General features: G+C 45.4%; 43 protein-coding genes, 2 tRNA genes, 1 pseudogene and 2 riboswitches. Of the genes and pseudogenes, 24 read left to right on the forward strand and 22 right to left on the reverse strand.

Going from position 1 to position 45,024, the window contains the following annotated elements:
• From H569_RS0113800 to H569_RS0113810, 3 genes are all read right to left on the reverse strand, one after another.
• Positions 1 to 469: hypothetical protein (locus H569_RS0113800; protein WP_051273663.1), on the reverse strand; the 469-nt coding region annotated here is incomplete at its 3' end.
• Between the two features lie 4 nt (positions 470 to 473).
• Complete coding sequence (locus H569_RS0113805; protein WP_027365478.1) at positions 474 to 1,415, reverse strand: sulfite exporter TauE/SafE family protein; 942 nt, start codon at positions 1,413 to 1,415, stop codon at positions 474 to 476.
• 257 nt (positions 1,416 to 1,672) lie between these two features.
• Positions 1,673 to 3,499 carry an NADH-dependent [FeFe] hydrogenase, group A6 gene (locus tag H569_RS0113810; RefSeq protein WP_238492564.1) on the reverse strand — a complete coding sequence of 609 codons (1,827 nt, stop codon included), beginning with the start codon at positions 3,497 to 3,499 and terminating at the stop codon, positions 1,673 to 1,675.
• A gap of 199 nt (positions 3,500 to 3,698) precedes the next feature.
• On the opposite strand from H569_RS0113810, the gene H569_RS20435 reads away from it, so the two are divergent.
• From H569_RS20435 to cobT, 4 genes are all read left to right on the forward strand, one after another.
• Entirely contained in the window at positions 3,699 to 4,823 is a 1,125-nt protein-coding gene (locus H569_RS20435; RefSeq protein ID WP_051273664.1) for a methyl-accepting chemotaxis protein, read from the forward strand.
• Between the two features lie 75 nt (positions 4,824 to 4,898).
• Positions 4,899 to 5,426, forward strand: a complete 528-nt coding sequence (locus H569_RS0113820) for a ferredoxin domain-containing protein (protein ID WP_027365480.1) — start codon at positions 4,899 to 4,901, stop codon at positions 5,424 to 5,426.
• A gap of 36 nt (positions 5,427 to 5,462) precedes the next feature.
• Positions 5,463 to 6,500 carry a type 2 isopentenyl-diphosphate Delta-isomerase gene (fni, locus tag H569_RS0113825; protein WP_257720115.1) on the forward strand — a complete coding sequence of 346 codons (1,038 nt, stop codon included), beginning with the start codon at positions 5,463 to 5,465 and terminating at the stop codon, positions 6,498 to 6,500.
• A 54-nt stretch (positions 6,501 to 6,554) separates the two neighbouring features.
• A riboswitch (cobalamin riboswitch) is annotated at positions 6,555 to 6,732 on the forward strand.
• A 133-nt stretch (positions 6,733 to 6,865) separates the two neighbouring features.
• Positions 6,866 to 7,939 (forward strand): nicotinate-nucleotide--dimethylbenzimidazole phosphoribosyltransferase, encoded by a 1,074-nt coding sequence (gene cobT / locus H569_RS0113835; RefSeq protein ID WP_034630760.1) that lies wholly within the window; start codon positions 6,866 to 6,868, stop codon positions 7,937 to 7,939.
• 66 nt (positions 7,940 to 8,005) lie between these two features.
• Here the strand turns inward: cobT and fbp are convergent, their stop codons facing one another.
• The 6 genes from fbp to H569_RS0113870 all read right to left on the reverse strand — a co-directional run bounded on the left by fbp (position 8,006) and on the right by H569_RS0113870 (position 12,378).
• Complete coding sequence (gene fbp / locus H569_RS0113840; RefSeq protein WP_027365483.1) at positions 8,006 to 9,103, reverse strand: fructose-1,6-bisphosphate aldolase/phosphatase; 1,098 nt, start codon at positions 9,101 to 9,103, stop codon at positions 8,006 to 8,008.
• A gap of 108 nt (positions 9,104 to 9,211) precedes the next feature.
• Positions 9,212 to 9,757 (reverse strand): pyruvate kinase alpha/beta domain-containing protein, encoded by a 546-nt coding sequence (locus tag H569_RS0113845; protein WP_027365484.1) that lies wholly within the window; start codon positions 9,755 to 9,757, stop codon positions 9,212 to 9,214.
• 123 nt (positions 9,758 to 9,880) lie between these two features.
• Positions 9,881 to 9,955, reverse strand: a tRNA-Ala gene (locus H569_RS0113850).
• A 52-nt stretch (positions 9,956 to 10,007) separates the two neighbouring features.
• On the reverse strand, positions 10,008 to 10,874 hold the full coding sequence (locus tag H569_RS20440) for a serine hydrolase (protein ID WP_051273665.1): 867 nt from the start codon (positions 10,872 to 10,874) through the stop codon (positions 10,008 to 10,010).
• A gap of 425 nt (positions 10,875 to 11,299) precedes the next feature.
• Positions 11,300 to 12,109, reverse strand: coding sequence for a glutamate racemase (murI, locus tag H569_RS0113865; RefSeq protein ID WP_309294791.1), 810 nt, complete (start codon positions 12,107 to 12,109; stop codon positions 11,300 to 11,302).
• A gap of 86 nt (positions 12,110 to 12,195) precedes the next feature.
• Positions 12,196 to 12,378, reverse strand: coding sequence for a hypothetical protein (locus tag H569_RS0113870; RefSeq protein ID WP_027365486.1), 183 nt, complete (start codon positions 12,376 to 12,378; stop codon positions 12,196 to 12,198).
• A 198-nt stretch (positions 12,379 to 12,576) separates the two neighbouring features.
• On the opposite strand from H569_RS0113870, the gene H569_RS0113875 reads away from it, so the two are divergent.
• Positions 12,577 to 12,665 (forward strand) — tRNA-Leu (locus H569_RS0113875).
• Between the two features lie 115 nt (positions 12,666 to 12,780).
• Here H569_RS0113875 and H569_RS0113880 read toward each other — a convergent pair.
• Together H569_RS0113880 and glgP are read right to left on the reverse strand one after the other, a co-directional pair.
• Positions 12,781 to 13,221, reverse strand: a complete 441-nt coding sequence (locus tag H569_RS0113880; RefSeq protein ID WP_034630752.1) for a MaoC family dehydratase — start codon at positions 13,219 to 13,221, stop codon at positions 12,781 to 12,783.
• Between the two features lie 131 nt (positions 13,222 to 13,352).
• A complete protein-coding gene (glgP, locus tag H569_RS0113885) occupies positions 13,353 to 15,902 on the reverse strand; it encodes an alpha-glucan family phosphorylase (RefSeq protein ID WP_027365488.1) in 2,550 nt (849 codons plus the stop codon).
• Between the two features lie 233 nt (positions 15,903 to 16,135).
• On the opposite strand from glgP, the gene H569_RS0113890 reads away from it, so the two are divergent.
• The 3 genes from H569_RS0113890 (at position 16,136) to H569_RS20450 (ending at position 21,305) form a co-directional block, all read left to right on the forward strand.
• Positions 16,136 to 16,621: a DUF4912 domain-containing protein gene (locus H569_RS0113890; RefSeq protein ID WP_169726473.1), complete on the forward strand. Its 486-nt coding sequence runs from the start codon at positions 16,136 to 16,138 to the stop codon at positions 16,619 to 16,621.
• Positions 16,622 to 16,649: 28 nt separating this feature from the next.
• Positions 16,650 to 19,436, forward strand: a complete 2,787-nt coding sequence (locus H569_RS20445) for a 1,4-alpha-glucan branching protein domain-containing protein (protein WP_051273666.1) — start codon at positions 16,650 to 16,652, stop codon at positions 19,434 to 19,436.
• Positions 19,437 to 19,610: 174 nt separating this feature from the next.
• Positions 19,611 to 21,305 (forward strand): FAD-dependent oxidoreductase, encoded by a 1,695-nt coding sequence (locus tag H569_RS20450; RefSeq protein WP_034630753.1) that lies wholly within the window; start codon positions 19,611 to 19,613, stop codon positions 21,303 to 21,305.
• Between the two features lie 60 nt (positions 21,306 to 21,365).
• Here H569_RS20450 and H569_RS0113905 read toward each other — a convergent pair whose 3' ends face one another.
• From H569_RS0113905 to gnd, 3 genes are read right to left on the reverse strand one after another with little or no spacing between them, the layout of a single operon-like run.
• Positions 21,366 to 21,986, reverse strand: a complete 621-nt coding sequence (locus H569_RS0113905) for a cyclase family protein (protein WP_027365490.1) — start codon at positions 21,984 to 21,986, stop codon at positions 21,366 to 21,368.
• On the reverse strand, positions 21,983 to 23,542 hold the full coding sequence (gene zwf, locus H569_RS0113910) for a glucose-6-phosphate dehydrogenase (protein ID WP_238492566.1): 1,560 nt from the start codon (positions 23,540 to 23,542) through the stop codon (positions 21,983 to 21,985). The genes H569_RS0113905 and zwf overlap by 4 nt, the downstream gene beginning before the upstream one ends.
• Positions 23,529 to 24,425, reverse strand: a complete 897-nt coding sequence (gnd, locus tag H569_RS0113915; protein WP_027365492.1) for a phosphogluconate dehydrogenase (NAD(+)-dependent, decarboxylating) — start codon at positions 24,423 to 24,425, stop codon at positions 23,529 to 23,531. Before gnd ends, zwf begins: the two co-directional genes overlap by 14 nt.
• 357 nt (positions 24,426 to 24,782) lie before the next feature.
• Between gnd and H569_RS0113920 the strand changes: the two genes are divergently transcribed.
• Together H569_RS0113920 and H569_RS0113925 are read left to right on the forward strand one after the other, a co-directional pair.
• Positions 24,783 to 26,021, forward strand: a complete 1,239-nt coding sequence (locus H569_RS0113920) for a competence/damage-inducible protein A (protein WP_027365493.1) — start codon at positions 24,783 to 24,785, stop codon at positions 26,019 to 26,021.
• 73 nt (positions 26,022 to 26,094) lie between these two features.
• Positions 26,095 to 27,999: an ATP-dependent nuclease gene (locus H569_RS0113925; RefSeq protein WP_027365494.1), complete on the forward strand. Its 1,905-nt coding sequence runs from the start codon at positions 26,095 to 26,097 to the stop codon at positions 27,997 to 27,999.
• Between the two features lie 145 nt (positions 28,000 to 28,144).
• Here the strand turns inward: H569_RS0113925 and H569_RS0113930 are convergent, their stop codons facing one another.
• Positions 28,145 to 28,351 (reverse strand): hypothetical protein, encoded by a 207-nt coding sequence (locus tag H569_RS0113930; RefSeq protein ID WP_027365495.1) that lies wholly within the window; start codon positions 28,349 to 28,351, stop codon positions 28,145 to 28,147.
• A 166-nt stretch (positions 28,352 to 28,517) separates the two neighbouring features.
• Between H569_RS0113930 and spoVT the strand changes: the two genes are divergently transcribed.
• The 8 genes from spoVT (at position 28,518) to H569_RS0113970 (ending at position 35,075) form a co-directional block, all read left to right on the forward strand.
• A complete protein-coding gene (gene spoVT, locus H569_RS0113935; RefSeq protein ID WP_027365496.1) occupies positions 28,518 to 29,057 on the forward strand; it encodes a stage V sporulation protein T in 540 nt (179 codons plus the stop codon).
• 154 nt (positions 29,058 to 29,211) lie between these two features.
• The gene (locus H569_RS20455) at positions 29,212 to 29,850 is read left to right on the forward strand and encodes a DVU0298 family protein (RefSeq protein ID WP_034630756.1); all 639 of its coding nucleotides are present in this window, start codon (positions 29,212 to 29,214) and stop codon (positions 29,848 to 29,850) included.
• Between the two features lie 85 nt (positions 29,851 to 29,935).
• Positions 29,936 to 30,205 (forward strand): alpha/beta-type small acid-soluble spore protein, encoded by a 270-nt coding sequence (locus H569_RS0113945; RefSeq protein ID WP_081411026.1) that lies wholly within the window; start codon positions 29,936 to 29,938, stop codon positions 30,203 to 30,205.
• A 164-nt stretch (positions 30,206 to 30,369) separates the two neighbouring features.
• Entirely contained in the window at positions 30,370 to 30,735 is a 366-nt protein-coding gene (locus H569_RS0113950; protein ID WP_027365498.1) for an ArsR/SmtB family transcription factor, read from the forward strand.
• A gap of 32 nt (positions 30,736 to 30,767) precedes the next feature.
• Positions 30,768 to 33,209 (forward strand): heavy metal translocating P-type ATPase, encoded by a 2,442-nt coding sequence (locus H569_RS0113955; RefSeq protein ID WP_238492567.1) that lies wholly within the window; start codon positions 30,768 to 30,770, stop codon positions 33,207 to 33,209.
• Between the two features lie 121 nt (positions 33,210 to 33,330).
• A riboswitch (cyclic di-AMP (ydaO/yuaA leader) is annotated at positions 33,331 to 33,464 on the forward strand.
• The gene (locus tag H569_RS0113960; RefSeq protein ID WP_027365500.1) at positions 33,464 to 34,090 is read left to right on the forward strand and encodes a C40 family peptidase; all 627 of its coding nucleotides are present in this window, start codon (positions 33,464 to 33,466) and stop codon (positions 34,088 to 34,090) included. It overlaps the preceding riboswitch by 1 nt.
• A 128-nt stretch (positions 34,091 to 34,218) precedes the next feature.
• Positions 34,219 to 34,377, forward strand: a complete 159-nt coding sequence (locus H569_RS21905) for a DUF1540 domain-containing protein (protein WP_081411027.1) — start codon at positions 34,219 to 34,221, stop codon at positions 34,375 to 34,377.
• A gap of 122 nt (positions 34,378 to 34,499) precedes the next feature.
• The gene (locus H569_RS0113970; RefSeq protein WP_027365501.1) at positions 34,500 to 35,075 is read left to right on the forward strand and encodes a flavin reductase family protein; all 576 of its coding nucleotides are present in this window, start codon (positions 34,500 to 34,502) and stop codon (positions 35,073 to 35,075) included.
• An 87-nt stretch (positions 35,076 to 35,162) separates the two neighbouring features.
• Here the strand turns inward: H569_RS0113970 and H569_RS23190 are convergent, their stop codons facing one another.
• Entirely contained in the window at positions 35,163 to 35,615 is a 453-nt protein-coding gene (locus tag H569_RS23190) for a nickel-dependent hydrogenase large subunit (protein ID WP_027365502.1), read from the reverse strand.
• A gap of 301 nt (positions 35,616 to 35,916) precedes the next feature.
• On the opposite strand from H569_RS23190, the gene H569_RS23670 reads away from it, so the two are divergent.
• On the forward strand, positions 35,917 to 36,123 hold the full coding sequence (locus tag H569_RS23670; protein WP_407638091.1) for a hydrogenase maturation protease: 207 nt from the start codon (positions 35,917 to 35,919) through the stop codon (positions 36,121 to 36,123).
• Here H569_RS23670 and H569_RS23675 read toward each other — a convergent pair.
• From H569_RS23675 to H569_RS0114015, 5 genes and pseudogenes are all read right to left on the reverse strand, one after another.
• Positions 36,095 to 36,328, reverse strand: a pseudogene (locus H569_RS23675) (hemerythrin domain-containing protein); the annotation flags it as partial. The gene H569_RS23670 and the pseudogene H569_RS23675 sit on opposite strands and share 29 nt — an antisense overlap.
• Positions 36,329 to 36,344: 16 nt before the next feature.
• The gene (locus H569_RS21435; protein ID WP_157833543.1) at positions 36,345 to 36,596 is read right to left on the reverse strand and encodes a DUF438 domain-containing protein; all 252 of its coding nucleotides are present in this window, start codon (positions 36,594 to 36,596) and stop codon (positions 36,345 to 36,347) included.
• A gap of 4 nt (positions 36,597 to 36,600) precedes the next feature.
• The gene (hcp, locus tag H569_RS0114000) at positions 36,601 to 38,238 is read right to left on the reverse strand and encodes a hydroxylamine reductase (RefSeq protein WP_027365504.1); all 1,638 of its coding nucleotides are present in this window, start codon (positions 38,236 to 38,238) and stop codon (positions 36,601 to 36,603) included.
• 468 nt (positions 38,239 to 38,706) lie between these two features.
• Positions 38,707 to 40,041, reverse strand: coding sequence for a sensor histidine kinase (locus H569_RS0114010; protein ID WP_027365505.1), 1,335 nt, complete (start codon positions 40,039 to 40,041; stop codon positions 38,707 to 38,709).
• Positions 40,038 to 40,706, reverse strand: coding sequence for a response regulator transcription factor (locus tag H569_RS0114015; RefSeq protein ID WP_027365506.1), 669 nt, complete (start codon positions 40,704 to 40,706; stop codon positions 40,038 to 40,040). Before H569_RS0114015 ends, H569_RS0114010 begins: the two co-directional genes overlap by 4 nt.
• A 134-nt stretch (positions 40,707 to 40,840) precedes the next feature.
• Between H569_RS0114015 and H569_RS22800 the strand changes: the two genes are divergently transcribed.
• From H569_RS22800 to H569_RS0114030, 3 genes are all read left to right on the forward strand, one after another.
• On the forward strand, positions 40,841 to 41,116 hold the full coding sequence (locus tag H569_RS22800; protein ID WP_027365507.1) for a hypothetical protein: 276 nt from the start codon (positions 40,841 to 40,843) through the stop codon (positions 41,114 to 41,116).
• Entirely contained in the window at positions 41,085 to 41,384 is a 300-nt protein-coding gene (locus tag H569_RS0114025) for a hypothetical protein (RefSeq protein WP_027365508.1), read from the forward strand. The genes H569_RS22800 and H569_RS0114025 overlap by 32 nt, the downstream gene beginning before the upstream one ends.
• A 93-nt stretch (positions 41,385 to 41,477) precedes the next feature.
• Positions 41,478 to 43,310, forward strand: a complete 1,833-nt coding sequence (locus tag H569_RS0114030) for a UbiD family decarboxylase (RefSeq protein WP_027365509.1) — start codon at positions 41,478 to 41,480, stop codon at positions 43,308 to 43,310.
• 21 nt (positions 43,311 to 43,331) lie between these two features.
• On the opposite strand, the gene H569_RS0114035 is transcribed toward H569_RS0114030, so the two are convergent.
• Positions 43,332 to 43,907: a class I SAM-dependent methyltransferase gene (locus tag H569_RS0114035; protein WP_027365510.1), complete on the reverse strand. Its 576-nt coding sequence runs from the start codon at positions 43,905 to 43,907 to the stop codon at positions 43,332 to 43,334.
• A 305-nt stretch (positions 43,908 to 44,212) separates the two neighbouring features.
• On the opposite strand from H569_RS0114035, the gene H569_RS21920 reads away from it, so the two are divergent.
• Both H569_RS21920 and H569_RS0114040 read left to right on the forward strand, forming a co-directional pair.
• Complete coding sequence (locus H569_RS21920; RefSeq protein WP_257720117.1) at positions 44,213 to 44,365, forward strand: S26 family signal peptidase; 153 nt, start codon at positions 44,213 to 44,215, stop codon at positions 44,363 to 44,365.
• A gap of 431 nt (positions 44,366 to 44,796) precedes the next feature.
• On the forward strand, positions 44,797 to 45,024 hold a 228-nt coding region (locus H569_RS0114040; protein WP_027365511.1), incomplete at its 3' end, for a transposase.

Below are 45,024 nucleotides of genomic sequence, written 5' to 3' on the forward strand. Positions count from 1 at the left end.
TGCCCGAGGCAGCCAGTGTCAATACCAGTATTTCAGCAGCAGCAATGGCCGCGTAAGGAATGTCTTTTTTCTTCACATAGGCCGGCAGTAGGAGCGCCAGGTAGCCAACAATGGTAAGCGCGGCCAGTAAAGCGATGCCTATCAGGCACATAAAGTCGCCGTGGTTGATCAGCGCCAGCCAGCCCCAGCCCGAAGGCGCCCCGGTGGCCACCAGCAGTTCGTGTGCACTCATGCCCCAGTATTGCGGCATCTGGGAGGGAGGAATAAATGATCCCACTATACCGCTGAGGTAAAGGGCAAATGTCACCGCCAGAATGGCTATTCCCCCCCAGGAGCAGTAGAGCAACATATTGGCATATCGGACCTGCTCCGGCGCTACCTCGATTTTAACCGCCGCTTTTTTCTGTTTTGACGGTGCTGTCTGTTGTTGTATGACAGCTGTTTGTTTTTCAACGCTCACTTGACTCATGTTTCTACCCCCATCCCAGTCCTTTAATCAAGGACCTGATTCCGGAAAAGAGCAACATTAATATAACCATGTTGCGCACGACTTTAGGTTTGGCACCTGCCAAAAGCTTTACGCCCACCAATGATCCCAGCATGACTCCAAGCACTGACGGCACTGCAATAATCGGCAGTACCGCGCCCTGGTTCAGGTAAACCCAGGCAGCCGAGGTATCGGTTATGGATAAAAGAAATTTGCTCGATCCCACGGCAATCTTTAGCGGCGCACCCATGAGCAGGTTCAGAACCGGTACGTTGGCCCAGCCTGCGCCCAGGCCGAACATGCCGGCCACGATACCGATAAATATGAACAATAGAAAGCCTTGCGGTGTGCGCCATACTGTCCAGTCCACCGGGCGACCGGCGGTGGGCTCATAATATGTGCCGTTGATGTTCAGCGCCCGGCTGACTCCGTCCGGCTGGCCGACTTTGGGAAACTCGCTGTTTTTTGAAAAAACGAATAATACCGCGATTAAGGTGATGGTGATACCAAGGCAGATTTGCACTATGTTGTCCGGCAGTGCCAACCCTAAAAATGCACCTATGATACTAAATATTGAGGCTATTAGTGCTACCGGCAGCGCCAGCCGCAGGTTGGCCAGGTTGGCTTTTAACAGACCGGGACCGGCTGCCAGCGCACCCGACAGTGCCACGATCAGGCCCGCGCCACGTACAAAGTCCAGGCTGAACGGGAAAAAACTGCCCACGATCGGGGTGAACAGCACTCCGCCGCCCACTCCCGCCATTACGGCCACTATGCCCATTGCAAAGGTGGTGACAAAAAGCAACAGCGGCCACGCCCACCAGGGCATCCCCGGCGTTCCAGACGCCTGCGTTACTGCGTGGGCCACCTGGGAGTTGTTGGCCATTTCTAACAACATGCTCGCTTTGGCCATTATTCCTTCCATCATTTTTATTCCCTCCCCCCAAAAAAATATTTACTAAAGTTACAAAGCATTTTCCGTGCCAGCTCGCCCAAGCTTGTTTTGTACTTTAAGTAACAATTATAAAGAAGTAAAAAACTTTTGATTGTTCATTAACGAACAATCAAAAGTTTTGGTTTGAAAATATCCTCTGGATGATTGATTTGAGGCTTTAATGAAATAGTCTGATAACAGACAGTAGATTGTATATTTTTGCACAATTATATGGGGTGGTGCTTAAATCATTAGTGCAAGAATTTATTTTTATTTATTTCTTTATTTTTATAATTAATGTGTAATATTTCTTTGGCCTTTTTACTAAGGGGGTGGCCCAAAAACTGTTTATATAATTCTTTTACTGCTGGGTTTTCGTGGGCTAGCCTGTTTTTTTTATTTATATCAATACTGTATAACGCTTTTGCCCTATGCCGGCGCAGTTCTTCGGATTTTTTTCGGGACCTCTGCTCTATAGAGATAGGTTGGCCGCCGCCCCCGACGCATCCCCCAGGACACCCCATTATTTCGATAAAATGAAATTTTTCCCCCGCCTTTACTCGTTCCATCAAGCGTCTGGCGTTTCTGGTACCGTGGGCTACAGCAATTCTCAAGGTTTCATCTCCGATTTTTACAGTTGCTTCTTTCATACCCCTCATACCACGTAAATCCTTAAAATTTATTCGTCTCGGCATTTTCGTTCCTTCGAAAAGGGCAAAGGCGGTGCGTATTGCTGCCTCCATTACACCACCGGTTGTGCCGAAAAGTGTACCGGCGCCCGTTGAAATGCCCAGGGATTCGTCGAAATCTTCGTCGGGTAAATCATCAAATCTGATCCCTGCTTCACGAATCATTCGGCCCAGTTCCCTGACCGTCAGCACAAAGTCAACGTCCCGGGTGCCCCTGGTAACCATCTCCGGCCTTGCCGCTTCAAATTTTTTAGCCGTGCAGGGCATAACCGCAACCACTACCAGCTGGTTCGGGTCGAAATTATTTTTTTCGGCGAAATATGTTTTTACCAGTGCGCCAAGCATTTCCTGGGGGGACTTGCAAGTTGACAGGTTATCAACATATTCGGGGAAAAATTTTTCACAATACCTAACCCAACCTGGGCTGCAGGAAGAGATCAATGGAAGTTTACCATTGCCTTTGAGCCTTTCCAGCAACTCGCTGGCTTCTTCTATAACAGTGAGATCTGCAGCGAAAACGGTGGAAAAAACATAATCAAAACCTATTCTGCGCAGCGCGGAGACCATCTTGCCGGTCACGATTGTTCCCGGTGGCATTCCGAACATTTCCCCTAAGGACACCTGAGCGGCAGGAGCAGTTTGGGCGACCACAATTTTTTGAGGATCTTCTATGGCGTCCCAGACATCCTGAATATATTCCTTTTCAGCCAGAGCGGCGGTAGGGCAATACTGGAGGCATTGACCGCAGGCAATGCAGTCCGATTCAGTCAAATCGCGCATAAAGGCAGGCGCAATAACTGTATTAAAACCTCTCTTTTGTGCTGAATATACATTTACATCTTGCACTTTTTTACATATTGCTTCACAGCGGCGGCATTTTATACACTTGTTATAATCACGCACGATAAAAGCGTTTTTATTCTGAATGGGAAGATTTAACCTTTCGCCGGTAAGGCGTATTTCTCGAACACCCAAATCACCGGCAAGTTTTTGCAGCTCGCAGTTACGGTTTTTAATGCAATTAACACAATCCAGATCGTGTTCCGACAACAATAATTCGAGCATGCGCTTTCTGGCGCGGCGAACACGGGGAGTGTTGGTAAAAACCTTTAACCCTTCTTGGACCGGGTAAACACATGATGCTTGAAGGCTTCTTCTTCCGCCGCTTTCCACTTCCACCAGGCAAATGCGGCAGGATCCTGCGGCATTAATGTCCTGGAGGTAGCAAAGGCTTGGGATCTCGGTGCCGGTTGCGCGCGCCGCTTCAAGCAGGTTGGGAGTGCCGGCGGGTACCGTAACCTCTTTGTTATTTATCCATAAACTAACTTTGGGTTGATCTACTTGTATAGGCCGTTCCATAGTGTTAAAGTCATGAATGTTTTGCGGCATCAGCTTTCCCTCCGAACAACGATGATTATTATATTCTTTGGAACAAAAAATTTTTCATGCAGCAAAATAAGTAAAAAATGTTTATACGAAAAAGGTATCAGAAAAAACAAAAACTTCATCAGGAAGAGCAGGAAAAAGTAAACAATTGGTGAATAAATGGTGAATAAGTATTCATTCATTTTTTGAAAGGTTGGGGTTTATGGACATTAAAAAAATCACTATGTTCAAGTACCTGGCCAGAACCACAATATTTGCGGTTCCCGGCGGAGCTCTTATCGGTTATTTCACCGTCACTCACACACAGAACTTACTTAGCGCGGTTATATTCTCCGGTTTTATGTCGGGGTTATTGGGAATTGCCATTAGCACGAAGAATTTTAGACAGCTAATTGCGCCAATGAAAACGATAATGGAAGATCTTGATGCTCTGATAATTAAAAGCAGCATTAAACTGACCAGTGGCATCCACACAATAACCGATGTAAAAAAGGCTCTTATGTTGATTCTTCAGGATCTTACCGGAAACCTCAAAAAAATGGCAGTTGAAATAAACCAAAATTCTAATCGTCTGGTTGAGTTTTCCAATCAGACCGTTTCCGGCGCAATGACGACAGCTTCTGCAATAAGCGAGGTTGCGGCGTCTGTGCAGCAGGTTTCAGCAAATTCACAGCAAATTGCGGAAAATTCCGAGACAACCGCAGGTTTTGCCAGGGAGGGAAGCGAAGGCATCGGGCGAATAGCGGCCCAGATGGAGATAATTCAAAAAACTGCATCTCAAAGTGGAGAAGTTATACTGGGGTTAAATGATTCGGCTCAAAAAATATCGCAGATTATAGATATAATTACCCAAATTGCAGAACAAACCAATTTATTGGCGCTAAACGCCGCCATTGAAGCTGCCAGGGCAGGCGATTACGGCAGGGGCTTTGCCGTAGTGGCTGATGAGGTGCGTAGTCTTGCAGAACAGTCTGCCGGGGCTGCTAAAAAAATTTACGATTTAATAAAACAAACGCAGCATGAAACTGAGCAAGCGGTTCTTAGCACCAAGGAGAGCATTGGCCAGGTGGAAAATGGTTTGCGGGTGGTTGGGGAGGTTGCCGCCACTTTCGAAAAAATAATTGATTTCGTACAAAACCTGGCCGAAGACATTCAACCGGTTACGGCGGCTACAGAAGAAATATCCTCGGCTATATTAAATGTATCAGACATAGCGGATAAACAGTCGTCACTGATGGAGCAGGTGGCGGATACCGCCCGGGGCTTAAATGATTTGGCCCAAAAATTAAATGAATTGTATATCAGATTTGACATCAGCCAATCGTAGTCTAGTTTGACTACCCTCCGGTGGAAATGATACTATAATTTGAAAATATTGCTATTTGTCAATGGAGGTGTGAATATGGACAATGCTCTTGCTCTGGTTGCAGAGTTAATGGCTGTGGCCGCAAAAACCGCCCCCAAATGTCTGGGGCAGGATTATTTAGACATTAAAATTGTGTCAGGAAATCAATTAAATTTGCTGGCTGATGAAATGGAAAAGTACGGAAAAGAAAATGGCAAAGTGAACTTTGAAAGGGATGCCGCAAATGTTCGCAATTCTGTTGCCGTGGTTTTCGTAGCGTTAAAGGAAAACCAGCCCCTCGGGCTAAATTGCGGTGCCTGTGGGGCCAGTAAATGCGCTGAACTAAAGTCCGGAGAAGGGCCGGAGTTTGTGGGCCCGCTTTGCGCCTGGCGGGTTATGGATGTCGGAATTGCCATAGGTTCCGCCGCCAAAACAGCCGGTCTGTTAAATGTGGATAACCGCGTTATGTACAGGCCGGCGGTGGTTGCAAGAAAAATTGGGTTAGTTCAAGGTGATTTTGTTTGCGCTATCCCAATATCGGCAACAAGTAAAAACATTTATTTTGACAGACCTGATAAGAACTAGCGGGAGGCGCTTAAAATTCTTAGGAAAACGCGGAAACTGGAACACATTAAATATGCCGTTGAGTTGGATTCCGAAGACGACGCGTCTGCCGGATTCGAGGATATCAGTTTTGTTCACAATGCTTTGCCGGAATTGAGATACGATGAAGTTGATTGCTCCTGTATTTTTATGGGTAAAAAATTGCATGCGCCCTTGATGATTAATGCTATTACAGGTGGACATGCCGGTGTTGCCGAAATTAACCGCGGGCTGGCCAGGGTGGCTGCAGAAACCGGCATTGCTATGGCTGTGGGTTCGCAGCGTGCTGCCCTTGACGACCCGGACGTAAGGTCAACTTTTGCCGTTGCCAGGGAAGAAAACCCTAAAGGGTTGCTGCTGGCCAACTTAAATGCGCTATGTACGCCGGAGGAAGCGAATCAGGCCATTGAAATGATTGGTGCTGACGGTATACAGTTGCACTTGAATGCCGGACAGGAGCTGGTGATGCGTGAAGGAGAGACTAACTTTAAAGGTATTGGAAAAAACATTGAACATTTAATCAAAAATTTACCTGTTCCCGTCCTGGTCAAGGAAGTGGGCTTTGGTATGTCCAGGGAAGTTGTAACAGCGTTGTTTGAGGCTGGAGTAAGATATATTGATGTGAGCGGCCGGGGCGGAACCAATTTTGCAGCTATTGAAGGCAGACGTGGCGGTGTGGCCGGCATGCATCTGAAAAAATGGGGCATCCCTACAGCTATTAGTTTACTGGAGGCCACCAGTGCTGGTTTGCCTATAAACATAGTAGCCTCGGGTGGCCTGCGTTCTTCTCTGGATATGGCGTTGGCGCTGGCTGCAGGAGCTTCATTAACGGCAATAGCCGGGCCATTTTTAAAAGTGCTTGTTGAGAAGGGTGAAGACAGATTAATAAGCTTGGTTGGAGAATTAATTGCGGGATTAAAGCAGTTAATGCTGCTTACCGGTGCTGCCAATGTGCAGGCATTAATGGGAAAACCAATTATTATTACTGGCTATACTGCCGAGTGGCTGCAACGGCGCGGCATTGATGTTAATCTTTATGCCTGTAGACAAATATAAATAAAATTGTTTTAAAAAGAAGGAAAAAAGTAATTTAACAAGTAATAAATATGTTAGTTAAATAACTCGTCAGGTGCCCCTGCGGGGAGAATAGGGAACCGGGTGCAATTCCCGGGCGGTCCCGCCACTGTAACCGGGTAGCCCTGCGCCATGGAGCCACTGTTTATGCGGGAAGGCGGCGTTGGGGTAATGATCCGGGAGCCAGGAGACCTGCCTGACGTTTGGTAGCTCTTCGCGGAAGAGAGTCACCCGGTGAATGATGGCAAAGTTCACGGTCTGTTTTGACTGTGAACTTTTTAGTTTTGCCGGGCAGGCATCCATGCCGCTGGAGCGGGAACAGATAAAAATAGGAGGTTTAAAGATTGATGCTTTACAATGAAACTTTGAAACAGATTGGGGAACTTAATCAAGAGGCAATGCTTCTGGCCAGAAACCGAATGGATAATTTAATCAAGCCGCCCGGCAGCCTCGGCTTGCTGGAAGAAATCGCCGTAAAAGTCGCGGGTATAACCGGAAATCCCCGTCCCAAAATCGACAAAAGGGCCGTTATTGTTATGGCGGGTGATCATGGGGTTGTAAGTGAAGGAGTCAGCGCAGCCCCTCAGGACGTCACCTGGCAGATGCTTCCCGCATTCATTAACGGAGTGGCCGGTATAGGTGTACTGGCCCGCCATGCGGGGGCATCAATTACGGTTGTGGATGTGGGTGTAGCGGCTGATGTTGAAATCCCAGGGGTTTTGAAATGCCGGGTAAAATCAGGTGCTGGTAATATTGCGCAAGGTCCGGCAATGACCAGGGAAGAGGCTGTTGCAGCGGTTGAAGTGGGAATCCGCGTGGCACTGCGCGAAATAGAGCAGGGAGCCACCTTGCTGGCCCTAGGTGACATGGGCATAGGCAATACTACTCCCAGTACGGCAATTCTGGCTGCCCTGGGCGGCTATAGTGCGGATGAAGTTACCGGCAGGGGGACAATGGTAAATGATGAGGTGCTGGAGAAAAAAAGGCAGGCGGTGGCCGGTGCCTTAAAAATAAACAACCCCGATCCGGCCAATGGGCTGGATGTGCTGGCCAAGGTGGGCGGTTTGGAAATAGCCGGGCTGGCCGGTGTGGCGCTGGCTTGTGCGTCAAAACGCGTGCCTGTACTGGTGGACGGCTTTATAACCGGTGCTGCTGCGCTGATTGCCGCCGCCATAGAGCCGAAAACAAAGAATTTTATGCTGGCTTCTCATCTATCGGGCGAGCCCGGACACAAGCTAATGCTGGAAATGCTGGGCTTGACGCCGATGCTGAATATGGGCATGCGCCTGGGAGAGGGAACCGGTGCCGCACTGGCTATGCACATAGTGGAGGCGGCATGTAGAGTGCTGGATGAAATGGTTACCTTTGCGGAAGCCGGGGTTGCGGATATGGAAGAAGATAAACTATTAAAGGATAATTAAGTAACCGTTAGTAAGTATACCGGTTAAAGAGGACCGCTCATACAGCGGTCCTCTTTAACCAGTCAACTATTTTCTTAAATCAATAAACCGTTCCTTAAGTTTCTTGGACACTTCCGGCATGGTTGTATACTCCATTTCATCAAGGTGCAGCCGGTGCGGCTCAAAAGGCCCCATGCTGCGCATATATTCGGCAATATAATTGGCTTTTTCCCTGGCGCGATCATATGAAGGGTCTGCAAAAAAGTCCTGGGGACCTAATAGCTTGCCTTCCGCCAGCTGAAATCCAAGGGCTATTACTCGCGGCGGCCCGTCAAAGCGGGTGGGGTTGCACTGGTGCAGTCCAACAGGCATCAGCGGGCCGGAATGAGAACCTCTCATCCACCCTGAGACCAAATGCGGGTGCGCAAAGGGTTCCAGTGCTTCACCCAGGGCCGGGAACCCGCTCTGGCAACGTACAATCAGCACGGGGTCATCTTTGCCGATGTACCTGCCTGCCATCAGGTTCAAACGCTGGGTACTGCTTGATGCGCAAATATCGCCGCTTTCCCTGTGAAAGACCCTTTTGATGCAAAATCGCCCGGGCGCGCCGATAAATACCAACATATCATATAAGTCTTCGGGACAGGAAAATATAACTTTTTGGTTCTTGATCAGGTCACGAACTTCAAAATCAAATCCGCTGTGCATCTTGGGGTCAATTACCAGTCCCGGTGTATTGAATGGGTCTGCAAACATTTTATAAAGAGGGAAGTTGAATGCACCGGGCTCAGTTTTATCAGCCATAAAGATAACAACAGGTTCACTGGTTCTTTCCTCGAATTCCATTTCCGCAACACCGGGGCCCAGCCCTTTAATGTTGCCGGAAAAAGCATCTGCCAAAAGGTCCTGCCCGGCTCCGTAAAGCTTCATTCTTTTAGCGAGCTCGGTGCAGGCCTGAAAAATATCCCATGCCAGTTGGTGTACCTCTCCGTTGTTCCGGCCGCCTTCATGAGTCATGATCAAGTTTAAATCATCACCCACGTGTGTGACATGCGAATCAATGAGGAGCGGGTGCCCGCTGATCATACCTCTGGCCTTTTCCATTAAATCGGGGTGGACGCTGGAATGCCCAACAAAACCGCCTATGTCAGCCTTTATAACGGTTAATGTAATTCTCTTTCCCATTAATATCCCCCTCTGCAATATTTACTGAAAGAGGATGTTCGAAAAGTCCGCGCGAGATTTCCGAACCCTCACTTATAAGATAAATATTACGGATTAAAACGGATATGTTTAAAACTCCCTTGGTTTGCAGATAATTTCTTTTATTTTAGTGTCAAAAAACTGGTTGGAATGGGCCGGTGTGATCACCACGGCTGTATCGGCCCCTTTTCCTGAGCCGCCGATAGCAATAATTTCCTTGCCATAAGGGATAAGCCCGGCATCTAAAGCCATTCCCGATATTTCTACACAAACCTTGGTGCCCTGTCCAAGCATTCTCAAAGTTTGAGCCATTATTTCCGAAGGATAAACCCCACCGAACTTGTTTCTTATAGCGCGGTCTACCCCTGCCAATAGATGGGTTGTAATTAACACCTTAACTCCGCTTTCACTAAGTTTCTTCATTACGTCGTCGGACATGCGCCGTATCCCGGGGCCGTCAAAGCCTGCGTGGTAGCTTACACAAACTACATTACGTCCACAATTTACTAATTTTTGGGCTGTAGCCCCGCTGCTGGAGGCTACTACGATGTTCTGTATGTCCAGCTCGGCCGCTCTGGCCAAGGCTGCCTCAATTGTTCTGTCGGTATTTTCAGGACCTTTTTTGTCCCAATGCATATGATAATGATACCTCCTTCTTATGTTTACCCTTATTTTAGTTAATTCCGGATAAAATGGCAAGGACAAGCAAAAGTAACTGCAAACATAAAAAAATGCCTTACGTAACCGTAAGACCTTTTGTGGTGGACGAGAGGGGATTCGAACCCCCGGCCCCCGCGTTGCGAACGCGGTGCTCTCCCGCTGAGCTACACGCCCGAAATTAAGTTTTTTTGAACAAAAAATATCATAACATAAAAACAACTTGCCATCAAGGTGTATTTTCTGCTGATTGATATTCATAAATCATCTTGGAAACCTGGCGTATAACCGGAACAGCGGTGCCATACCCCGGAGTGTCGCTGCAGGTAACCGCTAAAATATAGGGTCTTACGGGGTGATTAACATATGCTACATCATTATAAGTATTGGTGGGGGGCCAGTTTCCTATTTTATTCGCTACTTTAGTGTTCGGAGGCAAAGCTGCCGGAATCCTGTCCTTAAATTCTGAATTAATAAGGTTTTCCATGAGCATCTTGGCCTCAGGGCTATCCGTCCGGTAGAATTCAATAGTTTTTTGCATGTATAGCGCAAGGTCGTAGGGGCAGGTAACGTTTTTACCGTCTACAACCACTTTACCTCCTAGACTGCGCATGTAACTTTTGACTTTTTCCCTGCCGAGCCGTTCCAATAAAATGTTTGTAGCAATGTTATCGCTGTTGACAATGGAGTACGTAGCCAGTTGTTTGATGGTGTAGCTTTTGCCTGGAGGATAATTTTTGAGAAAACCAGTTCCACCTTCCATATGGTGGCTTTGGCTAGTCAATTTTTGGTCCAAATTTATATTTTCTTTTTCAGCCTGGGTGTATAAATACAGGTTCATTGGCAGCTTGAATGTACTTGCGGCATGAAAGGGGGTATACTGGTTGTAACCGAATTCTTTTCCCGATTTTAAATCGATAAAGTAAAGCCCGTAAGTGCCTTTCTGGTCTGAAAGATACTCTGATACACTTTGGTCAAGGGGCACGTAATTTGGTTCCGGTTGGTTTATTTTTTTAGCGGGCTTATCTAAATTAAAAGCCACAATGACTGCAGTTACCAGAAGTAATAATACCAGGTAAGTTTTTTTTAGAAACATTAATTGCCTCCAAGCCTACATGTTATGGTTTATTTATAGCAAAAATGTAAAAAATTTACAAGTAATACATGAAGAAACCAATTGCATCTTCCCAATCTTTTACGTTATTTGTATCTGGCCTTGGCAGCATGGGGATCTTCCCGGCACTTTAACCAGAGTGTTGTAGAAAACATGATATTTAACCCATTTCATGCGGTAAACAAAGAGGAAGTACGCCGCAGGGCGGAGAAATTGCGCAAAAAACATTCCAATATCTAATAGCGGGAAATTTGCGATTTAATTATTTATTTTATATGCTGGCGTGTGGACCGCATGGCAGCCGAGCATTATGAAAAAAACAGCTATGAGCGATGGGCTACCAATGCCATTGACGTTGACGGTGAAATCGTTGATTAAAAAAAGAATAAGCCGGGATCTAGCCCGGCTTAAAGCTTCATCTTTTTAACTTTTACTGAATTATCACCCCATAATTTAGCTATAACTTTTCCCACATGTTCAGGTTCCCCGCTGGTATAAAACTGTTCCTGTCCTTTTGGGGTAGAAACGTCGTTTAGCAGATTTTCTTCGGACAATACCTGGACAACTCGCCTGGCCACTGCATTTCCAGTGTCTATAACCTGAACCGAAGGGCCGGCAATTGCCTCCACCTGGTGTCGCAAAAAAGGGTAATGGGTGCAGCCCAAAACAATTGTATCCACCCCGGCGTCTATCAACGGCTTTAAAAAAACCTTTAACATGGCTATGGTTTCAGGTTCATTAATCAGCCCTTGTTCAACTTGTTCTACCAAACCGGGGCATGCTACTCTGAAAACTTCGATGCCGTTGGCATAACGTTCCAGCAGGGAGTTAAATCTATCACCCGATATTGTAACCCCCGTGGCCAACACGCCTACTTTGCCATTTTGGGTAAGTGCGGCTGCCGGTTTAATGGCTGGTTCCATGCCCACTATCGGCACATTAAATATCTTGCGTAAAAAATCCAGGCCGGCAATAGAGGCGGTGTTGCACGCAGCGACTATTAATTTTGCTTTATGTTCCAGCATAAAACGTGTTATTTTAATTATCCGGCTGCGAATCTCTTCGGGCGATTTAAAGCCATAGGGACAATGAGCTGAATCCGCAAAATAAATAAGATCTTCTGTATTAGATAGATTCCTGATTTCCTTTAATACAGATACTCCGCCCACGCCGGAGTCAAAAATCCCTATGGGGTTTGGGTTAGTCAATGTATTCACTCCGTTTCGCACTGAAAAAAACTAAAAAATACCGGCGTAACAGCCAGTCTAAATAAGTGTAGTTTGGGGTCAGGTAACCGGTTTTATTATTTTCTGCTGCCGGAACCATGATACATCTGGTGAGTTATTAAAAGGACCAGCACCAGTGTCAGGAAACCCGCGGCCAGGTGATATTTCTCAGCACCCTTGATGCCTAAGTATAAGGCAAGTCCCAACACTGCAGTTAAAAAGGTGACGATTGCCGTAGTAACTGCAAGAAATTTTTGCAATAGGTGCACCCCCTTCATAAAATATATATTTTGCTCACGCCTGGTTATTTCCTTTAATTATTAGCTATTTAGTTACTTAACTTTGGATTAATATCACACTGACTTGATTCAGGTGGCCTACAATATTAAGAAAAGGATTGTTATACCATTGACAGCAGCAAATGAATCAAATATAATTATATATGCTTCATCAATAATGCCGGAGTGGCGGAACTGGCAGACGCACGGGACTTAAAATCCCGGGCCTGGCGACGGGCGTACCGGTTCGATTCCGGTCTCCGGCACCATTTGATATGCCAGTTAATGCATCCCCGTTTTTGGTTGGTGCATTAACTTTTTTTATGCCAACCGACTGAAAAACCCCTAAAACAGGTCTACGAGAGCCAAACACTTCAATGAGAATCAGATTCTACCTCTCTGCGATAAAACAGGCATAATTTTTCCAGTTACCTCTCCTTCGACAACAACTTGATTTTGTTCGTTGGTACAGGTCATGTGGAGAGTCAGCCTGTTGCGTTGAGGATCTTTTTCCGTCACTGTTACGCGTGCACAGATTGTTTCGCCTATATAGACAGGGGCTAAAAACCTGAAGTTCATCCTGGCTGCCGGGTAAGGTTCAGACAACAATGTTCCACCCGCGTGGGTAAGCATGCCGGCTGTAAGCAGCCCGGGCACAACTCTGCCCTTAAAGCCGCAAAGTGATGCTGTTTTAGGATCCATGTGTATGGGGTTAAAATCTCCTGTAATTCCTGTGAAATTGGAAACATCTCCATCGGTAAAGGTTCTATAAAACGTAACGGAATCTCCAACTTTCATCTCTTCCCAAGATTTGAAGCAACGCATCAAAAATACCTCCTGACTAGTTCTCTGTGCTTCCATAATAAGCTAAAAAATCAACTAAAATCAACCTGTCGCTAATGCTTCAAAAAAAAAATCCCCCGTACTAAATACGGGAGATGTCTGGTTTGTTAATTTTAAAAAGCAGGGGCCCAGCAAACCAGGGGCAGTTCAAAATGGTGGACAAAGAAAGGGCTGCATGGCCGAACCCGAACTGTATAACCGAAAGTTCCCTGCGGCAGTGCAACACTGCCTTCATAAACGTAATCACCGCTGCTTCCCGACTCTTTAGCTTTTAATGGTGAGGTTTGAATTTTAAATAAGCCGTCCTTGCATTTTTCTCCATAGGCAATTTCCACCTGGACGTATTCCTGAGGTACATGTCGAAGTCTGACTGTAGCCTGGATAGAAATTTCATCCCCCATGTACATTGTTTTTGTCTCGCTCGTTTGAACATTAAGGATTTGCACATCATGCCAGTTATTGATTAAGAATTGTTTTAACTCGTACATTTCTTTGCACAGCTGGTAATTATTTGCTGTAAAAATACTGTTTCTTTGCATTGCGCTAAAATAGAACTTCTCCGTGTATTCGGAAACCATGCGCTCGGTGCTAAAGCGAGGAGCAATTGTTTTTATAGATTGTTTCATTTTTTGAATCCACTGAACCGGTATTCCGTTCGGCCGGTGGTCATAGTAGGCGGGAATAATAACCTGTTTGAGCACCGCCAGTAAAGAATTGTAATCATATTTATCTTGTGCCTCTTCGTCGTTAAAATCCCAATCTGTTCCAATGGAAAATCCATTTTCTCCGTTATAAGCTTCCGGCCACCATCCATCCAGTACGCTGCAATTGAGCACTCCGTTTAAAGCCGCCTTCATACCGCTGGTACCGCTGGCTTCCAGCGGTCGCCTGGGGGTATTCAACCAAACGTCGACTCCCTGGACTAAATAGCGGGCCACGTTTATGTCATAGTTTTCTAAAAAGATTATTTTACCCCTGAACTGCTCCTCTGCGGCAATTTCGTTAATCAGCTTAATCAATTCCTGCCCCGCTTTGTCCGCCGGATGGGCTTTACCAGCAAAGATTAACTGTACAGGATGATTGGGGTCATTGATTAGCTGTAATAGCTGGTCCTTATTGCTAAAAATTAAATTGGCTCTTTTATAGGTGGCGAACCGGCGGGCAAAGCCTATGGTTAGAATATCCTGGTTTAGATAATTTTCCACTTCTTTGATCCTGTTGTAAGTCTCCTGGTTACGGATACGCTGTTCGATCAATTTTTTCCTGGCAAAATCAAGTGCTTTTGCTTTTAAAGCTGTGTGCACCTGCCATAAATCCATATCGGGTATTGCATCAACCCCTGCCCATGTGGCTGGATCGGATATCTTTTTTTCCCAGCCACTTTCAAGATATTTGTTAAATAGTTTTCTTAATTCGGGGGCCAGCCAGGTTAGGGTGTGTATTCCATTGGTGATATGGCCAATAGGAACTTCTTCCACCGGAATTCCCGGGTAAAGGTGGTGGAACATAGCCCGGGATACTTCACCATGCAAGCGGCTGACACCATTACAGTGCCCGCATAGTTTAAGGGCCAGCATGGTCATATTAAACCCGTCTTTGGCGGTGTCCTTAGCCAGTTCCAGTAATTGTTCGCGGGTTATGTCCATTCTTTCATATAAATGGCTGTAATACCGGTCCACCATTTCAAAAGTGAAAACGTCATGCCCGGCAGGAACGGGGGTGTGGGTAGTGAAAATTGAATCAGCACGGACGGCCTCCAGTGCCGGTCCTATGGGCATTCCCCGGTCTTCAGCCAGTTCACGGGCCCGTTCTAGCAACAGGAATGCTGCATGGCCCTCGTTGATATGCCACACCGTAGGGTTTAATCCCATCGCTCTGAGCGCCCTTACACCGGCCCTGCCTAATAAAATTTCCTGGCTGATGCGGGTTTCCCGGTCACCCCCGTAAAGCTGGCCGGTCAGCGCCCGGTCTTCCAAACGATTGGCGGCAAGGTCAGCATCCAGGAAAAAAATGCGGACCCTTCCAACCATCATTTTCCAAATTCTGGCGTAGACCCTGCGCCCCGGTAATTTAACGTCGACAATCAGTTCCCGGCCCGTTTCGTCCAGCACAGGAGTTATCGGCATTTCACTGAAATTTTGAAAAGGATAATCAGGTTGCTGTTTTCCCTCGCTGTCAATATGCTGGGTAAAGTACCCCTGTTTGTACAACAAGCCCACACCCACAAAGGGGAGGCCGAGGTCGCTGGCGGCTTTGCAATGGTCCCCTGCTAACAGGCCTAAACCGCCGGAATAGGTGGGGTGCGATTCATGTACGCCGAATTCAGCGGAAAAGTAAGCTATTAATCGCGGCGGCCCCGGTGTTTTGAATTTGTCATACCAGGTTTCTTCCTGCATATAATGGTCAAATGAGTCCATCACTTTACGGTAGTTTGCGGTAAATTGTTCGTTTTCCGCAGCGTTTTTAAGTTCTTCTTCGCTGGCACGGAGTAAGAACTGGACCGGGTTGTGGTAAACCTCTTCCCATAACCGGGGGTTGATAAAACGAAACAATTCCATGGCCTGGTCGTTCCAGCTAAACCAGAGGTTATAGGCCAATTCCCTCAGTCGTCCTATTGATTCCGGCAGGCGCGGAATTATTGAGATGGTGCGGTAAGGATACATTTTACACCTCCGTAGCGTACTATTAACTAATTTATTAAAAAACAAACTTAAATATAACCCCGCTGGTTGTGACATCTTTCACTATACATTATAATACCATTAATAAAATAATTTTAACTTTTTTATATTATTTTTACTATATATTTAAACAGTTATTAAACAATTATTAATAATTTATTGGTATACTAGAAATAGGTTTTACCATTATTGGGCTTAGAAGGGGTGATATGGTAATGGGCGTTGATATCGACAGGCTTGAATTGCCTAAATGGTATGATGACAATTTAATGACCCTGCTTGTGGTAAACCAGAATAGTATCTACCTGTATTGGGAAATGTGTTTTGAACAATGGAGAATCTTAAATGGGAATCGGCTTGTAATTAATCTATACGAGCTGAATTCAGATGCTGAGGGTCCTGGTAATCGTTTGGTCCAAAGCCACACATTGCCCCCTTTTACCGGAGACTGGTATTTTTATAATTTACAGCCCGACCGGCGTTACCAGGCGGAAATATGCTATCAGCAAAATGACCGGCTGATCAGCATTATGAAATCAAATATAGTGGCACTGCCGCCCGCAGAGCCCTACCGGGGGTCGCGGAAGGTGGAATGGCGTTCGGTGGAGGGTATTAATGCCATTGGAACTCCGGCAAAAGAACCTAATGTGACTATGAAAGAATTGGTTAATACCATGTCCTTTTACATGGGTATTAAGTGAAATGATAATTAAAATGGGGGGTAATTTAATGCCTGACGGTTACCTGGTCCTGGTGTTGCACGGGCATTTGCCCTACATATATCACCCTGAACGCGATGATATATTGGAAGAAAGATGGGTTTACGAGGCCCTGACGGAGTGCTACCTGCCATTGCTTGAAGTTTTTGAAACACTCATAGCTGATGAAATTGATTTTCGCATCACCCTGTCACTGTCATCCACGTTATTGTCGATGCTGTCAGATGAAACTCTACAGGAGCGATATTACCGGCATTTGCAAAAAACCGTCAAACTGGCCCGGCTTGAACAGGATCGTCTTACAACCAGTGCCGAGTTTAAGTCTGTGGCCGGTTTCTATTTGGACAGGCTAAGCAGTATGCTGGACAGGTATGAAAAATACAGAGGTAATATTATTAATCCCATCAAGTTGCTTCAGCAAAAAGGCTACCTTGAAGTTATTACAACCTGCTCCACACACGGCTATTTGCCATTGATGAAAAACCAAATCAGCAGGAGGGCGCAGGTTGAGACCGCAGTGGACGAGTATTACAGGCATTTTGGCCGCATGCCCGGGGGAATTTGGCTTCCCGAATGTGGCTATGCTCCCGGAGTGGACCAGACCCTTAGAGATTGCGGGTTAAAATATTTTTTCATAGACACACACGGCATCGCCAACAGCTGCCCGGCTCCGGTATATGGTGTTTTTGCGCCGGTATGCACGCGTACCGGGGTGGCGGCTTTTGGGCGCGATCCCGAATCGTCCAGGCAGGTTTGGGACCGCATCCAGGGTTACCCCGGGGACCCTGTCTACAGGGAGTTTTACCGTGATATAGGTTACGACTTGGATATTGATTATATCGGCGCTTTTTTGCCGGGAGGTAAGTACAGGGTTGATACAGGGTTGAAGTATTATCGCATTACCGGGAAAGAAGTTGAAAAAGAGCCGTATAATCCGGAGGCAGCTGCCCGTAAAGCGGCCGAGCACGCCCGGGACTTTGTTGCCCGGCGGCGGAGGCAAGTGCGGGAGGCAGCGGCTGTCATTGACCGCCGCCCGGTGGTTGTTGCCCCTTATGATGCCGAGCTGTTTGGCCACTGGTGGTTCGAAGGGCCGCTGTGGATCAACTATGTTTGCCGGGAAATCGCGGGCGATAAAAACTCCCTGCGCCTGATCACGCCTAGTGATTACTTAAAGGAATACCCGCAAAACCAGTCTGTTGACATTCCCATGTGCAGCTGGGGCGCGGGGGGATATAACCAGCACTGGCTTAATCCCACCACTGATTGGATGTATAAGCACGTGCATGTAACAGAGGACAGGATGTCGGAATTGGCCGATAATAACCCCCGGGCTGCAGGCGTTGAAAAACGTTGTCTTAATCAATGCGCCAGAGAACTGCTGCTGGCCCAGAGTAGTGATTGGCCTTTTATTGTTTATGAAGGCACAGCAGTGGATTATGCTAAAAAAAGGTTTAAGAATCACATCGGCAGGTTCAATATCCTAGCTGATATGTTGGAAAGCGGCAGATATGATCCTGAGACGCTGCAGGAAATCGAATCCAGAACCAGTTTTTTGCCTAATATTGATTACAAGGTATACTGCAGCAATAAATATGTCAACCGACCGCCTGGTATTAAAAAAAGTTATCGGGTTATGATGTTATCCTGGGAATACCCGCCTATGACAGTGGGTGGGCTGGCCCGGCACGTGCACGATTTGGCCTGCGCGCTGACTTCAATGGGAGACGAGGTTCATGTTCTAACTTGTCCAGCCGAGGGCAGGGGCGTTTTTAGCCTGGACCGGGGTGTTTATGTGCACAGGGTCCATCCTGACAAGCTTTCTGCTGAAAAGTTTATCGATTGGGTAAAACAATTAAACGATGCCATGCTCGATATGTCCGGTATGCTGGTAGAGGTCTTTGGCTCCTTTGATCTGGTTCACGCACATGATTGGCTGGTGGGAGAAGCCGCAGGCCGGATTGCGGACCGGTATAATTTACCGCTGGTTGCCACGATACATGCTACCGAGTACGGGCGAAACCATGGTTTGCACAATGACCTGCAGCGGCATATTCACGGGCTGGAGGCGGAATTCGCCAGACGTTCCGATTTGACCATATGCTGCAGCAATTACATGAAACATGAAATTGCCAGGTTGTTTGACCGGCCGGGTTCCAAAATTAGAGTTATTCCCAACGGTGTTGAGCTTGAAAATATTCAGACCGGCCTAGATCAAACTTCACAACGTGAAGGGGATGGCAAAACAATCGTTTTTCTGGGGCGACTGGTTCCTGAGAAAGGCGTTCAAATTCTTATTTCAGCCTTGCCCGGGATTATTGAGGCAGTGGGTTCCGTGCGACTGGTGATTGCCGGCAAGGGACCGTACCAGGAAGAATTGAAAAAGCTGGCAGCAAACATCGGAGTTGGCGAACATGTGGATTTTATCGGCTTTGTCGACGACGAGAACAGAAACAGGCTATTAAACCAGGCTGCCGTGGCTGTTTTCCCCAGCCTTTACGAGCCATTCGGCATTGTGGCGCTGGAGGCAATGGCTGCAGGCGTGCCCGTGATAGTTTCTGATACAGGCGGTCTGCGCGATATTATTGAACACGGCGTCGACGGCTACCTTGCGCCGCCGGGAAATGCTGAAATGCTGGGCTATTACGTGTCCGAGCTGATCAGACACCCGGAATTGGCGCAGCATTTCAGCAAGCGGGCGAGGAGGAACGTATTGGTTAAGTTCAACTGGAAACAGATAGCTGTTGAAACGCTGGGTGTATACGCCGAAGCCTGCAGGGCCGGCGGCATGAAATGTTAACCGGGTCGAAAAGGGTATAATAGCTATTCAGCAAACTATTGTACGGGGTGTTGCAATGGGTATTATTAGTTACGCGGAGCTTACCTTAACCGAGTTAAACAAATGAATTGCATAATCATATTTAGATTTGGTGCATAATGAAGAAAATTTATCAATTCCCACAGGGGGGCTAACATGGCTAAAAAGGTTATTATTGTTGGCGGTGTTGCCGGCGGAGCAGGTACTGCAGCCCGGTTGAGAAGAATGGATGAAGAAGCAAAAATAATATTGTTTGAGCGGGGAGAGTATATTTCCTTTGCCAACTGCGGGCTGCCTTATTATATTGGTGGGGTAATCTCGGAAAGGGAAAAACTTCTTGTCCAGACAGTGGAAGCTATGCATGAGAGGTTTAATATTGATATCAGGGTAAAAAGCGAAGTCACCAGGATCTTCAGGGACACAAAGGAGGTTGAAGTTGCCTACCACGGTGGCACTTACCGGGAGAGTTACGATTACCTTGTGTTATCCCCGGGTGCTGAGCCGCTGGTGCCTCCAATACCCGGTGTGGATAAGGAAGGTATTTTCACGCTAAGAAACATGGCTGATGTTGATAAAATAAAAAATATGGTTACGGGTAAAAAGCCGGAGCGCGTGGCGGTAATCGGCGGGGGTTATGTCGGCGTCGAGGTGGCGGAAAACATGCGCCGCCTGGGAGCGAAGGTAAACGTGATTGAGGCTGCAGAACAAATCCTCGGACCTCTGGACATTGAAATGGCCAGGGTAATAGAAAAAACCTTAATGGACAAAGGTGTTGACATAATCCTTAAGGATGCTGTGGAGCGGTTTGAAGGCGAGAAAACCATTGAAGTGGTTTTAAAAAGCGGCCAAAAGGTGGAAGCGGAAATGGTGCTGCTTGCTGTGGGGGTCAGGCCCGAAACCAAGCTGGCCAGGGAAGCCGGCCTGGAAATAGGCGCAAGGGGCGGCATCAAAGTCAATGAATACTTGCAGACTTCGGACCAGTTTATTTTCGCCCTGGGTGACGCAGTAGAGGTAAAGGATATCGTCAACGGCAAAATGGCGTTAATACCCCTGGCCGGGCCGGCCAATAAACAGGCCAGGATTGTAGCTGATAATATAGCCGGTAAAAAAGCCCGCTTCAGCGGGTCCCAGGGCACTTCTATAATTAAAGTTTTCGACTTTACAGCAGCTGCGACGGGCAATAACGAGAAAATGTTAAAACGGCTGAAAATACCTTACCTGAAGTCATATACGCATTCCCCCTCCCACGCAGCGTATTATCCGGGGGCCATACCCATGATTGTAAAAATTATTTTTTCACCGGACAGCGGCAAATTGCTGGGTGCACAAATAGTGGGGAAAGACGGGGTGGACAAGCGGATTGACGTGCTGGCCACAGCTATTAGAACAGGCTTGACGGTTTACGACCTCGAGGAGTTGGAACTGGCTTACGCGCCACCATATTCTTCTGCTAAAGACCCGGTTAATATGGCGGGTTTCACTGCCGCCAACATTTTAAAAGGAGAAATGAAAGTTATTCAATGGGATGAACTAGATGCCCTGGATAAAGAGAAATATGTATTATTGGATGTTAGAACTGACGAAGAATATCAAAAGGGGCATGTTGCGGGATCGGTGCATATTCCCGTTGACTCACTGCGCAAGAGGATTAATGAGCTTCCCAGCGATAAATTAATAGTTATCTATTGTAAGATAGGTCTCAGGGGTTATATTGCTTATCGCATTTTGGATCAAAAAGGTTTCGATGCCGTCAATCTGAGCGGTGGGTTTGATATTTACCAGGCCATGCGCTATAAGTACGGTGATAGTATCAATATGAACGAGCAGATGACCGGGAAAGAAAAGGTATAGGACGGTGTGAAGCTGGCGGACAGGGTCGTCCGCCCGCGTTAAGAGTCGCCCGCCCCTACATTAAAAACGGATCAAAAACGCCCTGGCGGGCGCACTTTCCGCGCCAACCACTTTAAGCGGCGCCGCGCAAAGAAAATAATTCCCTTCTTCAACTCCGGCCAGCCGCAGGCCCTCGATAATAATTATCCCTGCCTCAAACAATGTTTTGTGAGTAGGGTGGCCGGGTTGGTCCCTTTCAATGCCGAGGGCGTCGATGCCTACGCCGGAAACCCCCGCCTCTTTTAAATATATCGCGCCGCTTTGCTCCAGGAACACAAAATTAAAGTCAAAGTTCTGCTTATAAGAATTTTTTGTTTTTAACAGTATAAAAGCACCGGGTTGAATTTCCCTGGTCGCCAGGTTATTCGCGGTTATTTTGTCCTGCAGCCCGGTAAAATCCAGTACCCTGCATTCTGTAACCACTTTGGCCAGGCTAATCCTGTCTACAGTGTTCCCGCCAGGCAGCATGTGCAGGGGGGCGTCCACATGGGTGCCGGTATGCATACCAATGATTAGTTCCGATTCGCAGCTATTTGAAATGGTAAAGTCCTGTACAAATTTTAACACGGGCTTTTTTTCGGGTTTGTTTTTATAGACCGGCATAGCCTGGTGTATGCTCATTGAAATGTCGATAACCTTCACGTAATAACCTCCCCGGTATGCAGCCAGTGCCTGCCGTCCCTTTCCAGCAGGGTTTGCGCCGCGGCGGGGCCGGTGGAACCTGCGGCGTAGTTGGGGAATTCCGGCTGATGCTCCTTCCAGGCTGAAGCAATATTATCGATAAACTTCCAGGAATACTCAACTTCATCCCACCGGGCAAACAGGGTGGAGTCGCCCCTGATCACGTCGAACAGTAATCTCTCATATGCTTCTGGGGAATTGTTGTCCAACCTGCAATTTTGACAGAAATCCATTTGTACGGGAACAATAATGTTTTCAGTTCCAGGCTTTTTGGCATTAAACTGAAAGAAAACTCCTTCCTGCGGCTGTATTTTTATTACCAGCAGGTTGGGGTTTAATTGCCCGAAAAGCCTGGCGTAAAGTACTTGGGGCAAAGGCTTGAATTGGATGATAATTTCAGTTGATTTAACCGGCACCCTTTTACCGGTCCTGATGTAAAAAGGTACGTTGGCCCACCTGAAGTTATGGATACAGGCCTTAAATGCCACAAATGTTTCGGTACCGGACGTGGGTGACACATTTTCCTCCTGCCGGTAACCGGGCACAGGTTCGTTGTTGATATAACCTGGCCCGTATTGCCCGCGAACAACGTTTTTGAACACATCACCGGGACTGTAATGCTCCAAGGACCGCAAAACTTTAACCTTTTCGTCCCTGATTGATTCGGTGTCAAGGCTGGCCGGCGGCTCTATGGCGGTCAGGGTTAGCAGCTGCAGCATGTGGTTCTGTACCATATCCCGCAGCGCCCCGGCCTGATCGTAGTAATTACCCCTGGAGCTCACGCCGATGGTTTCGCAGGAAGTGATCTGAATGTTGTCGATGAACTGATTGTTCCAAATTGGTTCGAAAAGCATGTTGGCAAACCTGATGACCATAATGTTCTGCAGCATTTCTTTGCCCAGGTAATGGTCAATGCGATAGGTATTTCGCTCGCTGAAGACGCCGGTGATAACTCGATTGAGCTTTTGGGCTGAAGGCAAATCCCGGCCAAAGGGCTTTTCAATAACTACCCTTTGCCAGGCCCCGCGGTTTTCAGCCATGCCGTTGTCATAGAGCTTTTGGGTAATAACATCAAAAAATTCCGGGGCTACGGCAAGGTAGTAGATTCTGTTCCCTCCGGTACCATGCTCCTGGTCCAATTTGTCTAAAAAAGTTTTAAGAGTTTCGTAATCGCTGCTGTCCGTAATGTTGAGTTTTTTGTAATATATTTTATTCCTTAGTTTGCGCCAGCTGGTTTCATCCATATCAAACCGGGCAAATTTGATAATGGATTCGTAAACACCATAGCAGTATTCATCACTGGTAATATCCCGTCTTCCCAGTGCGACCATGGCCAGGTTTTGCGGCAATTGGTTTTCACACAGCAAATTATAAAGCGCAGGCATTAATTTTCTGTGCGTAAGGTCTCCGGTGCCGCCGAATATAACCAGGATGCATGAGCTATCTGGAAAATTATCCGGTTGAGGGTTTAGTTGAAAGATGTTGCCGGCGCGTTCAATTAAATCATGCGTTCTCAATGGCATGGCCCCCAAACTGATTTCGAAGAGCGGCCACCACCTTGCCGCTGAATGTGTCCACCTGCTCCGACCGGAACCTGATAAATAGCGAGTGTGCAATGATGGGGACGGGGGCTTTTAATTCCAAAGCCTCCTGGACAGTCCACAAACCTTCACCGGATGAGTGCATTACGCCCTTGATATGATCTAATTTGGGGTTACTGGCAAATGCTTTTTCAGTTAATTCAATCAACCAGCTTCGGATTACCGAACCATTGTTCCACACCCTTGCCACATCCCGAAGGTTAAAATCAAACCGGCTTTTTTCCAGTATTTCAAAACCCTCCCCAATGGCCTGCATCATTCCGTACTCGATACCATTGTGGACCATCTTGACAAAATGGCCCGTACCGTTGGCTCCGGTATGAAGATACCCGTTTTCCACGCAAATGTCTTTGAACAGGGGCTCCAGGTATTGAAAAACTTCTTTTTCCGCTCCAATCATGGCGCAGGCGCCGTTTCTGGCCCCGTCCATTCCGCCGCTGGTGCCCACGTCAACAAAATCAATGTTTTTTTGTTTTAGCTGGTGGTACCTTTTGATGCTGTCCTTGTAATTGGAGTTTCCGCCATCGATAATAATGTCCCGTTCCTTAAGCAAGGGGACAAGTTTTTCTATCATCTCGTCAACGGGTTTTCCTGCCGGTACCATCAGCCAAAGCATTTTCCTGGGGCCAAGCTTGCCGGCCAGCTGTTCCAGGCTGTCAGTTCCTTCAATCCCGTGGTTTATGGCTTTTTCCACAGTTTGGCGGGTTCTGCTGTAACCAATAACGCTGTGCCCGTGGTCCTTTAGATTTAACGCCAGGTTCAAGCCCATTTTCCCCAGCCCGATCATGCCTATATGCATGTTAACTCCCCTTAACTTTGCTAATATTTACAAATATGGACTTATTTTTGCCCGGCAGAATATTTTTATGTAAGATTAAAATCGCTGGTAAAATAATATAAAATAGATAGAAGTAAAGGAGTCAGGAGACAGAATGAGAGCACAGGGAAATAACAGGAATTAGAGGTCAGTATAAGATGAACTGTTTATCGTTTTGTATATTCTAAATTCTGACTCCTGACTTCTAAATACATGGAATTGTAGGAGACAGAAGTCGGGAGTTGGAACGAGGGAAATAATAGGAGAATGGTATATTGTCTTGCCGATTCTGAATTCTGACTGCTGAATTCTGAATACAGAACAGTTGTGAGGTGCCAAGTGATAGCGGAAATTATTTTTACGGGAACGGAATTGTTACTGGGTCAGATACTTAACACCAACGCCCAGTATATGCAGCAAGAACTAAGCGCAATGGGCATAGACCTGTATTACCAGGTTACGGTTGGAGACAACCTTCAACGCTGTGCGGCTGCTATCAGACAGGCCTCGAAGCGGGCGGATCTGATCATAATATGCGGCGGGCTGGGCCCCACCGAAGATGATATCAGCCGTGAAGCGCTGGCTGAGGCGCTACAACTGCAGCTTGTTCAAGATCCGTTTGCCCTGACGGTTGTAACCAGGTTTTTTAAGGAAAGGGGAGTGCCCGTCTCAAACAATAATTACAAACAGGCACTGGTACCGCAGGGAGGAATTGCCGTTGATAACCCGGTGGGAACAGCTCCGGGAATAATCCTGGAAAAGGAAGGTAAAATATACATCCTGGTCCCCGGACCGCCGCCTGAGTTTGCCAAGATGGTCAGGGAAAAGATTATTCCCTACCTGTTGGGTAAAATGACTGAGCGCTCGGGCCTGATTATGTCCAGGGTGCTTAAGTTTTGCGGTATTGGTGAGGCTTCAATGGATGAAAAACTCAGCGATCTTTTAAAAAGCTGTAATCCAACTGTGGCTCCCACCGCCAAATTTGCCGAAGTTCATTTGAGAATCACCGCCAAAGCAAAAGGGCCGGAGCAAGCCCAAAAAATGATTGACGATATGGAAGCAAAAGTAAGGGAGCGCCTGGGATCATATATTTACGGAACGGATACTGAAACCCTTCCTTCGGTTGTTATCAGCCTGATCAGCCAAAAGAAAATGACTTTATCCGTCATTGAGGACTTTACTGGCGGACAACTGGCCTACCAATTGTCTTCTGCCAAAGGCAGCGACGGGGTTTTTAAATCCGGCCTGGTGGTTACGGATTTAAAGGCTGTTGAATTATTAAAAAGGTGCAACTGGGGCTCCTTGCCCGCAGATTTAAAACAAAGGGCGGAATACCTGGCCACCGCTGTCAGGGAGAAGTTTGAAAGTGATATTGGCGTGGCGGTTACTATTCTAAAAGATCGAGGACAGGGCCAGGCACAAACCAGCCACAAGTTTGTCATGGCAGCCGATGTTAACGGGGTCACCATGTCCAGGGAAATGTTATTGTGGGGGGACAGGGACGATGCGGCGCAGCGTGCCACAACAGTGACATTGATGCTAATATGGCGTTATTTGGAGCATGGAATAAAGTTTTAGCCAATTCGCGGCAGGATCCTCAAGTGGATTCGTCAAATTGTTACATACTTAATAGTTCTCTGGGGATGATTGTTTGGATAAAATTGAATTGATCTTACCCGACGGGTCATCATATGAAATCGACAATAAACCGGGTTTGACCTATATTATTGGACCCAACGGCACCGGTAAATCCTTTGCCTTAAAAAAATTTGCCCAGGAGAATACTGACCAGGCCCTGTACATTTTACCTTCCCGTGAAGATGTGAGGCGTAATTTGAACCCGGTGGTTCGCCGGAGGAAAGATGATTTTTTAAGGGAATGGTTGTTTTATGACAGTATTTGTGAATATTGGAACAGGGCTATCAAACAGCCCGGGTTACTGGCACTGGCTTTTTCTTTTCTGGAAAGACTGGGTGTTCCCCAGAGGGTGTCAGTATGCTCCGAGGACGGTGCGGTCAGATTTTGCATGACTGATGACAAAGGATGCAAGCTGCAGCCTCACGAAGCGCCCGGGTTATTAAATTTACCCGTTTTAGGAATTGCGGTTTACGATCCAGACAGGAAGCTGGTTATCATAGATGAACCCGAACAATCATTGCATCCCCAGGCCCAGCATATTTTTGTGCAGGTTTTGCGCGAGGTTGCAAGGCTGCAGGGTAAACATTTTATCTTAATTACCCATTCACCCTCGATGGTCGATTTGCGAAACGCGGAAGATCTGGCCAGGGTGGTTTTTTTCCGCCGGCCCCAAAATTATAAGAATGCGCGTAAAGTTTTTCAAATTTCGGTTAAAGATGCCAAACAATACGCAGAACTAATTCCCGGGTTAACCACATACAAGCGCGAGGTGTTTTTTGCTGATAAGGTTATTTTGGTGGAAGGACAGCATGACCGCGATGTGCTAATGGCATTGATCGACGCGGGAGGTTACAGCGTTTCCCTGGCAAGAACAAGTGTGCTGCCGCTGGGAGGCGTTGGTTATATGGCCAAGTATTCCGCTTTCTTTAAGGAGATTGGCGTCAAACCCTTTGTTATTTGCGACCGTGATGTAGTTTATCCATCATCTTCCATCCGCTGGTACAGCGGGCGGATGGAGGGGGAAATTTTTGACTGGCGGGGTTGGGTTAACCTGTCTTATGCCAGGGACTACGCTTTGGGGCGGGAAATCAAGCCGCCGCAGGACTTGCCCAGTTTAAATCCTGCGGAGTTTGACCTTCTCGAGCAATTGGCGTCAGATTTGCGCCGAAAAACAAGAAGAGCGATGGATTACGTTGAAAAGAACAGGTCGATGTTGGAAGGGATTAATTCCTTTTCCGAACTGTTTAAGGAAATTGGTAAAAAAGATGAAAATCTGGACTACCGTGAATACAGGGCTTTCCATTTCCTGATGACGGTGGTTTTAAACCATCAAGACTGGGCGGGTAGCCCTGCGGAGGGCGTTTTTTCGGAAATGCGCTCAGCTTATGATAAAATGGAGGCTCAGGCTGATAAGCTTGATATCCTGATCTTAAAGCGGGGCAGGCTGGAGGATATCTACGTGCACGGCGGCCGGCTGGAGCTTTCCAAAACTGAAAAATCGCTGCGTGAGGCCGCGGACATAAGAAGTCTTTACAAGGGACGTAAGGAACAAATCGATATAGATTATTGCGATTTGATCAGACCCTTAAACAGCAAGCGCTTTCTCATCCGTATGAATAACGGAATCCCCCATGAGGCGGCAGCGGTGCTATCAGGCAAAATCCACGAGATATACGATTTCCTATTTGGTGACGGCCAGTTAATTGATCGGATAGCTATATTGGAAAACAGCGGTAAATTAGAGGAAATTTCTTCCGGAGCCAGGCTGGTGGAATATCTACCGCAGGACAGCCCAACTCAGGTAACTTTGGAAATCCCTCTTTTAAAAGGTTATCTTGGCGATGACGGTCGGATAACCATGTCAGCGCATAGCCGGCCCGAGGTATTTAAACTTCTTTACAGGGGGTCGTCCAAGTGAGCAAAATATAGACCCCCTGTCGATGCAGCGCGCACAGCGTGATCTATGTAGGGTCGGACGACCCTGTCCGCCCGCGTTATGACCCACATTGGACATCGGGAAGCGGGCGGACAGGGTCGTCCGACCCTACGAATGCGGACAGCTCTCAGTCGTCTATTATATTTTCCAACTCTTCTTTGGCCAATTCACCTAAACTTACATCCCCTTTCTTCCGGTCGTCCAGCGGCGCAGGAGGGGTCATTCTACCGGGGATTCTGTGTGCTACCCGGGAATCCTGTTCCAAGTGGTCCTTTCCTGCCAGCATGTAATCCGCATCTAATCCAAATGGAACAGTTCTTTTATCATTTTCCAAATAAATCACCTCATTTATATTTTGTGACAAATGAAAGAAATTATAATTTTTCATTTAACCGATAAAATTTGCATATATTGCCAGGTTTTTTTATGGTATTTCGTAAATACTTTTTATCAAACGGCAAAATAATAAATTACTAAAACTAAAAGGAGGAATGAGTTTTGTGAAGCCCACAGGAATAGTCAGAAGAATTGACGAATTGGGCCGCGTTGTTATTCCCAAGGAAATTAGGCGCACAATGAGAATCCGCGACGGTGAACCTCTTGAGATCTACGTTGACAGGGAAGGAGAAGTTATTTTAAAGAAATATGCCCCTATCAACGACCTTGGTCAATTTGCCAAGGAATACACCGAATCTCTCAATGAAGTTCTTGGGCATGTAGTATGTGTTGCCGATAAAGATGAGATAATTGCTGTTACCGGACGCTATAAGAAAGAGCTGCTGAATAAGTCCATTGGCAGTGCGATAACAGATATAATCAATAGTCGTGAAAGTAAAGTTATTAACCAAGAACATAGTATAACCGATGATCAGTTCGTGTTTTCAAGTAGCGTGGTATCACCTATTATTGCTAATGGTGAATCGATTGGAGCGGTGATTATTACCACAAAGGAAGCCGGAGTAAAAATGGGAGACCTTGAAAACAAGCTCGCTTCTACAGCAGCGTCTTTTCTAGCCAAGCAAATGGAATCGTCAAGGTAAAAATTTAGAATATTCAGAATGTTTATTATGTGTGCTTGATAATTTACTCAAGCATCTTTTTTGTGCAATTTTTGTTTTTTAAAAAAAGCTGGCTTAGGCAAAAAAAATAAGGTAACTTTAATAATATAGATGTGAATTATAAGGAGAGAGACTGATGAACCGAACATTTAAAGAAGATGTTCTTATTTTTTTAAAGGAGCGAAAGTTAAATGAACTGGCTGATGTAATAATTAAGAAAAAAAGCCAGATTAAAAATTTACTAAGATTATTATACAGCACTGATGCCATTATACGCTGGAGGGCAATCGAAGCCGTTGGCGTGGTTGTGGACAAACTGGTTGATATTGATTATGAGGCTGCCCGGAACATTATACGTTCAATGTTCTGGTCGATTAACGACGAGTCCGGCGGTATAGGATGGAGTGCTCCTGAGTGTATAGGTGAAATTATTTACCGCAGGCCAAAAGAATTTAGTGAATTCGCCTCTATTATTATCTCCAATACAGATGAAGAGATGCTTCTGCGCGGTGTTTTATGGGCTGCAGGAAGAATAGCCCAGGCTGAACCGGAACTGGTAAGGAGTTTTGTCCCCGAACTAATTAAATACATAGATGATCCAGATCCGGTGGTGAGAGGGTATACGCTGAGGCTTTTACATATAATTGGGGAAAAGGCTCCATTTGACAATAATAGTTATTTACTGGGGGACACAAGCATCGTGCCTGTTTATGAAAACGGAATTTTAAAGGAAGTTTCAGTTGCCGAACTGGCACGTTTACTTTGTAAATGTTGAAAAGGAGAAAATTTTTATTTTAACCGATTTATTACCATTTTATAACTCAGAAAAAAGGACATTATAATTGTTGGAGGTGAATCACATGTCAAAAGAATTTTTAAATAAACTTAAGTTTTCTGTGATTCAGGAACTCCCGGAATTTTCAGGAATAGTTAACGAGGGACAGTATCAACAGAGGCTAAATGACTTTAAGTTTGAAGTGGCTAGAGAAGTCGGTATTTCCTTATCCAGAGGCTATAATGGAAACTTGAAGTCAAAAGATGCCGGGGTGATCGGCGGACACATTGGAGGCAAAATTGGCGGCCACATGGTAAGAGAAATGATAAGGGCATATGAGGCCTCTTTAACTTAGTTTCGGAGGGAGGGCGGATAACCGCCCTTTTTCTATGCGATAAATACGCTAAACCGGGGATCACCTCGTTAGTCTCGTTTTGATTAACTGAAACATAAAATACTTTACAAATGTTGTTTGATATTATAATATTCAAGTAAACGTTTTAATGATAGGGTGATCTAATGGCTGAGTCTGATAAACACGTTTGCGAGATTTTTTGTTTTGATGAGGAAAAAGTAAACCGTATTAAACGGGAAGTGACAGTGACAGAAGGTCTGGGTCAAATCTTCAAAGCTCTTGGGGATGAGACCAGAATCAAAATAATTTATGCGCTATCCCGTGAAGAATTATGTGTCTGCGATGTGGCGCAAATTATAGATGCAACAGTGGCAGCAGCATCACATCACCTGCGGTTGTTAAAAAACCAGGGGCTGGCAAAAAGCCGAAAACAAGGGAAAATGGTTTTTTATTCTTTAAAGGATGAATGTATTAAAACAATTGTTGAAACTGCCCTGCATCATTTAAAAGGAGAATACTGTAAGGCTTAGCACATGATTAGATTTTTTGGAGGTTTAAATTGATGACAGAATACAATGGACATAAAAAGGTTCAATGTTCCTGCACCGGGTGCGCAGTTATATCTCTGAATGAAATGGCCGCATCGAATGATGGGATGGAAAAAAGTAAAAATATTCAAATTGATAGCTTTCGGCTTGCCGGACTGGACTGTACGGATTGTGCTGCCAAATTGGAAAAGTATATAGCCCAATTATCCGGAGTGCGGTCTGTGAAATTAAATTTCGGTGCCTCAAAAATGTTGGTGGAGCATACTGCCGGAACCGGCAAAATTATTAAAAGGGTGGAAGAGGCCGGTTATAGTGCAACGTTGGATGTGCCGGGCCAATCAGCGCGGAAAACAGTTTTCAGGCTATCCGGACTGGATTGCGCCGATTGTGCAGCTAAACTTGAACAAAAGATTTCTGGGATGGGAGGGGTAGAAAGCGTAATAATTAATTTTGGCGCTGCCAAAATAACTGTATGCCATACTATAGGAGTGGCCGAAATTACCCGGGCGGTTAAGGAATCCGGCTATATAGCCGAGCTGGAAAGTGCAGCCGTTGATGGTAATAACCGCGGAACCCCTTGGCGAGACCGCAAGTTAATGCTCAACGTTCTTTCCGGTCTTTTTGTTTTGTCAGGGTTTACGGCCTCCATGATTAGTGCGCCAAGTTCGGTTGTTTTGGTATTATATCTGGCCGCTATGCTTTCCGGCGGGCTATTTGTAGCAAAAAACGCTTACTACTCTTTAAAATCGTTAAGTTTAGATATGAATGTTTTAATGACAATTGCTGTTGTTGGGGCTTCTGCTATTGGCCAGTGGGCCGAGGGAGCAATGGTGGTTTTTCTTTTCGCTTTAGGCAACACTCTTCAAGCTTATAGCATGGATAAAACCAGAAATTCAATCCGGGCGTTAATGGAGCTTTCGCCAAAAGAAGCATTGGTGCGTCGCGGTGGCCAGGAAATGAAGCTTCCGGTGGAAGAAATCATGGTTGGTGATATTGTCATTATTAAGCCTGGTGAAAGAATTGCCGTTGATGGCCGGGTGACTGCAGGTGTTTCAACGGTAAACCAGGCACCCATCACCGGGGAATCGATGCCGGTTGGAAAAGCACCTGGGATCGAGGTATTTGCCGGTACCATTAATGAAAAGGGCTCTCTGGAGGTAGAAGTAACCAAAGTTGCAAGGGATACGATGCTGGCCAGGGTTATTGACATGGTTGAAGAAGCCCAGGGGCAAAAAGCCCCTTCCCAACAATTCGTGGATGTTTTTGCCAAATATTATACGCCCGCGGTTGTTGTGGCGGCGGTGGCCATTGCTGTCTTTCCATCTTTTTTCCTGGGAATGCAATTTAAACCCTGGCTTGAAAGGGCATTGATTCTGCTGGTGATTGCCTGTCCGTGCGCACTGGTGATTTCTACGCCGGTATCAATAATTTCCGCCATCGGCAGCGCAGCCCGTCGTGGCGTGTTGATCAAGGGAGGAGCTTATTTGGAAGCAGCCGGTGCATTAAAAGTACTGGCTTTCGATAAAACCGGCACTTTAACCGAGGGGAGTCCCGAGGTCACAAATATTATCGCTTTGGCAGGCTATACCAAAAAAGATGTACTCATTACTGCAGCCGCAGTGGAAAACAGGTCCCAGCACCCTCTGGCACGTGCTGTAATCAGGCATGCCGGTCAAATGGGCGTCAACCTCCCTGAAAGTAGTGGCTTTCAATCTATTACCGGAAAAGGGGCCAGCTCGGTTATTAATGGCAAACGCTATTATACCGGTAGCCTTCGATTATTTAATGATTTAAACTTGGATACAGCTGCCGCGAAAGAAAGTCTGTTAAAATTACAAAAGGAAGGTAAAACAGCAGTTATTGTCGGATCACATCAAGGAATAATGGGAATAATTGCCATTGCCGACAAGGTGCGTTCCAACAGTGCCCGGGCCTTGGAAGATTTGCGTTCGGCTGGGATTCAAAAAATTGTCATGCTAACCGGGGACAACAAAATCATTGCCGGCAATATAGCTTCCGGCCTGAAACTGGATGCCTTCCATGCAGATTTGTTGCCGGGGGATAAATTGGAAGTTATAAAAAAATTACAGTCACAATTTGGTAGTGTGGGGATGGTGGGTGATGGGGTTAACGATGCACCGGCCCTGGCTGCGGCAAATATAGGTATAGCAATGGGAGGAGCCGGCACGGATACCGCACTGGAAATAGCTGATATCGCTCTAATGGCAGATGACCTGGCTAAATTACCCTACACTATTAAATTAAGCCGGTGGGCATTGAGGATTATTAAACAAAATATTGCTTTTGCGCTGCTGGTAAAAGTGGCATTTATCGCAGGCACCTTTTGGGGTTTTACCAATTTATGGATGGCGGTATTTGCCGATACCGGGGCGGCGCTGCTGGTAATAGCCAACGGTATGCGTCTTATGCGATTAAACGACAGGCCATGCAACTAATTTTATATTTTTTTTGCCAACCCCTCCAAAAATCTGCATTTTTATGCGAATATATATATAGGTTCCAATAAATAAATATCGAAAAGAGGTGGTTACAAACTTATCGACTTAATTGATCATCTAAATATTTACACCGAATCCAATTACATGGGAGCGGGGGAACCATTAATATGGGGTGAATTGCGTTTAAAGCAAGGGGCTATCTTTCGGTCCCAACCCGGCAGCTAACCCCGTAGGTGTGGAAAGGGACAAAAATGACAAAAGCTTTAACGTTTATTTGTACTATGGTTTTGGTAACCATCCTGTTGGGTTTGACTGTGCCTGCCTACGCAGATACTTATTACACTGTGCAGCCTGGTGACACACTATGGAAAATTTCCAGGTTGCATGGAATTTCAGTGGAGCAAATACAAAAAGCAAATTCTTTAACCTCCACAATGATTCATCCAGGGCAAAACCTGTTAATCACAGGCAGTGCTCCGGCTCCACGGCCAATTACCGTATCAAGGGGGACAAGCCGTGAGGAAATGATTGTAGACTTTGCCAAAACTTTTATTGGCACCCCTTACGCTTACAGTGGCCAGTCGCCCGCGGGTTTTGACTGTTCAGGATACGTTCAATACGTTTTCAAAAACTTTGGAGTGGACTTGCCCCGCACCGCATCAGAGCAATTTTACCGGGGTACAATGGTGAACTCCGGTAAAGCAAGGCCTGGAGACATCGTGGCGTTTGCCAGCGGCGGGGTTATCAACCATACCGGGATTTACCTGGGAGGAGGCTCATTTATTAGCTCAACTTCCAGTCACGGTGTGGATATTGCGCCGGTTTTTGGATCTTATTGGGCCGATCACTTTTATGGTTTCAGCAGAATTATACCTTAATTTTCAAATTAGAAACTCCCGGTGTTTTAAACCGGGAGTTTCTAATTTGAAATTCTGTGATTGCAAATAATTCATATTAACACTGGTAATAATAAAATGAATTCTATTATTAAGAAGGAGGAAAAATAATGTCTAAAGTAACTAAATGCATGTGCGAGGAATGTCATTATAACGAAAATTACAATTGCCACGCGGATGGAATTGAGGTTAGGTCAAGTGGAGATAACAAGATAGAAACTTCGGACGGCACCTGCTGCAATACATTCAAACCTAAAAGCATGATGTAAATAATTTCTTAACCAGGCCCCGGGTTTTACAAGGGCCTTTTTAAATTTTATTTGTTTGAAGTTGGAATTAATGAATAAACTATATAAAGTTTATTTGATAGAAATGCATGGGGGGTTCTTATATGAAAAAAAGTTTAGGTGCTAAAACAATTGCTTACCCTACACCCGTTTTTATTATTGGATCTTATGACCCGGAGGGTAAGGCAAATGTAATGACTGCTGCCTGGGGTGGAATTTGTTGTTCCAAGCCGCCGTGTATGTGCATCGCATTGAGAAAAGCGACTTATACCTATCAGAACATTATTAATAAAAAAGCATATACCATCAACATACCCTCTGAAGAATTGGCCTATGCTGCCGATTATTTTGGCATAGTATCCGGAAAGGACGAGGATAAACTGTCCAAAGCAGGTCTCACGGCAGTTAAAAGCGATTTGGTGGATGCACCGTATGTCAAAGAATTCCCAATGGTGATAGAATGCAAGTTAATCCATACTATTGAAATTGGTTTACATACCCAATTTATTGGTGAGATTTTAGATGTAAAAGTTGACGAATCGGCTGTTGATTCTAAAGGAATTCCAAATTTAGATGTGCTAAAGCCTATGGCTTATGCTCCCGAAGTTGGAAAGTATTTTGGTCTTGGCCGGGAAGTCGGCGCCGCCTTTAAAATGGGCAAGGAGATAAAAGAACGGTAATAACCATTGCTAAGTCGCTTCGCTCCTCGCAATGACAAACACAGAAAAGCCCCTGTGCAATTATTACAAGGCCAGGGGCTTTGTTTATCATATTATTAGCTCTTGTTTTACATTCCTTTTTAAGTCCAAAACATGGGTGCCGCAATTTAAACAAGGGTCAAAGGAACGAACAGTGCAACCCAGTATTGTATAGGTTAAATCAGGACGGTGTATCTCTGTGCCAATTAGTGCGCTTTCTAGCGGGCTGTGCTGGCCATATGAATCTTTTAGTAAAAAATTCCAACAGGTGGGGGTTATAATATTATATTTAATCACCTGGTCATTTTTAATGATAGCGCTATGAAGCAGCGCTCCCCGCATGGAATCAATAATTGAAGTTGCCTCAGTTTTAACAGGGATATTCTTTTGTACAATAGGTGGGGGGCCTGGTTGAGGCGTAATCCCTATATTGAAGTAGTCGCGGTAGACGTTAGCTAGTAATTCAGTATCAGGCACCATGCAGCTTTTAACGAAATTGCTAATTGAAGCCTGCAGGAACATAGCTCTGTTGATCTTATCCGCTGTTGGGGCTGCCTTTTGTTTGTTATTAGGTGCTCTTTGACAATGGGTAATATGGTGCCGGTTAGCTCATGCTCGTTACTTTGTGCTAAAATGCGGCACAGTTCGGTAAACTTTTCTTTTTGCATATATTACTCCCCGGAAAAAGTTTATTATTATAAATATGTTTTGGCAGTTAAAAAAAGTTCGAAAAAAACCTCCACCGCATAATCTTTAATATGAAAAATTTACAAAACCGGGTGCTGATACTGGGCATGGGTAATTTAATAATGTCAGATGATGGCTGGGTGTTTATGCTGTTAATGAACTTAAAATGCAAAAATGGCCACCTGGGATAGCAGTTTTAGAGGCGGGGACTTCCATACTCTATTACCTGGAGGAAATAAGCCGGTCTCAAAACATTGTTATTGTAGATGCAGTTAGGTTTGATAACCGTCCCGGAAGGATCTACCGCTTTAATTTTAATGATATTGAATGCTGGCAGAATTAAAGGCGCTAGAGGGAGAACGGAGATTATTAAAATATGAAGAAATTGAGACTAATCTCTTTAGCTCTTTTAGCATTCCCCGTATTTCGTCGTCCACTGACCACATGACGGCAGGCGGGCCGGTAATACCGTGTTTTTCAAGGTAAGGAAAGATAATGTTTTCTTTTTTGCTGCAATGCTTGTCCAAGTTTTGGCTTAAAAAATTAAAGCTTTCACGTAATTAATTAATTGAAGCCTTTTGCCCATTGGGCGCAGCAATTTTTTTGGATTTGGTCCGCAATCCCGTTTAGGATTTTTCTTGCTTCATCATTTTCATGTTTTAAAGTAGATAAAGGATGACCAGGTAAAATTTCAGGTTGCTCATTTTGGGATAAAGCATCTCTGAAAACAGCGGCATGCACTTCGTAAAGCTTTTTGATCTCCTCCGTTGGCATGCCTTCTTCAATGAGCCGCTGCTCCATATCAGAGATTTCCAAAACCTTAATGGTTTTTGTTTAATATTGCTGCCAGGTCTTCGTCCGGTGTGGTAATAGGCTTAATGTTAAAGTTCTTGACCAGAACATCCAAAACATTGGGCGAAATAAAAGCAGGCAAGCTTGGACCGAGGCGTATATCCTTAATCCCCAAATAAAGAAGCGTAAGCAGGATGGCCACCGCTTTCTGCTCGTACCAGGATAATACCATGTGCAGGGGCAGGTCATTTACCCCGCAGTTAAAGGCTTTTGCCAGGGCAAGTGCTATCTGGATGGCTGAATAGGCATCATTGCACTGTCCAATGTCTATGAGACGGGGTATGCCCTCAATTTCTCCCATATCCAGATCAAAGAAGCGGAACTTGCCGCAGGCCAGGGTCAAAACCACGGAGTCCCTGGGCACTTTTTCAACAAATTCAGTAAAGTAATTGCGCCCTGGTTTTGCGCCATCACACCCTGCCACCAGGAAGAAGTGCTTAATGGCACCTTTCTTGACCAGGTCAATAATTTTATCCGATACACCAAATAAAGCGCTGCGACCAAAACCAACCATGACAGTGCCCTTATCTTCGTTGGCAGGAAAACCCTGCATTTCTAGTGCTTTTTCGATTACAGGCTTAAACTGCCCGTTCTCCACATGCCTGACACCAGGCCAACCCACCAGGCCGGTGCTAAAGATGTTATCATGGTAAGATTTTTGGGGTTCCTGCAAGCAGTTTGTGGTCATAAGAATAGCCCCGGGAAAATTAGGGAACTCTTTCTTTTGGTTTTGCCAGGCTGTGCCAAAGTGCCCGTATAAATGCTTATATTTTTTCAGGCCTGGATAACCGTGAGCGGGCAGCATTTCACCGTGGGTATAGACGTATATATCTTTGCCCTCGGTTTGTTCAAGCAGGTCGGACAAGTCCTTGAGGTCATGGCCGGATACCAAAATACATTTGCCCTTTTTGTGACCTAAAGGCACTGCGGTGGGAACCGGGTGCCCGAATGAGTCCGTGTTGGCCTTATCCAGAAGTTCAAGGGTTTTTAAGTTAACCTCACCGCATTTAAGCACCAGGTTAAGCCAATCGTCCATCGAAAGATCTTTTTGAGTCAATGCCGCCATTGCTTCGTGAATAAAAGAGTAGATACTTTCATCTTCCTGACCAAGAATACGGGCATGGTCGGCGTAAGCTGAAACACCCTTGATGCCGAAAACAAGGATCAACTGCAGTGATTGAATATTTTCGTTAGCCTGGCGGTCAATAATAAGACCCATATCTTCACCTTGTTTAATCAGGTTGTCTAGATCAGCGGCAGGTGTAAAGGTAGCTGAAGGGTCAGTAAAGTCAACCTTGCCGCCCGCAGAGTTCACTTTGTCCTTTATTTGCTCTCTTAGCTCAACACAGCTATGGATTAAACCCTGAAATCTTTCAGGGTCGAAATCTACATTGGTAAGTGTGGAAAAAATGGCTTCCACCGTAAAGGCATTAACTTGTGGGTCTACAATGCCATGTTTGCGCCCTTCAGTGGCATATAAAGATAACCCTTTAACCGCATGCAACAGTAAATCCTGAAGTGACGAAACTTCCGGAGTCTTACCACATACGCCGGCAACAGTACAGGCAGTTCCTTTGGCTGTTTGTTCACATTGATTACAGAACATTCCCATGCTGGTTTAATCTCCTTTTCATGGTTTTATCCATCGATTCTTTATGATAATTTTTTACTAAAATAAATTATTTTATGTTTTTTGTTGTGATGAAATATAGTATTAACCTTTTATTTAAAATTATATAAATAAACTGGTATTGTCGACCAAAGACGTATAGAGGCGGAATAAAAGTGGGAGGGATAAGTTTGCAGATTAGATTGTCTTTTTCCGGGGCCGGTGGTCTAATTGAACCATACCCCTAAGGTAGAGCTGATTAACACTGTTATCTATAGTAGGGGTTCTGTTATTGGTTATATTCCCCGGCTGAAAATGCCAATTGCCGGGGACACCCTTGAGGATACTTTGCTTTACATTGACAAGGTAGAAGGAGGCCTTAACTTACATTAAATGTCGAAGAAAAACCAGGTTTTTGGCCCTTATGTTATAGCATTTAAAAAAAACGCGCGCAGGGTAACTGATTTAAGCGCGCGTTGTTAGTGACAGCCTAACAATGGTGGAGACTCCGTTCTGCTCATTTTGCAGGGTAATTTGCCCCCGGTACATTTTAACGATCCGATGGGCTATTGTTAGGCCTAACCCGTATTTACCTTCATGCCCTTTTTGGAATGGTTGGAATATTTGGCTAAAAATATTTGGCTCAATATTAGAGCCGTCATTCCAAAAATTAAGGACAGCTTCTGTCTTGTCGCTATCAATCCCAAGGCTAATTTTTATGCATGAAACCGCATGATTAATGTGATTTTCTAGCAGGTTTTCCACCATAACACGTAGTATTTCTTCATCTCCTTCAATAATCGCCGCCTGTAAATCAAGCTTGTAGGTTAATTCCGGTCGCTGCAGGTATAATCGTTCGAAAATTTTTTCTACCAATTTATCCAGTTGAATTTTTGTTTGAACGGGACTTTGTGCAGCCAAGTAATCAAGGCGGGTTAAATAAAGCAATTGCTTGATCAGCTTCTCCAAGCGTGCGCCTTCCTCGTCAATGACTTGAATACTACCGGGTAAATCACCTTTTGGGTATACTCCATCTTGAATGGCCTGGGCATAGCTGCGGATGACCATGACCGGTGTTTTCAGCTCGTGAGAGATATTCTGCAGCATTGATTGCTGTGCCTCATCCTGCTTAACAAGCTGTTGGCGCATAGTTTCGATAGAACTTGCCAGTTGGCCTATTTCATCACTTTGTTTTATATTTAAAGGTTCATGCCAGTTGCGGTTTGCGATGCGCTTGACATGTTGTTTCATTTGGACCAGGGGGCGGGTCAGATAACGGGCAATAAATAGAGATGCGAACAAACTCATTACCAGCGCAATGCCCGCAATTAACATAATATTAAATAAAAAGGTCTTTACCAATTTGTCTTCTTCGGATATTCTTAACAAGGTAACCCGATAGAGGTAATGCCCGTAAGCAGTGTCTTTTCGAATTACATAACGAATTGGGTATGTGCTATGCATATTTTCATAATATTGCTGGTCGGCTTTTTGAGACAAGGCATTTTGTTGTATTTGCCGCAGCAGGGACTTGGGGTATAAATCCTTAACATTGGATGGAATTTCCGTCCCGTCTTCTAGCAAAATAAACTCTCGAAAATTCAATCCCCGGATATTTAATGGAGGTATATTTTGTTTAGAAAAATTTTTGGGAGGCGGCGGTGTATGCGGCTCCATTAGGGTACTGGTAAAAAAGTGACGGATTAGATAAGGCATAATAAATATTACTACCAGGTATAACAGCAAGCTAACTAAGGATAACGCCATCCAAATTTTAACTGTAAGCGAAATATTTTTCATTTGCCTGCCATCCTGTATCCAAAGCCATAAATGGTTTCAATACGGAGATCCTGCATTTTTCGCCTTAACCGCCGAACCAGGTCGTCAACGGACCGGTCGGTGCCGACATAGTCATCTCCCCAGATTTTGCTTATTATTTGTTCCCTGGATAAGGCTTGTCCCTTGTGTTTGCCAAACAGTAAAGCCAGCTCGTATTCTTTTGATGTTAAATCAATCATATCCGGACCTTTTTGGATAATTCTTTTATCCACGTACAAAGTATAGGGACCAAGGTTAATAACAGTATTATCATGGTCGGCTGATTTATAGACACGTTCTAATAGCCGGTGAGTTCGTATAACCAGTTCGCGGGGTAGGAATGGTTTTGCCAGGTAGTCATCACTTCCCATTTCAAGCCCTTTTATTCTATCAAAATCAGCGTCGCGGGCAGAAATAAATATTATTGGAATGTTAGGGGAGTCATCTTTGATGCTGCGCAGCAACTGATAACCGTCAAGATCAGGGAGCATAATATCCAAAATCCATAGATGTGGATGTTTTCCAATTGCTTGAAGTGCAGATTTGCCGTTGTAAAAAGAGCTGACTTCCCAGCCTTCCTTTTCCAAGTATGATTTTAGTATATGACTTAAATTTATTTCATCTTCTACTAGAAAAATACGAAACATGACGTTCCTCCTTTTTCCGGTTCAGTTTATTATATCAAAAACCTTGACTTTCTTACGCAAGAGGGATGCTAGTTTTATAAAAGACCGAACTCTCTTGACACAAAGAGAGTTCGGTCTTTTGGAAGTATTGATATTTGTTTCTGAAAAATAAAAAAGTTTTAAGTGGAGTCACTTATAATATACATAACAAATGCGGACAAAATATCAAAATTTTATGGGAAATTATGATAAAGTATTACGGGAGTTGTTTTAACTGGATTTTGCAGGATCAATGTTGTTTTAGGAGAAATAACATGAAAATAGGTGTATGTGGTATAGCCTGTGAAAAAATATTAATTGATACGATTAAAAGAATGGTTTTTAAGGGAGCGGTTTTGGATGGAATGGGTAAAGTTGCAGACTTTATATGATTCTAAAGAGAAAGCGTTAAAAACTGCAAGTATCGTTGCTACTACTGAATCCAGATTAGCAAATCAACAACGTGGTCCCCAGTATGAAGTTGAGACCAGGGTAGATCAGGTGGAAGGCAAGTGGCAGGTATCATGGCGTAAAGTATTTGTTGGCTTTAAATCCGGCGGCTGCGGTGGATGTCAGTCCTGCCACGTTAAACCACCCGAACCAAATAAAAACAATGGTAAAATCATACCCTTTAGAAAACCTTCTGTTGAAGATAAATAGTTCTAATTAGAAAATGCCCTGAGGCATACTTTTTCAGCGCCGGCGGCATGGAGTCCATACAAATGTAATAGCCTTTTACGAGGAGTAGACGGGATGATATATAAAAGCATGAAAGAATGTATTTTGGACCTGGAAAAGCATGGTCACCTGGTGCGGGTGCATGAGGAAGTCGATCCGGACCTGGAAATGGCTGAAATACACCGCCGGGTGTACCAGGCCGGGGGACCGGCCATATTATATGAACGGGTAAAGGGTAGCCCTTTTCCGGCAGTTTCCAACCTTTTCGGCACTATGGACCGGGCCAGATTTATCTTTCGATCCACACTGGAAAAAGTAATGCAGTTCATGCAAATCCCGGCCAATCCGATGGCGGTTGTTAAACGGCCGTGGAAATATACCGGATTGCCTTTAACCGCTATAAAAGCACTGCCTAAAAAAGTTCATAAAGGGCCGGTATTGGACTGCGAAACCTCAATCAGCCGGCTGCCCCGGGTCAAATGCTGGCCCGATGACGGCGGACCTTTTATTATGCTGCCCCAGGTTTATACCGAAGATCCTATGCAACCTGGCATTATGCATTCTAACCTGGGTATGTACCGGGTCCAAATGGCCGGCAATCAGTATAACAAAGACAAAGAAATTGGTCTTCACTACCAAATCCAGCGGGATATCGGTCTCCATCATGCCCGTGCCCTACAAAAGGGGGAGCCGCTGAAAGTAAGCATTTTCGTCGGCGGTCCACCTGGTCACACCCTGGCGGCCATCATGCCCCTGCCGGAGCAAATGCCGGAAGCGGCTTTTGCAGGGTTGCTCGCGGGGCGTCGCTTCCGATACACTTACCGGAACGGCTACGCTATTTCAACGGATGCCGACTTTTGCATTACCGGCACCGTGGTGCCCGGGAAAACCAAGCCCGAAGGCCCGTTCGGTGATCATATGGGATACTATTCTTTGCAGCATGAATTCCCCTACTTAAATGTAGAAAACGTTTATCACCGCAAAGACGCCGTCTGGCCCTTTACTGTGGTGGGAAGACCCCCTCAGGAAGACACTGTATTTGGGACGTTAATTCATGAAATCACTAAGCCTGTGGTGCCCACTTCCATTCCCGGCGTAGAAGCTATCCACGCAGTGGATGTGGCGGGAGTTCACCCCCTGCTCCTGGCGGTAGGCCGGGAACAGTATGTTCCCTATGTGCCCCGGGAACCGCGGCAGATATTAACCCTGGCCAATGCCATTCTGGGATTTGGCCAATGCTCACTGGCCAAATATTTATTTATTGCCGCTCTGGAAGACCACCCGGATTTGGATGTTAACGATGTCCAGGCTTTTTTTACCCATGTGCTGGAACGGGTCGACTGGCGGCGGGATTTACACTTTCAAACACGGACTACAATCGATACCCTGGATTACTCGGGCACCGGTTTTAACCGGGGTTCCAAGCTGGTAGTGGCTGCGGCCGGTGAGCCCAGGCGCACCCTTGCCCGAACCCTGGATTACCGGCTTAAATTACCGGATGGTTTTAACCGGCCAGCTTTAGCCATGCCAGGTGTGGTCGTAATCAATGCACCGGCGCGCCCGGATGCCGAAACGGGTGAAAAAGACGCTCTATTCCTGGCCGATTATATGGAAAAAGCGGGTTATCCTGACGATATTGCCCTGGTAGTCATTACCGAAGACAGTGAATTTGCCGCCCGTCATATGAACAATTTCCTGTGGGTTACCTTTACCCGCTCCAACCCTTCTCATGACGTTTACGGAGTGGGTAGTTTTACCGACCACAAACACTGGGGTTGTAAAGGGCCGTTGATTATTGACGCCCGGCTGAAACCACACCATGCGCCGCCGCTGCTTGAATCTCCGGAAATCTCCCGGCGGGTAAACCGGCTCGGTGCTAAAGGTGGTAGCCTGCATGGGATCATATAAGGCAAACTGGAATCAGACTGCTTATTTACGGCAGATATAAACGAAGGCAGGCGGTATATTAAAGGGGACAAAACAAATATCCATATTCCTAAACCTGCTTTGGAGCTGTTTTTTCATTTGTAATGAATACTGGAACGTGATAAACAGCCCGTCCTCTTGCAGGGTATGTTCAACTTCATCCAAAATCCGGTCCCTGGAATCTTGCGAAAAAAGTTTAAAAGGTAGTCCTGAAATAATACAATCCACTTTTGAAAGACCCAAAGCTCCTATCTCTCTTGAAAGATTTTGGGCGTCTTTGCAAAAACGAAACGTTGGATATTTGGCCGTCAGAATTTTCCGCATATCGTTATCTTTTTCAAATATAGCTACCTTGCAACCCCTGGGGACATTTTGATAAATCCCTTTGGTGAAGACCCCTGTGCCTGCACCAAGTTCAACTATTGTTCTAATCAAACTCCAATTGACGGGTGCAAGCATCGCCTGGGCGAGATATTTTGAACTTGGTGTAATACTGCCTACCTGCTTGGGGGATTGAATAAACTTATATAAGAATAATATTTTTTCATACATTAAACTGGATGCCGCCGGATACTGCATGTTTAATCCTCCATTAAAGACTGGTTTTGTAAAGGCGCCCCCTTTGTTATTTTGTTTCGATAAGAATGGTATCAAATCCTTGATTTAACAATAAAGAGGTTGCTAAAATCTGCAACCTCTTTATTGTTAAAATATTGGCGCAAATATGTCAGTCCGCTGTTTAGCCAATCCCTTTTAATAGAATTATAATCTCTATTAAAACATATACTGCTGCTGGATTGCCGTGCTTGGGTCTACCGGCGCTGCCGGCGTTAATAATATGGTATCCTGCTATCCTCCTGTGGTAGGGCAGGTGGCTCTATCTGATACCAAATAATAAATTATTTGGTATGGGTGATAATCGTAACAATAGTTACGATATCAGGTTTTGGGGGCCATTACCAATTAATAATATAATTGGCAAGGCTGAATTCCGTTATTATCCTCTTAATGAAATAGTAATTTTAAACCATGACTAATTTTTAGTTAAATACGCACACGATAAAGATTTTAAAGCAATTATAAAAACAGGGCTGCGAATGGTATTAAAAAGCAAATAGAAATGCTGGAAAAAGAATTGAAGCATTTCGGTCTACCCGTACCCAAACGCCCGACATCTGTTTATGTTACTCCCCCTGATACCACAACAATGTTTGATGATGATCACATTTATCGAATTATTTTGATGGGGGTTCAGGGAATAGCTTCCCTACAGGCCAGACTTATAAGCAGTGTTCAACAAACGATAGAATAAGAGGAATATTTAAAACATGGAATTGGTTGCCACCAAAATTTTTGAGTTAAGTCCGTATAATTGTGTAAAATAGGTTTCCAAAAAAATACTGGAGCCAGACAAATTCCTCAGTTAGAATTGAATTGCCAAAACAAACCTAACAAAGGAGGAATTTGCATGGCTCAATACCAGATTACCGTAAATCAGGAACTTTTGCACCGTCTATTTTTAAGCAATAACAAAGATTCTGGAGTAGCAGCCCTGTTGGAATCCGTATTGAACCAAATCTTACAGGCGCAAGCCACCGAACAACTTCAAGCTGAGCCATACGAGCGTACCAGCGAAAGGAAAGGGTACCGTAACGGTACATCCCCGCACCAACTAACCACCCGGGTAGGAACCATA

The sequence above is a fragment of the Desulfotruncus alcoholivorax DSM 16058 genome, from assembly GCF_000430885.1.
Classification (GTDB): domain Bacteria; phylum Bacillota; class Desulfotomaculia; order Desulfotomaculales; family Desulfallaceae; genus Desulfotruncus; species Desulfotruncus alcoholivorax.

Bases quoted from the DNA above. Each gene is read 5' to 3' on its own strand.
- hcp (WP_027365504.1), bottom strand. From the start codon at position 38,238: ATGTTCTGTAATCAATGTGAACAAACAGCCAAAGGAACTGCCTGTACT.
- H569_RS0113945 (WP_081411026.1), top strand. From the start codon at position 29,936: ATGTCAAAAGAATTTTTAAATAAACTTAAGTTTTCTGTGATTCAGGAA.
- fbp (WP_027365483.1), bottom strand. From the start codon at position 9,103: ATGGGAAAGAGAATTACATTAACCGTTATAAAGGCTGACATAGGCGGT.
- H569_RS20450 (WP_034630753.1), top strand. From the start codon at position 19,611: ATGGCTAAAAAGGTTATTATTGTTGGCGGTGTTGCCGGCGGAGCAGGT.
- H569_RS0113970 (WP_027365501.1), top strand. From the start codon at position 34,500: ATGAAAAAAAGTTTAGGTGCTAAAACAATTGCTTACCCTACACCCGTT.
- H569_RS0113810 (WP_238492564.1), bottom strand. From the start codon at position 3,499: ATGCCGCAAAACATTCATGACTTTAACACTATGGAACGGCCTATACAA.
- H569_RS21905 (WP_081411027.1), top strand. From the start codon at position 34,219: ATGTCTAAAGTAACTAAATGCATGTGCGAGGAATGTCATTATAACGAA.
- H569_RS0113890 (WP_169726473.1), top strand. From the start codon at position 16,136: ATGGGCGTTGATATCGACAGGCTTGAATTGCCTAAATGGTATGATGAC.
- H569_RS0113845 (WP_027365484.1), bottom strand. From the start codon at position 9,757: ATGCATTGGGACAAAAAAGGTCCTGAAAATACCGACAGAACAATTGAG.
- glgP (WP_027365488.1), bottom strand. From the start codon at position 15,902: ATGTATCCTTACCGCACCATCTCAATAATTCCGCGCCTGCCGGAATCA.
- H569_RS20445 (WP_051273666.1), top strand. From the start codon at position 16,650: ATGCCTGACGGTTACCTGGTCCTGGTGTTGCACGGGCATTTGCCCTAC.
- H569_RS0114025 (WP_027365508.1), top strand. From the start codon at position 41,085: ATGGAATGGGTAAAGTTGCAGACTTTATATGATTCTAAAGAGAAAGCG.
- H569_RS0113880 (WP_034630752.1), bottom strand. From the start codon at position 13,221: ATGCGTTGCTTCAAATCTTGGGAAGAGATGAAAGTTGGAGATTCCGTT.
- H569_RS0113820 (WP_027365480.1), top strand. From the start codon at position 4,899: ATGGACAATGCTCTTGCTCTGGTTGCAGAGTTAATGGCTGTGGCCGCA.
- H569_RS0113960 (WP_027365500.1), top strand. From the start codon at position 33,464: ATGACAAAAGCTTTAACGTTTATTTGTACTATGGTTTTGGTAACCATC.
- H569_RS0114015 (WP_027365506.1), bottom strand. From the start codon at position 40,706: ATGTTTCGTATTTTTCTAGTAGAAGATGAAATAAATTTAAGTCATATA.
- gnd (WP_027365492.1), bottom strand. From the start codon at position 24,425: ATGCATATAGGCATGATCGGGCTGGGGAAAATGGGCTTGAACCTGGCG.
- H569_RS20440 (WP_051273665.1), bottom strand. From the start codon at position 10,874: ATGTTTCTAAAAAAAACTTACCTGGTATTATTACTTCTGGTAACTGCA.
- H569_RS20455 (WP_034630756.1), top strand. From the start codon at position 29,212: ATGAACCGAACATTTAAAGAAGATGTTCTTATTTTTTTAAAGGAGCGA.
- H569_RS23190 (WP_027365502.1), bottom strand. From the start codon at position 35,615: ATGTTCCTGCAGGCTTCAATTAGCAATTTCGTTAAAAGCTGCATGGTG.
- H569_RS0113805 (WP_027365478.1), bottom strand. From the start codon at position 1,415: ATGATGGAAGGAATAATGGCCAAAGCGAGCATGTTGTTAGAAATGGCC.
- H569_RS0114035 (WP_027365510.1), bottom strand. From the start codon at position 43,907: ATGCAGTATCCGGCGGCATCCAGTTTAATGTATGAAAAAATATTATTC.
- H569_RS0114010 (WP_027365505.1), bottom strand. From the start codon at position 40,041: ATGAAAAATATTTCGCTTACAGTTAAAATTTGGATGGCGTTATCCTTA.
- cobT (WP_034630760.1), top strand. From the start codon at position 6,866: ATGCTTTACAATGAAACTTTGAAACAGATTGGGGAACTTAATCAAGAG.
- H569_RS0114030 (WP_027365509.1), top strand. From the start codon at position 41,478: ATGATATATAAAAGCATGAAAGAATGTATTTTGGACCTGGAAAAGCAT.
- H569_RS20435 (WP_051273664.1), top strand. From the start codon at position 3,699: ATGGACATTAAAAAAATCACTATGTTCAAGTACCTGGCCAGAACCACA.
- H569_RS0113950 (WP_027365498.1), top strand. From the start codon at position 30,370: ATGGCTGAGTCTGATAAACACGTTTGCGAGATTTTTTGTTTTGATGAG.
- H569_RS0113955 (WP_238492567.1), top strand. From the start codon at position 30,768: ATGACAGAATACAATGGACATAAAAAGGTTCAATGTTCCTGCACCGGG.